Genomic DNA, 56,557 nt, shown 5'->3' with positions numbered 1-56,557 from the left:
AAGTCAGTTTGCGTCGAGGTAGCGCTTACAGAATTGGTAGAGCGAAGAACTTGGGCCCCCGCCTTCGCGGGGGCGACGTGCTGACGCTAGCGGATAAGGTCAGCACGTTTCAACCTGCAAGCGTCGATCAATGCTGATCGATCTTTCCACGCCAGCCACCAGTCTCGCTGCCGCGCTTCTCGAGCAGTTCCTTGAAGTTGGACAGGTTCGAGCGCGCTTCCATGCGCACGGCGCCCAGGGCGTCGCCCAGGGTTTCCAGCGGGCCTTCCGGCTCGTAGTCCATCTGCAGCGCGATGCGGGTGACGGTGTCCGAGATCTTGTGGAAGGTGACCACGCCGCCGTTCTTGACGCCGGTGACGCTGCGCCAGGCGATGCGGTTGTCCGGGATCTGCTCGGTGATCTCGGCATCCCATTCCTTGTCTTCGCCAGCCACGTTGGCCTTCCAGTGCAGGTGCTTGTCGTCCAGCTGACGAATCTCTTTCACGCTCTTCATGAATTGCGGGAAGTCTTCGAACTGGGTGAACTGGTTGTAGGCGGTACGCACAGGGACGTTGATTTCGATCGTCTCGACGATCGACGAGCTGGCGCCAAAGCCACGGTTTTGCTTGAGTTTCTTCGACAGCATTGCGCCGCCGACGGCCAGTGCGGCCACGGTAACTACACGACCCAACATAGTGTTCTCCTTAGGTTTCGCCCTGACGCGTTGCGCCTGGGCTCGAATGAATGCACTTGCGAACGGGGTTCGCGACCTTGTCGCGAATCTGTCATTAAAATAAGCGAAAAGACAATGGAGGGGCGCGCGGCTGGGATGCCATTTCGGAGAAGTTGCGCGATGTTAATATGGTTTCCTGTGTGAAATCGACGAAAATGCCATCAGGGGAGATTCAGATGAGCTTGCAAGGTGGATGCTTCTGCGGGGCGGTGCGCTACGAGGCGCGCGGCGAACCTTTCAACAGCACGCTGTGCCATTGCACCGATTGCCGCAAGGCCTCGGGCGCCCCGGCTTTCGCCTGGTTCAGCGTCAAGACGACCAGCCTGCACTGGACCGCCAGCGCGCCGCAGCGCTTCCGCTCCAGCGAACATGCGCTGCGCAGTTTCTGCCCGTCCTGCGGCACCACGCTCACCTGGCACGACGAGCGCTGGCCCGACGAGATCGACCTCGCCACCGCCAGCCTGGACGATCCCGAACAGGTGCCGCCGGCCGACCATACCTTCGCGCGCAGCCGGCTGGGCTGGCTGAAGCTGCAGGACGGCCTGCCGCAATACCAGAAGACGCGCTCGGAAGGTTAATAGGTGGATTTCATGCGGCCCGCATTGTCATCCGTGCAGGAAGGTGCGAGCATGGAATCATCGTGACTTCCCGGAAAGCACCCGCCATGAGCGTCCCATCGTCCAATCGCAAGCGCCGCCAACTTTGCCTCGCCCTGCCTGTTGCCGCATTCGCAGGAGTGGCGGGCTCTGCCGCACAAGCCCGTACCTTGTTTCCGGCCGGGATCGGTCACACCAATCACCATACGGGATTCGAGGTGGCGCTCAAGTTGGACATGTTCGGCGAGGTCAGCAAGCCGGTCGTGGTCGCGCAGAATGCCGAGCGCATCACCTTGCGTGGCGTCCATGGCGATACGCCGTGGGCCCTGGAGTTTACGATCGCCCGCATGGACTACCAGGGCAACCTGCGTGTGCAGGCCAGGCTGACGGGTGACGGCGAAGTCCTGGCCGCGCCGATCCGGACCGCCGTGATCGGCCAGCGGGTCGTCGTGCGCGCCGACGACCAGATCAACGTCGCGATGCTCGTCAGGCGCGTGTAGCGGCGACAAGCGCGCCGGCGTTCACACGCCATGCGCCACACACGGGGGCGGATGCCGCAGCGCCTGCCCCATGAGTTCCAGCGCATGCTGGATCTGGTAACGATCGGCCATGCCGCCCACGCACACCCGCACTGCTTCCGGCGCCATTCCCGGCGCCCCGACCGCGAACGCATCGCTGGCGACCACCGCCACCCCGGCCGCGGCCATCGTCTCGGCGAATTGTCGCCGTCCCCACGGCGCGGGCAGCCGCAGCCATAAATGAAAACTGTCCGGCGTCGCGTCGAGGCTCGCGCCGGGCAGGGCGCGCAGCGCGATCTTGTGGCGCACCGCGCATTCCTTGCGGATCGCGGCCAGCATCAGGTCGGCCGTGCCGTCGCGGATCCAGCGCGTCGCCAGCGCCGCTGTGATGGGCGAGACCATGGTCGTGGTGGCGCGGATGGCGGCCGTCAGGCGCGCCGTGTAATGGGCGTCCGGGGCCACCAGGAAGCCGACCCGCAAGCCGGCGCCGACGCATTTGGCGAGGCCGGCGATATAGAAGGTGATGTCCGGCCCCATGCTGGCCAGCGGCGGCGGGCCGGAACGCGGCAGGAAGCCGTAGGCGTCGTCCTCGATGATCGCCACGCCATGAAAGCGCGCCACCTCCACCAGCGCCTGGCGCCGCTGCGCCGACATCACCGCCGTGGTCGGATTCAATAGCGTCGGATTGCAGTACAGCGCCTTCGGCGCGTACTGGGCGCAGGCGGCGGCGAAGGCGACTGCATCGATGCCCTCGCTGTCCATCGGCAGCCCCACCAGTTTCAGGCCCAGCTGGCCGGCCAGCGCCCGCAATCCCGGATAGGTCAGTTCTTCGCAGCAGACGACCGAGCCCGCGGGCGCGATCGTGGCGAGCACCGCCAGCAGCGCACACTGGGCGCCCGGCGTGACCAGCATCCGTTCCTGCGGGACCACCAGGCCGCGCCGGCGCAGCCAAAGCGCGCCGGCTTCGCGATCGTCGCGCGAGCCGCAGAAGTCCTGGTAGCGCAGCAGGTCGCGCAGCCGGGCGCCGACTTCGGCATAGCCGGCCTGCATCAGTTGCGCCAGTTCGGGCGACGCCGGCTCGGGCGGCATATTCATCGACAGGTCGATGTTCGGCCTCCCTTCGACCGCGCGCGGGATGGCGGGACGTCGCTTGCCGCACACGAAGGTGCCGCGTCCCACCGTCGAGTCGACCAGCCCGCGCCGCTGCGCCTCGACATAGGCGCGCGCCACCGTGGTGAAGTCGATCCCGAGACCGGCGGCCAGCCGGCGCTGGGCCGGCAGGCGCTGCTCCGGCATCAGGCGGCCGGTCGTGATGTCGTCGGCAATCGCATTGGCGATCTGCTGGTAGAAGGGCAGGGCGCCGGGCGTGTTCGCCTTCTTCAGCCTGGGCATCCAGCCATCGAATTTCTTGCTCATTGCCGCCAACCTCCATGACGTTTGCGAAGGCGCGCGCAAGCACCGAAAAGGCTCAACACGCACCCGCATGATGCGGTATCCGCGACATCGTGTGGCGGCCCCCGGCGCCGATTGTATGCAGCGAATGTATGGAGCCCGCGGATGACGCAAAAAACCGCCTCCCTCGTCTGCCCCGATGCAAGGCGCGTGCCAGAAGCGGCGGCCGCGCCGTCGCCGCGAATGACCGCAAACGCTTGCAGTCAAGTCCAGCGTCCGGCGCGATTGATTGGCACGCCCCATGCATTCAATCCATGCATCGCCTGCCAGGAGATCGATCATGATGAATGAGCTGCCTCTCGCCTATCTGCCCAGCGAGTTTCGCGTGAAATGGGTCACCCTGCCATGGGAGGCCCAGCAAGCCTACCGCCTGCGCCGCGCCGTGTTCTGCGAAGAGCAAGGCATCTTCGCGCACGACGATCGCGACGCGGTCGACGAACGGGCGCAGCTACTGGTCGCGCTGTCGTGCCTGGCCGGCATGCCCGACCAGGTGATCGGCACCGTGCGCATCCACGACGAAGGCAGCGGCCTGTGGTTCGGCTCGCGGCTGGCCGTCGATCCGGCCTGGCGCAAGCATGCCCGGCTCGGCATCACCCTCATCCGCCTGGCGGTGGCCAGCGCCGGCGCGCTGGGCTGCAGCACATTTCGCGCCCACGTGCAAAGCCAGAACGTGCCCCTGTTCCAGCGCCTCGACTGGCACGTGCTGCACGAGGAAACCCTGCTGGGACGGCCGCATCACCTGATGCAAGCCGACCTGGCCAGCTATCCGCCCTGCCACACCCCGCAAGCCGGCTACGCCGGCCTGGCGGCCAGGCCGGCATCGTCGTCCAACCTTCCCACCGGAGAACCAGCATGACCATCCCCACCATCCTGCCTGCGCTCGATGCGCACTACGACGTCGCCATCGTCGGCGGTGGCCAGGCCGGCCTGTCCATGAGCTACTACCTGCAGCAGGCCGGCATCGGGCACATCGTGTTCGAGAAGCACGTGCAGACGCATGCCTGGCGCACCCAGCGCTGGGACGCGTTCTCGCTGGTGACCCCGAACTGGCAATGCCAGCTGCCCGGCCACCCGTATGCCGGCGACGATCCGCACGGCTTCATGCGGCGTGAGCAGATCGTCAACTACCTGGACGGCTTCATCGCCAAGGTCAATGCGCCGGTGCGCGAGGGCGTCGAGGTGCGCGAGGTGGCGCCTTTGGCGAGCGGCGGCTTCGCGCTGCGCACCAGCATCGGCGAGACCACGGCCGGCCAGGTCGTGGTGGCATCCGGCTGCTACCAGGAGCCGATCGTTCCGCGCCTGGCCGAGCGCCTGCCGGCCGGCATCGTGCAGCTGCACTCGGCCGACTACCGCAATCCGCACAGCCTGCCCGAAGGCGCGGTGCTGGTGGTCGGCTCCGGCCAGTCCGGCGCGCAGATCGCGGAAGACCTGCACCTGGCCGGCCGCCGCGTTCACCTGGCCACCGGCGACGCGCCACGCTGCGCGCGCTTCTATCGCGGCCGCGACGTGGTCGACTGGCTGGCCGACATGGGCTATTACGACAAGTCGGTCAGCGAGCATCCCTTGCGCGAAGGCGTGCGCGACAACACCAACCATTACGTCACGGGCCGCGACGGCGGCCGCGACATCGACCTGCGCGCCTTCGCGCTGCAGGGCATGCGGCTGCACGGCACCCTGACAGATCTTGATGGGACGCGGCTCGGCTTCGCGCCCAACCTGAAGGCCAACCTGGATCAGGCCGACCAAGTTTACAACCGCATCAACGCCTCGATCGACAGCTGGATCGCGGCCCAGGGCATCTCTGCCCCGCCCGGCGCCGCCTACGTGGCGCCATGGGAGCCGGACCCCGCGCAGGCCGACATGCTCGACCTGCGCGCCGAGGGCATCGCGGCCGTGATCTGGTGCATCGGCTTCGCGCCCGATTTCAAATGGGTCAATGCGCCGGTCTTCAATGGGCGCGGCCATCCGGTGCATGCGCGTGGCATCAGCAACCAGCCGGGCCTGTATTTCCTGGGACTACCGTGGTTGCACACCTGGGGTTCCGGGCGCTTCTCGGGCGTGGCGCGCGATGCCGAGTACCTCGCGGAGCACATCACCGACCTGGCAGGCGCACCGGCGCTGCGGTATGCCTGACATGCCAAGGTGCAGCGCGCGCGCCGTGATGTGGCATCTGCCGCACCGCCGCGATGCAACCCCGGCACGCTTCGCTTTAAACCTGCCGCCGTCATTGACTGGACGGTTTGACAGGATCGCTGTCGCGCACCGCGCCGGCATGCCTCTTGGACGGCGGCTTGAATGGACAACGCTCCATTCAATGCCTGCCCGAAGCGGCATTGACTGGCACGGAGCATGCAATCAATCCCCCTGTGCGGGCCTCGGTTTCCCGCACCAATTCAACCACTAGACAGGAGCACTACCATGCCAGCAGTTACCCAAGCCAAGCACCAGAAAGGCGACTTCTTCGTGGACTACGAGGAGAAGGTATTCGAGGACGTCAAGGCGAAGCCGGGCGAGAAAGCGCTGGTAACCTTCCACACGGTGGCCTATGAAGGCTCGATCGGCTTCGTCAACATGCTGCAGGCCACCCGCCTGCAGCGCAAGGGTTACGAAACCTCGATCCTGATGTACGGACCGGGCGTCACCCTGGGCATCCAGCGCGGCTTCCCGACCATCGGCGACGAGGCTTTCCCCGGCCACCAGAACTACAGCAAGCAGCTCACCAAGTTCATGGAAGAAGGCGGCAAGGTCTACGCCTGCCGCTTCGCGCTGCAGGCGCTGTACGGCCATGGCGAACCGGCGCTGGTCGAAGGCATCCGTCCGATCAGCCCACTCGACGTGCTCGACCTGAAGCTGCTGCACCTGCGCGACAACGCGGTCGTCATCGATACCTGGACCCTGTAGGCACCGGAGGAGGGCGGACCATGAACCAAGCGAACAGGGTGGTCAGGGCGGCGGCGGTACAGATCGCACCAAGCCTGGACAGCGCCGACGGCACCGTCGCCAAGGTCTGCGACGCCATCGCCGAGGCCGCGTCGCGGGGCGCGCAACTGGCGGTGTTCCCGGAGACCTTCGTGCCCTACTATCCCTACTTCTCCTTCATCCGGCCGCCCTTCGAGCAAGGTCCCGAACACCTGCTGCTGTATGAGCGCGCGGTGGTGGTGCCGGGACCGGTGACCCACGCCGTCGGCGCGGCGGCGCGGCGCCACGGCGTCGTGGTGGTGCTCGGCGTGAACGAACGCGACCACGGCTCGCTGTACAACACGCAGCTGGTGTTCGACGCCGACGGCGAGTTGATCCTCAAGCGGCGCAAGATCACGCCGACCTACCACGAGCGCATGGTCTGGGGACAGGGCGACGCCAGCGGCCTGAAGGTGGTCGACAGCGCCGTCGGCCGCCTCGGCGCGCTGGCCTGCTGGGAGCACTACAACCCGCTGGCGCGCTACGCGCTGATGGCGCAGCACGAAGAAATCCATGCCGCCCAGTTCCCCGGCTCGATGGTCGGGCAAATCTTCGCCGACCAGATGGAGGTGACGATCCGCCACCATGCGCTGGAATCGGGCTGTTTCGTCGTGAACGCTACCGGCTGGCTTACCGACGCCCAGGTCGAGGCGATCACGCCGGACCCAGAACGCCGCAAGGCGCTGCGCGGCGGCTGCTGCACCGCCATCGTCTCGCCCGAAGGCAAGCTGCTGGCCGAGCCGCTGCGCAGCGGCGAAGGCATGGTCGTGGCCGACCTGGACCTGGCCCTGATCACGAAACGCAAGCGCATGATGGATTCGGTCGGCCACTACGCGCGGCCCGAACTCCTGAGCCTCATGATCGATCCGCGCCAGACGGCGCCGATGCAAACCATGCAGACGGCCGAGCCGCACGGCACGCAGACCTCAACCCAAGCACTGGAGCAGCCATGAACCCCATGAACCAGCAGTTGATTGCGGAATTGCAGTCGGTCGGACTGAGGCTGGGCGATACCAGCGTCGGCGCGCCCAGCCGGCGCGGCGGCGCCGGCCCGACCGACCACAAGGCGGTCACGATCGACGGCCACACGGTGATGGTCCCGGTGCATACGGCCAGCTCCTGGAGCTCGCCCTACGTCGCCGCGCCGCGCGCCGACGGTTCGACCCGCATCGTGCGCGACGGGATCGAGCTGGCCGTCGTGTCTTTCCCGCGCCAGCCGCGCTTCTACAAGCTGCAGACCTACGACGGCGTTCCGTATTCGAAAATCGCCACGCTGCACGGCGCCGACGTGCTGGCGACCACGGTCCTGCAAAGCTGCATCCGCTACGAAAGCCGGCGCAAGTCCTGCCAGTTCTGCGCGATCGGCCAGTCGCTGGCGGCCGGCCGCACCATCCTGCGCAAGACGCCGGAGCAGCTGGCCGAGGTGGCGCGCGCCGCGGTGCTGCTCGACGGCGTGAAACACATGGTCATGACCACCGGCACCCCGAACGCCACCGACCGCGGCGCGCAGATCCTGTGCGAGAGCGCGTTCGCCGTCAAGTCGGCGGTCGACCTGCCGATCCAGGGTCAGTGCGAGCCGCCCGACGACGATGCATGGTTCCGCCGCATGCGCGATGCCGGCGTCGACTCACTGGGCATGCACCTGGAAGCCGTGACGCCGGCGGTGCGCGCGCGCATCATGCCGGGCAAGGCGAGCGTGCCCCTGGAACGCTACTTCAGCGCCTTCGAGGCGGCGGTCGACGTGTTCGGCGCGGGCCAGGTCAGCACCTACATCCTGGCCGGCCTGGGCGACACGCCAGACGCCATCCTGGCCGTGAGCGAGCGCCTGGTGGGCATGGGCGTGTATCCCTTCGTGGTGCCGTTCGTGCCCGTGACCGGCACGCCGCTCGAAGACCATCCTGCGCCCGATGCCGCCTTCATGCGCGCCATCCTGGCGCCGCTGGCGGAGATCCTCGCGCGCGGCAATCTGCGCGCGGCCGACATCAAGGCCGGTTGCGGGCGCTGCGGGGCCTGCTCGACCCTGTCGACCTACGAAAAGCGGCCGGCGGCATGAGGGACACCACGCTGGAAGCGCTGGCCGAATCCCTGCGCGCCAGCCCCGGTTTCGCGCACAAGCGCGACATCGAGGGCGTGCTGCCGGCCCTGCGCGGGGCCGCGCCCAGCGGCGTCGCCATCGGCGACGATTGCGCCGCGATTCCCGATGGCGACGGCTACCTGCTGTTCGCGATCGAAGGCTTTTTGAATCAGTTCGTCGAGCGCGAACCGTGGTTCGCTGGCTATTGCGGCGTGATGGTCAACGTGAGCGACATCTATGCCATGGGCGGACGGCCCACCGCGGTCGTGGATGCGCTGTGGAGCCGCGGCGGCGAGGCCGCCACGCCGGTGCTGGAGGGGATGGCGGCGGCCTCTTTCGCGTATGGCGTTCCCATCGTCGGCGGCCACAGCAATCGACGCACCGACCGCGAACAGCTGTCGGTCGCCATCGTCGGCCGCGCACGGCGCCTGCTCACGAGCTTCGATGCGCGGCCGGGCCAGCACCTGGTCGCCGCGATCGACTTGCGCGGCCGCTTCCAGGAACCGTATGCCTACTGGAATGCCAGTGTGGGCGCGTCGCCGGAGCGCCTGCGCGCCGACCTCGAGATCCTGCCGACGCTGGCCGAGGACGGCCTGGCGATGGCCGCCAAGGACATCAGCATGGCGGGCGTGGTCGGGACGGCGCTGATGCTGCTCGAATGTTCCGGCATCGGCGCCGTCATCGACGTCGATCTGGTGCCGCGCCCGGACGGCGTCGACCTGGAACGCTGGCTGGGCGTCTTTCCGAGCTATGGCTTCCTGCTCGGCGTCGACGACGCCCACCTCGACGCCGTGCTGGCGCGCTTCGCGGCGCGCGGCATCGCCTGCGCCGCGATCGGCCGCACGGAAGCGGGGAGCGCCGTCACGCTGCGGCGCGGCGCCGAACGGGTCGCGCTGTGGGATTTTGAACAGGAAGCCTTCATCGGCTGCAGTGAAGAACGCAATAGGGGAGGAAATCATGCCTGAAGTACGCTTTGTGGTCCGCTGGCCGGATGCCAGCACCGACGATTGCTATTCGCCGTCGACAGCCATCAAGGAGCATCTGGACGCCGGCACGCCGTATGCGCTGGCCGAGTTCCTGGCGCGCAGCCGTAGCGGGCTGACCGCCGCCAGCGAGCGGGTCCGCGCCAAATACGGTTTTGCCTGTTCGTCGGCCATGGACCAGCTGGCGCGCATCGAAAGGAGGGCGGCGGCCTTCCAGGATGACTGCGAGGCAGTCGTGCGGGTCGAACGATTTCTATCCTGACTTCGACCTGAGCGCATCCGGCAAACGTTGCGGCGGTGCGAACTGGATGGGCATACAGTAAAACGCGGCGGTATAATGGCCGGATGCAGACCCTTCTTCACAACCTTAATCCCGAACAATTGGCCGCCGTCACTCTGCCATCGCAGAGCGCGCTGATCCTTGCTGGCGCCGGTTCCGGCAAGACGCGCGTGCTGACCACGCGCATCGCCTGGCTGATCCAGACCAACCAGGTGTCGCCCGCCGGCATCATGGCGGTGACGTTCACGAACAAGGCGGCGAAGGAGATGCTGACCCGTCTGTCGGCGATGTTGCCAATCAATACACGCGGCATGTGGATCGGCACTTTCCACGGCCTGTGCAACCGCCTGCTGCGCACGCACTACCGCGACGCCGCGCTGCCGCAGACCTTCCAGATCCTCGACTCGCAAGACCAGCTGTCGCTCATCAAGCGCATGCTCAAGGCGCACAACGTCGACGACGAGAAGTATCCGGCCAAGACCCTGATGTACTTCATCAACAACGCCAAGGACCAGGGCCTGCGCGCCTCGCAAGTCGAGGCCTATGACCCGATCGAGCGCCGCATGGTCGAGTTGTACGAGTTGTACGATCAACAGTGCCAGCGCGAGGGCGTGGTCGATTTCGCCGAGCTGCTGCTGCGTTCCTATGAACTGCTGGCGCGCAATGGTCCGCTGCGCCATCACTACCAGATGCGTTTCCGCCACATCCTGGTCGACGAGTTCCAGGATACCAATGACCTGCAATACAACCTGCTGAGATTGCTGGCAGGGCAGGGCGAGACCGGCGGCGGCGCCATCTTCGCCGTGGGCGACGACGACCAGAGCATCTATGCCTTCCGCGGCGCCAACGTCGGCAATATGTCGGCCTTCGAGCGCGACTACCATGTCAAGAACCTGATCAAGCTGGAGCAGAACTACCGCTCGCATGGTCACATCCTCGACAGCGCCAACTACCTGATCGCCAACAACACCAAGCGCCTGGGCAAGAACCTTCGCACTGATGCGGGCCAGGGCGAGCCGGTGCGCGTGTACGAGGCCTCTTCCGACCTCGAAGAAGCGCAGTGGATCATCGAAGAGGCGAAAAGCCTCATGAACGAAGGCATGCCGCGCAACGAGATCGCGATCCTGTACCGCAGCAATGCGCAAAGCCGGGTGATCGAGCACGCGCTGTTCGCGGCCGGCCTGCCGTACACCGTCTACGGCGGCCTGCGCTACTTCCAGCGCGCCGAGGTCAAGCACGCCATCGCCTACCTGCAGCTGATGGACAATCCGCACAACGATTCGGCTTTCCTGCGCGTGGTGAATTTCCCCACCCGTGGCATCGGCGCGCGCTCGATCGAGCAGTTGCAGATGGCGGCCGACAGCTACGGCATCTCGCTGTACGCGGCCGTGCCCTATATGAGCGGCAAGGCCGGCACGGTGCTGGGCGGTTTCGTGAAACTGATCGAAGGCGCGCGTTTCGAGACCCAGCAACTGCCGCTGCCCGAACTGGTGCGCGTGGTGCTCGAGCACAGCACCTTGCTCACGTATTACGGCAACGAGAAGGAAGGCGCCGACCGCATCGAGAACTTGGAGCAGATGGTCAATGCCGCGACCCAGTTCGTGCAAGAAGAAGGTTTCGGCATCGGCGCACCTGCCCACCTCGGCCCACCATCCCAGGCCCAGGCCGGCGAGGCGGTGGTCTACCAGGACGGCATCGAGATCATCGACGGCGGCGCGCCGCTGCCGACCGTGATGTCGCCCCTGTCCGCCTTCCTGTCGCATGCCTCGCTCGAGGCGGGCGATGCCCAGGCCCAGGCCGGACAAGAGGCATTGCAGCTGATGACGGTGCACTCGGCCAAGGGCCTGGAATTCGATGCGGTGTTCATCACCGGCCTCGAAGAAGGCCTGTTCCCGCACGAGAGCAGCGCGCGCGAAGCCGAGGGTGTGGACGAAGAACGGCGCCTGATGTACGTGGCGATCACGCGCGCGCGCCGCCGCCTGTACATGAGCTTTACCCAGCAGCGCATGCTGCACGGCCAGACGCGCTTCAATATGAAGTCGCGCTTCTTCGACGAATTGCCCGAGGAAGCCCTCAAGTGGCTGTCGCCGCGCGTGCAGACCGCCTGGTTCGGGGGCCGCAAGCAGACGACGGCCTGGGACGATGCCAAGTTCCGCGACGGCGGCAGCGACAACAAGATCGCGCAGCAGATCACGCAGAAGTCGGGCAATGGAACCGGGTGGCGCGTCGGTGAATCGGTGTCGCACGCCAAGTTCGGCGAAGGCGTGATCGTCAATATCGAAGGCGGCGCTGGTGCGGCGCGGGCCCAGATCAATTTCGGTTCGGCCGGGATGAAGGTGCTGGACCTGTCGATCGCGAAGCTGGAGAAGCTCGGCCGTTGATCGCGTGTGACGCCGTCGTTAGCGCCGTAGGGTAGGGTGGACGGCTACGCCGTCCACGCGTTCGACGACACTACTTATCCAGGTTAACCTTGTCGCCCGGCGCCGTATCCGGCTTGCCGAAAATCTCCCGATACCCCGCATACATCGCGCACTGCAGCAGCAGGATGAACAGGAAGATCACCCACATGATCACCACCCGCGCCAGATTGTTCCCGCCCAGCAGCATGGCGATCACCATGCACACCGCGAAGAAGATCGCGAACCAGGCCAGCAGCAGCACCAGGAACACGCCGGCGCTGCGTTTCACGGCGAAGAAGCTGTAGAACACGGCCTTGAACGGCGGCATCTTTTGCCAGTAGGTGAGCGGGGCGGCGAAGCATAGCGAGATCAGCGCCGCGACGTCGACCGCGAAGATCAGGAACATTGCCAGCACGTCCGATCCCGCCAGCACGGCCGGGGTGCCGGTCGTGCCCTGCGCCCGGACCTGTTCCCAGAACGTCGCATCGACGGCGAAACGGGTGATCAGCGCCAGCACCAGCGACACGCCCAGGTAGACCACGCCGACCTTGCACAGTTCGCGGAACACCGGCTTGCGGAATCCCGTCAGCAGCACCGCGGGCGAGACCCGCTGGCCGCTCTCGATCAGCGAGCAAGCCATCATGAAGGCCATCGAGAACGAGGGAATCAGCACCACCGCCACCATCGGTCCCAGCAGCGGCACGGCGCTGATCAGGATGCTGATGAGGATGTTGGCGAACAGCAGCGTGGTGAGGGCCGCGGGTTGTTGACGGAACAGGCTGGCGCCGCGTTTGAGCCAGATCCAGCCGGTGATAGCAGGCAAATTGTTCATTTAGGGCAGATTCGGCGCCGGGCAAGCGATGCGCTCGCGCAGGATGCGTTCGAAATGGGTCGGATCGTGCGGCGTCAACAGCTCGGCCGCACGGGGAAGATGCAGATCATACAGGCGCGACAGCCAGAAGCGAAGCGCGCCGGCGCGCAGCATCGGCTGCCAGGCTGCGCGTTCGTCGTCGGTGAATGGCCGCACTTCATGGTAGGCGTCCAGCAGCGCACGGACCCGGGCTGGGTCAAGAACGCCAGTCGCCAGGTCGACGCACCAGTCGTTGACGGTCACGGCGACGTCGTACAGCCAGGTGTCGACGCCGGCAAAATAAAAGTCGAAGCAGCCGCTCAGGCGCTCGCCCTCGAACATCACGTTATTGCGGAACAGGTCGGCGTGCACCGGCCCACGCGCCAGCTGCGCATAGGTGGCGCCGGCGGCGAATTCGCTCTGGTAGGCCACTTCACTGCGCAGCAGCGCGGCTTCGGCTTCTTCTAGATACGGCAGGACGGCCGGCGCGGTCTCCACCCACCAGTCCAGGCCACGCAGATTGGGCTGGTGCAGGGCGAAATCCTGGGCCGCCAGGTGCATGCGGGCCAGCATGCGGCCCACTTCGCCGCAGTGCACCGGCTGCGGGTCGAGCTCGGAGCTGCCTTGCAGGCGGCTGACGATGATCGCCGGCTTGCCGTGCAGCGCGACTACCAGTTCGCCATCCGTGTTCGGCACCGGCGCCGGCACCGGAATGCCACGTTCGGCCAGGTGGGCCATCAGCTTGACGTAGAAGGGGAGCTGGTCGAAGCGCAGGTTCTCGAAGATCGTCAGCACATACTGGCCGGAATGCGGCCCGTGCGCGGTGTTCAAGAAAAAATTGCTGTTATCGATGCCGGAGGAAATGCCTTCGAGCCCGACGGCCTGGCCGAGCGGGTACTGCTTGATCCACTGGTGAAGGTCATCCAGCGAGACCGCGGTAAATACTGCCATGTGCTAACAAAAGAGTAGGTGAGAGCCCACCGCCGCAACACAAGCGCCGCGGCTGGCGGGATCATTGTTTGGTGGTCGGCTCCAGCGCGGGCGGCGGCGGCACGTCGGCGCGGGCGGGCACGCCCGGACGCGCGGGGGCCGGCGCGACCGGCTGATCGGCTGTGTCCTGCTTCTTGGGATTGCCAAAGTCGAATTCCATCACCGTCCATTGTGGGGCACGGATGTTGTTGGCAGTGGCATCGCCGGGTTGGGCGTTACCTGGTGCAACGTTGGGTTTCATGGTGTAGCGGCTCGGGCCGCTTTCTACCTCGACCTGGGTGACCGTACCGTCATTGCTGCGGCGCTCGGTGATCTTGGTGCGCTCGCGCGGCGGAATCGTGGTCGCCGGCGTGTCGCTGCCCGGCTCGATGCGTTCGAGCTGGGGCGGGGCATCGCTGGGACGCTGCTGGTTCTGCGGCGGGGTCGGCGTCGATTGCGTCGGGGGCAACGCCGACTGCTGGGCCGCGGCCGAGCCGGCGAGCAGACAAAGCGTCAGGAGGGCGAAGCGGGGTGTCGAGCGCAGCATGATGGTCACCTAATGTCGTTTAGTCCATTGTAGCAAACAGCGTCCCTTCCCTGTGAAAAGTGTGCCAAAACCTTATGTTTTCATAGGGGCAAGTGTCTTGAAGCTCAGGCGCGGCTGCCGATACGGATTCTGCGATAATGGCGCTTACCCTGGCGCCACGGATGGCGCCGCCTGCCGAAATCCTGAATGCCTCCCCCTTATGGACAATACCCTGCTGCTCGTTGACGGTTCCAGTTATCTTTATCGCGCCTACCACGCGCTGCCCGACCTGCGCAGCCCGGACGGCTTCCCGACCGGCGCCATGCACGGCATGGTCAATATGCTGCGCCGCCTGCGCGCCGACTTCCCGGCGGCCTATATTGCCTGCGTCTTCGACGCCAAGGGCAAGACCTTCCGCGACGACCTGTATCCCGAATACAAGGCGACGCGCGCCTCGATGCCGGAAGACCTGGGCAAGCAGATCGAACCGATCCACGAAGTGGTGCGCCATATGGGCTGGCCGATCCTGATGGTCGACGGCGTCGAAGCGGATGACGTGATCGGCACCCTGGCGGTGCAGGCCACGGCGCGTGGCATGAAGACCGTGGTCTCGACCGGCGACAAGGACCTGGCCCAGCTGGTCAACGACAAGGTCATGCTGATCAATACGATGACCAACGAGCGCATGGACGAAGCGGGCGTGCTGGCCAAGTTCGGCGTGCCGCCGAACCGCATCATCGACTACCTGACCCTGGTTGGCGACACCGTCGACAACGTGCCGGGCGTGGCCAAGTGCGGCCCCAAGACGGCCGTCAAATGGCTGACCCTGCACGGCTCGCTGGATGGCGTGATCCAAAACGCGGCCAGCATTGGCGGCGCCGTCGGCGCCAACCTGCAGGCGGCCCTGGAATGGCTGCCGAAAGGCCGTGAGCTGATCACCGTCAAGACCGACTGCGACCTGGTCAAGCACGTGATCTCGTTCGAGGAAACGCTGGTGGGCCGTCCGGAAGACGCCGAGGCGCTGCGCGATTTCTTCGCGCGCTACGGCTTCAAGACCATGCTGCGCGACCTGGGCGGCGCCAAGGCGAGCGATGGCAGCGTGCGTCCGGCCGCCGGCAGCGCGCCGGGCGGTGGCCCACTGAACTCGCCGGAAGGCGCGACCACGCTGGCAGGCATGCCGGTCATCAAGGGGGAGTACGAAACGATTCTCACCGACGAGCAGCTCGACAAATGGCTGGCGCTGGCCGATGCGGCCGAGCTGAGCTCGGTGGACACCGAAACCACCTCGCTCGACCCGATGACGGCCGAGATGGTCGGCATTTCGCTGTCGGTCGAAGTGGGCAAGGGCGCCTACATCCCGGTGGCCCACCGCTACGCCGGCGCGCCGGACCAGCTGTCGCGCGAGCACGTGCTGGAAAAGATGCGCCCGTGGCTGGAAAACCCGGCCAAGCCGAAGGTGGGCCAGAACCTCAAATACGATATGCACATCTTCGCCAACCATGGCGTGACGCTTAAAGGCATCGTGCACGACACGCTGCTGCAATCGTATGTGTTCGAGTCGCACAAGCCGCACGATATGGACACGATGGCGATGCGCCACCTCGGCTACACCACGATTCCCTACGTGGACGTGTGCGGCAAGGGCGCCAAGCAGATCTGCTTCGACCAGGTCGAGCTGGCGCGCGCCACCGAGTATGCCGGCGAGGATTCGGACATCACCCTGCGCCTGCATCAGAGCATGCTGCCGGAAGTGCAGAAGGACAAGGGCCTCGCCTATATCTACCGCGAGATCGAGATGCCGACCATGGAAGTGCTGCACAAGATCGAGCGCAACGGCGTGCTGATCGACAGCGCGCTGCTCGACGTGCAATCGGGCGAACTTGGCAAGCGCATGATGGAGCTGGAACAGCAGGCTTATGAGGCGGCCGGCGGCCCGTTCAATCTGGGTTCGCCGAAACAGATCGGCGAGATCTTCTTCGGCAAGCTCGGCCTGCCGGTGATCAAGAAGACCGCCACCGGCGCGCCGTCGACCGACGAAGAGGTGCTGCAAAAGCTGGCCGAGGATTATCCGCTGCCGAAGATCCTGCTCGAGCACCGCGGCATGTCGAAGCTGAAGTCGACCTACACCGACAAGCTGCCGAAGATGGTCAACCCGAACACCGGCCGGGTGCACACGAATTACGCGCAGGCGGTGGCGATTACCGGCCGCCTGTCGTCGAACGAGCCGAACCTGCAGAACATCCCGGTGCGTAATGCCGAAGGCCGCCGCATCCGCGAAGCCTTCATTGCCGCCCCTGGCCACGTGATCGTCTCGGCCGACTATTCGCAGATCGAGCTGCGCATCATGGCGCACATCTCGGGCGACGCGGCGATGCTGAAAGCCTTTGCTGACGGCGAGGACATCCACCGCGCCACCGCCGCCGAGATCTTCGGCATTGCGCCGGCCGACGTGCAGAGCGAGCAGCGCCGCTACGCCAAGGTGATCAACTTCGGCCTGATCTACGGCATGAGCGCTTTCGGCCTGGCCGGCAACCTGGGCATCGAACGCGCCGCGGCCGCCAACTATATCGAGCGTTATTTCGCGCGCTTCTCGGGCGTGAAGCAGTATATGGACAACACGCGCCTGGAAGCGAAGGCGCGCGGCTATGTCGAGACCGTGTTCGGCCGCCGCCTGTGGCTGCCCGAGATCAATTCGCCGAACGGCCCGCGCCGCGCCGGCGCCGAACGCGCGGCGATCAATGCGCCGATGCAGGGCACGGCGGCGGACCTGATCAAGCTGGCGATGATCGCGGTGCAGGGCTGGATCGAGAGCGAGAAGCTGGGCACGCGCATGATCATGCAGGTGCACGACGAACTGGTGCTCGAGGTGCCGGAAGGCGAGCTGGAACTGGTGCGGGTCAAGCTGCCGGAACTGATGGCGGGCGTGGCCACGCTGAATGTGCCGCTGCTGGCCGAGACCGGGGTTGGCAAGAACTGGGAGGAAGCACACTGAGAGCGCACTGAGAGCGCACTGGGCCGCGCCAGCGCCCATGGCGGATCGCGAAATAGCGTGCGCGTCCGCCTGTGTGTGAGAATGCTGCATGATTTCTCGACCAGACTATTCGGCCCTGTTTGCGGCGTCGCCCTATCCCTATCTGCTGATCGACAGGGCGTTCATGATAATCGGCGCCAATCCCGCCTATCTGAACTCGACCGGGCGCACCGCCGAGGACATCGTGGGACAGCATATCTTCGATGCGTTTCCGGCCAATCCCCACGATCCCGATTCGACCAACCTCGACGAGGTGAGGATCTCGATCGAGCTGGCGATCGAGACGCGCAAGCCGCATACCAGCGCACTGTTGCGCTATGCGGTTCCGCTCACGGGGCCGGACGGCGTGTTCTTTGAAGAGCGTTTCTGGAGCGCGATCCATACGCCGGTCTTCGACCGCGATGGCGAGGTTGCCTTCGTGTCGCAAAATGCGATCGACGTGACCGAGCTGTACCGGTTCGACCCGGCTACCAGGAAGTATTACCTCAAGCGCGATGCGGATGCGGTGCCGGATGTCGCGCAGGCGATCCGGCCCCAGCAGATGAACCGGCCCCAGATGCACGAAGCGATGATCCGCATCCTCAACGCCGAGCGCGGCCAGTTGCAGACGCTGTTCGACCAGGCACCCGGCTCGATCGCGATCCTCAACGGTGGCAACCACGTGTTTGAAATGGTCAACGAGGCCTATTACGAGTTGGTCGGGCACCGGGACGTCGTCGGCAAGACCGTGCTCGAGGCATTGCCCGAACTGGCGGATCAGGGTTTCATGGCGCTGCTCGACGGTGTATTCTCGAGCGGCCAGCCGGTCGTGCTGCACGATACGCGGATCGCGCTGCGCCGTACGCCTGGCGGCGTGCTCGAAGACCGCTACGTCGATCTGCTGTACCAGCCCATCGTCGGCGCCGACGGGCGTGTGACGGGAATCTTCACCCAGGGAAATGACGTCACCGACGCCTACCGCGCCAAGCAAGCGCTGTCCGAGAAAATACAGCAGCTCGAAGAACTCAGGGAACGCCAGGCATTCCAGCTCGACCTGGCGGACCGCATTCGCCGGCTCGGCAACCCCGACGATGTCACCGAAGTGGCATGCGCGCTGTTGGGGAACAAGCTGCAGGTCTCGCGCGTGCTGTATGCCGAAGTGGACGATGCGCAGCGCACGGTCTTCATTCGCCATGACTGGACTGCGGCAGGGACCGACAGCCTGGCCGGGCGCGTCAGGAACACGGACGAGCTCGTTCCCGAGGTGGTGGCAGCCCTGCGCGCCGGCGAGACCGTGGTCAACCGCGATGTCTTGCATGACAGCCGCAGCGCGGCCTACGCCGACGCCTACGCGCGCATCGGCGTGCGCGCCGACCTGCTGGTGCCCTATGTCAAGGCCGGCAGGCTGGGCGTCGTGCTGACGCTGCAGAGCGCAACGCCGCGCAATTGGCAGGAGCACGAAATCCGGCTGGTGCAGGATACCGCCGAACGCACCTGGTCGGCGGTCGAGGCGGCCCAGGCGCAGGCGGCGCTGCGCATCGAGCGCGACCAGAGCCAGACGATCTTCGACAGCATGGAAGAAGGCTTCGCGGTCCTCGATCGCCACTGGACCATCCTGCGCATGAATGCCGAGGGCCTGCGCCTCACCCAGCGCCGTGCCGAAGAGGTCATCGGCCATGACCACTGGAGCGTCTGGCCCGAGGTCGCAGGCACCCAGGCCGAAGCCGCTTACCGTCGCGTCATGGCAACAGGCAAGACCGAGATCGTCGAACTGGGCCACACCTTGCCCGACAAGCAGCAGGTCTGGATAGAAACCCGGGCCCAGCGCACCTTGGATGGCGGCATCGCCTTCTTTTTCCGCGATGTCACCGAGCGCAGGCTGGCCCAGGAGCGGCTGACCATCGCCGACCAGCGCAAGGACGAGTTCCTCGCCATGCTGGCCCATGAATTGCGCAATCCGCTGGCGCCGATCGGCGCGGCAGCCGACCTGCTGCAGGTCGCCAGGCTGGACGAAGACCGGGTTCGGCAAACCAGCCAGATCATCGGCCGCCAGGTGCGTCACATGACGAGCCTGGTCGACGACTTGCTGGACGTCTCGCGCGTCACACGCGGCCTGGTTCACCTGCAGCTCGAGCGCCTGGACATCGGCCAGGTCGCGCACGACGCGGTCGAGCAGGTCATGCCCCTGATCCGGTCGCGCCACCAGGATCTGGTGCTCGCACTGTCGGGCGACGTCGCGGCCGTCATGGGGGATCGCAAGCGCCTGGTCCAGGTGCTGGCCAATCTCCTGAACAATGCGGCGAAATACACGCCTGAAGGCGGGCGGATCACGCTCGCGACCGCGCTGCGCGCCGAGCAGGTGCTGCTGCACGTCACGGACAACGGGATCGGCATGGCCCCCGAACTGGCAGGACGGGCCTTCGACCTGTTCAGCCAGGCCGAGCGTTCATCGGATCGCTCGCTCGGCGGCCTGGGGCTAGGCCTGGCGCTGGTGAAAAGCCTGGTCGGCCTGCATGGCGGCAGTGTCGGGTGCGACAGTCCCGGCCTGGGCAAGGGAAGCACCTTCACGGTGTGCCTGCCCGCCGCGGCCGCGCTGCCGGGCGGCCATGCGCACGCTGTTGCCGTGGCGCCTGCAGAATGGCGGGCAGGGCGGCCGCTGCACATCATGATCGTCGACGACAACCAGGACGCGGCCTCGATGCTGGCCATGCTGCTCGAATCGAGTGGTCACGAGGTGCTGGTCGAGCACGATGCGCGGCGCGCGCTCGCCAGGTGCGAGCAGGTTTCACCTGAGGTGTTTCTGCTCGATATCGGTCTTCCCGACATGGATGGAAACGCGCTGGGGGCGCGCCTTCGCGCCAGGCCGGCCACTCGCGATGCGGTCATCGTCGCCGTGACCGGCTATGGCCAGGAGCGGGATCGCGCGCAGACGGCGGCCGCCGGCTTCGACCATCACCTGGTCAAGCCGGTCGATATACGGCAGCTCGAAGCGATTCTTGCTGACGCGGGCATTGCCAGGAACTGAGACCAGCGCGCCGACCGTGGCCGGGCCGGCGCGGCGGCCTTGGGCTGTTCCAGTCGTCCGGCTGTCGCAGGCGCCGGCTCAGAAGCTGGCGCGCAGGGTCGCCGACGCGGTGCGCGGCTCCGCATAGTGCAGGCCGTTGTAGAAGCCCACCCGGTTGTAGTAGATCTTGTCGAACACATTGCTCACATTGACGCTGGCGGTCAGGTGTTCGTTGATGCGGTAGCTCGCCATCAGGTTCGTCAGCCAGATCGAACCCTGTTCGATGCGCGCGGTGGCGGTGACCGGTGCGCCGCTGGCATTGAAGCTGCCGGTCGGCTTTTGCGCCGTGTTCCACAGATTGCTTTGCCAGTTCACGCCGCCGCCGACCGAGTAGCGGCCGTCGCCGCCGAAGCGGTAGCTGGTGAAGACGCGCAGCAGGTTGCGCGGGATGACGGTGTTGATCGCGGCGCCCTGGGCGTTGCGCGAACGGGTGTGGCTATAGCCGGCCGACAGATTCCATTGACGCATGAGCTGACCCGAGGCTTCCACCTCGACGCCATCGACCACATTGCCCTTGCCTGTGGTGCGATAGGCCTGGGCCGCGCCGGGGAGCGAATTCGGCGGCACGCTGTCGTCGATCTCGGCCACATTGTCCTTCTTGCTGCGGAAGACCGCCGCCGAGAAATTGAGGCGGCGCTCGAACAGCTCGGCCTTCACGCCGGCCTCGATATTATTGCCGTCGACCGGATCCAGGAACTCGTTGTTCGCATCGCGGAAGTTCTGCGGCTGGAAGATGCTGGTGTAGGCGGTATAGGCGGTCCATTGCTGGTTCAGGTCGAACAGCAGGCCGACGTAGGGAGTGACGATATCGTCGTTGGTGAAGCCCGTGGTGCTGGTTGCCGCCCCCGCTTGGCTGAAGTTGCGCGTGCGCGTCGTGTACTTGCCATGGCGTGCGCCGACGACCGCCTTGAGCGCATCGGACAGGTTCATGCGGGTGGCCACGAAGGCCGCCCTCTGGTCGACGTTGTTGATGCTGGTCGGATGCGCGCCGACCGTGCTCGGGAACTCGGGCACGTCGCCGGTCCAGGTCTGCCAGTTCGGGATCATGCCATAGCCGGCGGGAACCGCGCCGAGGGTGATCCGCGGCGAGATGGTCTCGCGGTCGGCCTTGCCCCAGCCGAAGACCAGGTCGTGACGGCGGCCGAACAGGTCGAACTTGCCGTCGATGTTCAGCTCGAGCACGTCCATCGTCTCGTCGGCCGGGAAGCGGCCGTACGCAACGGTGATGCCGCTGCCGTCGGCGCGCGGGTAGCCGCCATAGCCGAAGTAGAGGCTGCCGTCCTGCACGCGGTCGGCCTTGGTCCAGCCGGCGCGCAAGCGCCAGTCGCTGCCGATGCGGTGTTCGAGCGTGGCGAAGGTCTTCTTTTCGACCATATTCCAGGATGCCCACGGCGTGGACAGGTTCAGGTCGTGCGGCATATTGGCCAGCGAACCGTCGGCATTCCAGTAGGGGACGGTGCCCCAGGTCGAGCCGCGCGGATCGGATTTCTGGCGCTCGTAGCCCACCGCCAGCGTCGTGGCCGAACCGAGGTCGGCCTCGAGGATGCCATAGACCGCGCCCAGGTCCTGCTCGTACAAGGGGCGGAACGACTTGGCTTCCTGCTTGGCGGTGACGAAGCGGCCGCGCAGTTTTCCTTCGTAGGCGATCGGACCCGACACGTCGAGTTCGGCGCGTCGCAGGTCGTGGGTGCCAACGCGCACGGCGGCATTGCCCTGGAATGACTTGGTCGGACGCTTGCGCACCTGGTTGATGGTGGCGGAGGGATCGCCCGCGCCGGTGGTCAGGCCGGTGGCGCCGCGCACCACCTCGATCCGGTCGTAGACGACGTTGTCGCCGTTCGCCTTGAGCGAGCTGCCGAACAGGTTCAGCATGCCGTCGACCTGGAAGTTGTTTACTGCGTAGCCGCGCGCGTTATACGTGACCCGTTCGGTGTCGTTGTAGTTGACGTAGATGCCGGTTACCTGCTGCATGGTCTCGGCCAGCGTCTGCAGGCCTTGCTCTTCCATGCGTGCGCGCGTCACGATCGACATCGATTGCGGCGTCTCGCGCGGCGTGAGGTTCAGGCGCGCGCCAGTGGCGAGCGGACCGGTCGTGGTGTACGAGCCGCTGCCTTCGGTGGTGGCGTCCCTGGCGCCGGTGACTTTGACCTCGGAGACGACGGACGGGACTTCAGGCGCGTCTTCCGCCATGGCCTGCCAGCTTGGCAGGATGCCCAGAACGGCGGTGGCGGTGGCATGCAGGATGAAACGACGGGCGGAACGACGGGATGGATGGGTCATGAACATGGATGGTTGGTGTGGAACGCGGATGCCGGCCGTTTCGGCCCCCGGCACTCACACCGGTGCGACGCGATCTTTATTTTTCAAGATGAGAATTATAATGCGAATCATTCTCATTACGTAAATATTCTTTACGCATATGTGTCATTCCGGCCACGACTTGCGCTCATCCGTGCGGCGCGTGCAGCCGGCCCCGGCGATGCTAGACTGGCAAGCCTGTCCAACACTGACCAGAAAGGGGATGTCCATGAAAGATCTCGTCAACGATGCCCACAGTCTGCTGGGCGCCAGCGCTTACGACGATGGCGTGAAGCGGCGCGACTTTTTAAAGGCGGCGGTCGGCACCGGCTTCGCCGCGGCCGCGCTGCCGGTGGTCGCGCAAACCCAGATCCAGACCGATGCCGAAGGCCTCGACGCGGCCGACAGCATCCTCGTGATCGAGGGCCAGGACGTGCCCGTCTATCGCGCCCAGCCGCGCGGCAAGACCAACGTTCCGGTCATCCTGGTGGTGTCCGAGATCTTCGGCGTGCATGAACATATCAAGGACGTGGCGCGCCGCTTCGCCAAGCAGGGTTATATGGCGATCGCGCCCGACCTGTTCGTGCGCCAGGGCGATGCGACCAAGGCGCCCAATACCGCTGAGCTGATCAAGAACATCGTCTCGAAGACGCCGGACGCGCAGGTCATGTCCGACCTCGACACCGTGGTGGCCTGGGCCAAGCAGCGCGGCGGCGACACCACCAAGCTGGGGATCACCGGTTTCTGCTGGGGCGGCCGCATCACCTGGCTGTACGCGGCCCACAACCTGGACGTCAAGGCCGGCGTGGCCTGGTATGGCCGCCTGGTGGGCGAGCCGACGCCATTGACGCCCAAGCACCCGGTCGACGTCGCCCAGAACCTCAAGGTGCCGGTGCTGGGCCTGTACGGCGGCAAGGACGGCGGCATCCCGCTGGACACGGTCAAGCGCATGCAGGCCGCCCTCGACAAGGGCAACAGCCGGTCGACCATCCACGTGTATCCGGATGCCGACCACGCCTTCCACGCCGACTACCGCCCGAACTACAACGAGGCCGACGCCAAGGATGGCTGGAACCGCGCGCTGGCCTGGTTCCGCAAGCACGGCGTCGCCTGACGCCTGCAAGCCTGTCTCTTTAGACAGGCTCTTGGACGACCGCAGGCCGGGAGCGGTACAATGCCCGGTTTGCGGATCGTCGCAAGAACAGAACAAGAGGCTTTCAAATCGACCCGCTTTTCGACCCGACCCTGAGTTCCATCCTGCTGGCGACCGTGATCGCCGGCGTCGTCAGCATTTCCGGGGCTGCGCTTTTCTCGTTCGCCCTGCTGTCGAAAGTGGTCGAAAAGATGGTCAGCCTGTCGGTCGGCATCATGCTGGCGACGTCGCTGCTGCACGCACTGCCGGAAGCCTTCGAATCGGGCGCCGACATCAAGAGCCTGTTCGCCACGCTGCTGGCGGGCCTGCTGGCGTTCTTTCTACTGGAAAAGGTGGCGCTGCTGCGCCACTCGCACCACCACGAGGGCGACGGACACCACCACGCCCACGGCCATGACGCGCGCGAGGCCGGCAAGTCGGGCTGGATGATCCTGCTCGGCGACGGCATGCACAACTTCACCGACGGCATCCTGATCGCGGCGGCCTTCCTGGCCGACCCGGAACTGGGCATCGTGACCGCACTGGCCATCGTCGCCCATGAAATCCCGCAAGAGATCGGCGACTTCATCGTCCTGCTCAACGCCGGCTTCTCGCGCCTGCGCGCCTATGTGTTCAACCTGCTGTGCAGCCTGCTGGCGGTGGCGGGCGGCCTGCTGGGCTACTTTACGCTGGACCAGGCCAGCGGGCTGATTCCGTATGTGCTGGTGTTCGCGTCGTCGGGATTCATCTATATCGCGGTGAGCGACCTGATGCCGCAGATGCAGCGCCGGGCGACGCTCAAGGAAACGGTGCCGCAGGTGGTCCTGATCGGCCTGGGGGTGGCGATCGTGGTGGCGCTGCACGCTTTCTAAAACAAAGGGCTTCATCAAGAAGCCCTTTGTCGTTCAATCCGCGCCTTTCGCGACCGGCCGCGCCGGATCGCCGACCCACTCGCTCCACGATCCCGGATACAGGCTCGCCCCCGGCATGCCCGCCACTTCCAGCGCCAGCAGGTTGTGACACGCGGTCACGCCCGAGCCGCACTGCATGATGGCGCGTTGCGGATCGTCGACCAGGGCGCCGAACTCCGCGCGCAAGTCTTCCGGATTCTTGAACCGGCCGTCCGCCTGCAGGTTGTCCTTGAAGAAGCGGTTCTTCGCGCCCGGGATGTGGCCACCCACCGGGTCGATGGTCTCGTTCTCGCCGCGGAAGCGGTCGGCCGCGCGGGCGTCGATCACGATACGCCGGCCGCTCTCCAGGTTGTCCATCACCTCGCGCACCGTCACCGTCGGCACGAAGGGCGCGCGGATGCTCAGCGACCCATGCGGCTTGACGGGGACCTCGGTCGACAAGGGCTGGCCCAGCGCCTGCCAGGCCGCCATACCGCCATCGAGCACCGCCACCGCCTCGTGGCCCAGCCAGCGCAGCAGCCACCACAGGCGCGCCGCGAACATGCCGCCGTGGGCGTCGTAGGCGACCACTTGCGTGTCGTCGTCGATGCCGAAAGCCCGCAGGGCTTCGGCCAGCGCTTCCTTCTCCGGCAGCGGATGGCGGCCGAGGAATGCGCCGTCAGGCCCGCGCTTGGCGCCCGACAGCACGGTCTCGATGTCGGCGAACACCGCGTTCGGCAGGTGGCCGGCGGCATAGCTGTCGCGCCCGGCCGCGAGGTTCATCAGGTCATGGCGGCAGTCCACCAACACCCACTTCGGGTCGTCGATATGGGCGGCCAGCTGGCTGGCCGAAATCAGGGTCTTGAACATGGCGTAAAGTCTCCTTCTACGATTCGCTGACCACGGGGTCCTGGTCCTTGACGACGGCGCCGCGCGCCGTCTTGCGGGTATTGTAGAACGTCGCGGCCAGTCCCGAGAGCAGGATCACGCCGATGCCCAGCCACACATGCCAGTCGAAGGCGTCGCCCCACAGGATCAGGCCCCACAGGGTGGAGAACACGATGCCGGTGTACTGCAGGTTGGCCACCACCAGCACCTTGCCCACGCGGTAGGCGCGGGTCATGCACATCTGGGCGATCAGGGCGGCGCCGCCGATCCCCAGCAGCAGCAGGAAGCCGTACGGGGTGTGCGAATGGAACAGGGCGCCCTGCGGGCCGTCGCCGGCCACGGTCGCAAACAGGCCGACCACGGTCGTGGTCAGCGAGAAGTAGAACACCACGCGGTATTCGGGCTCTCCCAGCTGGCCGAGTTTACGCACCTGCATATAGGCCATGGCCGAGATCATCGACGAGCACACACCGGCCAGGCCGCCCAGCCACTGCTGGCTCTCGACCGCCGGCTGCAGCACCATGGTCACGCCGAAGAAGCTGGAGGCGATCGCCACTACCAGCGGCCATTCGGCATGCTTGGTCTTGGTCCACCAGCCCATGGCGAACATCCCGGCCGCGATCCAGATCGGGGCCATGTAGTTGAGCGTCATCGCGGTGGCCAGCGGCAGGCGGCCGATCGCGAAGAACCACAGCCACAGCGAGGTCACGCCGACCAGGCTGCGCCACAGGTGGGCCTTGCCGAAATCCGTCTTGAAGGTGCCGCCCTGGTGGCGCACCATGAGCAGCAGGATGAGGGTGCCGATCAGGCCCCGGTACATCAGCAGTTCGGAGGTGGAATAGAACTCGGAAGCCAGCTTCACGCCCGCGCCCATGGCGGCGAACGCGAAGCTGGCGTACAACATCCAGAGGGAAGCCATCGGATTTCCAGTGAAAGACCGTGCGGCATTGGCGCCGCGCGGTCCGTGGCGCCAGGGTGCGGCGCCGGTTTTAGTACTTAAGGGGTTACAAGGCGATCCTGCTGCGATACCACTCGTGGAAGTGCTGCATGCCGTCTTCCATCGGCGACTGGTAGGGACCGACTTCGTTGACGCCGCGCGCCACCAGGATCTTGCGGCCGGCGTCCATGCGCAGGCCGATCTCGTCGTCCTCGACCGCGGTCTCCATATAGGCGGCGCGCTCGGCCTCGACGAATTCGCGCTCGAACAGCACGATCTCTTCGGGGTAGTAGAACTCGACCACGTTGCGGGTCTTCTGCGGGCCGTCCGGCCACAGGGTCGACACCACCAGCACGTTCGGGTACCACTCGACCATGATATTCGGGTACAGCGTCAGCCAGATCGCGCCGTACTTGGGCGGCTGGCCGTTGTTGAACTTCAGGACCTGTTCCTGCCAGCGCTTGTAGGCCGGCGAGCCGGCCTTCTGCAGCGCGCGGTTCACGCCCACGGTCTGCACGCTGTAGTCGCTGCCGAATTCCCATTTCAGGTCGTCGCACGAGACGAAGTTGCCCAGGCCCGGGTGGAACGGTTCGACGTGGTAGTCCTCCAGGTAGACCTCGATGAAGGTCTTCCAGTTGTAGTCGCACTCGTGGATTTCGACGTGGTCGAACATATAGCCCGAGAAGTCGAGGTCCTTCGTCACCGACAGCTTGCCCAGCTTGTCCATCACGTTGTAGCCGTTCTGTTCGAACAGCAGGCCGTTCCAGTTCTGCAGCGGGGTCTTGGACAGGTTCAGGCACGGCGTGTCCGCGAAATGCGGTGCGCCGATCAATTCGCCCTTCAGGTCATAGGTCCAGCGGTGCAGCGGGCACACGATGTTCTTCGCATTGCCGCGGCCATTGAACATCAGCGCCTGGCGATGGCGGCAGACGTTGGACAGCACTTCGATGCCGCCCGCATTACGCACCAGCATGCGGCCTTCGTGCTCCGAGGCGAGCGTCGCGAAGTCCCCGGTTTCCGGCACCATCAATTCATGGCCGATATAGCGCGGGCCATTGTGGAACAGTTGCTGCATCTCGCGCTTGAGGAGCGCGTCGTCAAAATAAACATTTACCGGAAGCTGTGCGTTCGAGCGCGCCAGCTTGGCGTGGGTAGCCAGATCGGACATCCCAACCCCCCTTTAAGGTAGCTTCCAAAGAAGAGAAAGAATCCAAAGACCAGTATTTAAGTAGAGGAATACGGTATTTCGGACAGAACCGGAGATTATACTGCGTAACAGGCTCTACCGTCTTGGGCCGGCGCGAGTTTGTGGTGCGCGGGGTTTGATGTGTTGCCGATGAGGCATGGTTTTCATGTCGGAAAAAAGGGCAGGGTGGGGGCGTCGACCGGATTGTTGACGCACTTGCTAGTTGTGAATGCTGCAATGTGCGCCCCCCGTGGGGTGGGATTGATCTAAAATACGCGATTGGACTGACCCACGGCGCACAACTGGGCGCCTTCACGATAGCGACTTATGGCAAAGAATATGACAGCGGATAGCGCGCCGGCAGCAGCAGCTGCGCCTCCGCAATCCTTCGAGCAGGCGATGGCCGAACTGGCCCAGCTCGTGACACAGATGGAGTCCGGCGCCTTGCCGCTGGAAGCCTCGGTCGCGGCCTACGCGCGCGGCTCCGAACTGGTCAAGTATTGCGCGGCCCAGCTCGAAAAAGTCGAGTCCCAGGTCAAGGTGCTCGAAGGCGACATGCTCAAGCCATTCAGCGACGACGAGGCGGCTCAATGACGCCAGACCTCATGACGGCGCAGGATTTCAGCGCCTGGACCCGCGCCGTCCAGGCCAGGGTCGAGGAAGCGCTCGACACCTTCCTGCCCCCAGCCGACCGCGTCCCGCACAAGCTGCACGAAGCGATGCGCTACACCACGCTCGGTGGCGGCAAGCGCGTACGCCCGCTGCTGGCGTATGCCGCCGGCGCGCTGTTCGACGCCGATCCGCAAACGCTGGCCCGGGTCGCGAGCGCGGTCGAAATGATCCACGTGTATTCGCTGGTGCACGACGACATGCCGTGCATGGACGACGACGCCCTGCGCCGCGGCAAGCCGACGGTGCACGTGGCCTATGACGAAGCGACCGCGCTGCTGGTCGGCGACACCTTGCAGGCGCAAGCTTTCGAGGTGGTGGCCGGCACCGACAGCGCGGCGGTGCCGCCGGCGCGCCAGTTGACGATGGTGCGCCTGCTGGCGCAAGCTGCCGGCTCCGCCGGCATGTGCGGCGGCCAGGCGATCGACCTCGATAGCGTCGGCCTGTCGCTCACCCGCGAACAGCTCGAGCGCATGCATCAATTGAAAACCGGCGCCATGCTGCGCGTGTCGGTGCTGCTCGGCGCGCTCGCCGGCCGCGACCTGGCGCAGCAAGAGCTGCAGGCATTGGACGCCTATTCCGCCGCGGTGGGACTGGCGTTCCAGGTGGTCGACGATGTGCTCGACGCCACCGCCGATTCGGCCACGCTGGGCAAGACCGCCGGCAAGGACGCGGCCGACAACAAACCGACCTATGTGTCGATCCTCGGCCTGGAGCCATCGCGCGCGCTGGCCGAGCAACTGCGGCGTGACGCGCACGAAGCGCTGGCGCCATTTGGAGACAAAGCACAGCGTCTGCGCGAACTGGCAGACCTGATCGTGCAGCGGAAGGCCTAAATGAACCTGCTAGAAAAAATCAACGACCCATCCGACCTGCGCAAGCTGCCGCGCACCCAGCTCACCCCGCTGGCGCACGAGCTGCGCCAGTTCCTGCTCGAGTCGGTGTCCAGGACCGGCGGCCACCTGTCGTCCAACCTGGGCACGGTGGAACTGACGATCGCGCTGCACTACGTGTACGACACGCCGCGCGACCGCATCGTGTGGGACGTCGGCCACCAGACCTATTCGCACAAGATCCTCACCGGCCGCCGCGGCCGCATGCCCACATTGCGCCAGCTGAACGGCCTGTCGGGCTTCCCGAAGCGCGACGAGAGCGAGTACGACACCTTCGGCACCGCCCACTCGTCGACCTCGATCTCGGCGGCGCTGGGCATGGCCGCAGCGGCCAAGATCAAGGGCGAGGGCCGCCATGCGATCGCCGTCATCGGCGACGGCTCCATGACCGCCGGCATGGCGTTCGAGGCGCTCAATAACGCGGGCGTCGAGGACGACGTCAACCTGCTGGTCATCCTGAACGACAACGATATGTCGATCTCGCCGCCGGTCGGCGCCCTGAACCGCTACCTGGCGCGCCTGCTGTCGGGCCAGTTCTACGCCGCCGCCAAGAACGTGGGCAAGAGCGTGCTGCCGGCGCCGGTGCTCGATCTGGCGCGCAAGCTCGAGGAACACGCCAAGGGCATGGTGGTCCCGGCCACGATGTTCGAGGAATTCGGCTTCAATTACATTGGCCCGATCGACGGCCATGATCTCGATTCGCTGATCCCGACGCTGGAAAACATCAAGAAGCTTAAGGGCCCGCAATTCTTGCACGTGGTGACCAAGAAGGGCCAGGGCTACAAGCTGGCCGAGGCCGAGCCGATCCTGTACCACGGCACCGGCAAGTTCAATCACCTCGAGGGCATCAAGCCGGCCACCGCGCCAGGCAAGATCACCTACACCGAGGTATTCGGCAACTGGCTGTGCGATATGGCAGCGGCGGATAAGCGCCTGGTCGGCATCACGCCCGCCATGCGCGAAGGCTCGGGCATGGTGCGCTTCCACCAGGAGTACCCGCAGCGTTACTTCGACGTCGGCATCGCCGAACAGCACTCGGTGACCTTCGCGGCCGGCATGGCCACCGAAGGCGTCAAGCCGGTGGTCGCCATCTATTCGACCTTCCTGCAGCGCGCCTACGACCAGCTGATCCACGACGTGGCGCTGCAAAACCTGGACGTGACCTTTGCGCTCGACCGCGCGGGCCTGGTCGGCGCCGACGGCGCGACCCACGCCGGCAACTACGACCTGGCTTATCTGCGCTGCATCCCGAACATGGTCGTGATGGCGGCGTCGGACGAGAACGAGTGCCGCCAGATGCTGACCACCGCCTATCACTATCCCGGCCCGGCCGCGGTGCGCTATCCGCGCGGCGCCGGCGTCGGCGCCCCGATCGTCGAGGCCTTGACCTCGATCGAGATCGGCAAGGGCGAAGTGCGCCGCACCGGCAAGGACGTCGCGATCCTGGCGTTCGGCTCGATGGTGGCGCCAAGCCTGAAGGCGGGCGAGGAACTCGATGCGACCGTGGCCAATATGCGCTTCGTGAAGCCGCTCGACGTCGAACTGGTCAAGCGCCTGGCGCAGGAGCACGACTTCCTGGTGACGGTGGAAGAGGGCTGCATCATGGGCGGCGCCGGCGCCGCCGTGATGGAAGCGCTGGCCGAAGCTGGCATCGCCAAGCCGGTGCTCAACCTGGGCCTGCCGGACAGCTTCATCGATCAGGGCGATCCGGCAGCGCTGCTGGCGTCGGTCGGCCTGGATGCCAATGGCATCGCGGCGTCGATTCGCGCGCGCCAGGTGGCGCAGGGCGAGCCGCGGCTGGTGGTGAATAACGGCTGAGTTCTGGTCGCGTCTTGCAGTGCGGCGCCCTGTGCGCCGCCGCATGCCATATAAGAAGGCGATGTACCCGTTAGATATGGATGAGCATTGAACTGCTGAGCTGATCCGAGGTCCAATCCTGGTCGTCATCGACCGGGAGTTCACGATGAAAGCGCCTAAGTTTGAGAAGCTGTTCGCCCAGCTGCCTCAACTGAACCAGCCGCAGCGTCAGCAGGTGCTCGCTGCCCTGCATCCGGCAGCCGGGCTCGACCGGGTGGTCGCCCTTATCGGAGAGATCCGATCGAAGGGGCGCTGCTGCCCGGATTGCGGCTGCGAGCGCTGCCACCGGCACGGCCAGGCCAACGACTTGCAACGTTATCGCTGTTGCGCATGCGGTCGCACCTTCAACGACCTGACGGGCACACCGCTGGCGCGGCTCAGGCACAAGGGCAAGTGGCTCGATTATCTCGACACGGTGCTCGATTCGCGCACGGTCCGCTCTGCTGCCAAGCGGCTCGGCGTGCACCCCAACACCACCTTTCGCTGGCGCCATCGCTTTCTCGACCGGGTCAAGGACGACCGGGCCGAGCGCCTGCTCGGAATCGTCGAGGCCGACGAGACGTTCCTGCTCGAATCGCAGAAGGGTTCACGCAAGCTCGATCGCAAGTCGCGCAAGCGGGGCGGCAAGGCGGCCCTGCGCGGCATTTCGCATCACCTCGACTGCATCCTGGTAGCGCGCGACCGCAGCGGCCAGACCATCGACGCCGTGACCGGTCGCGGCGCCTTGAAGGTGGCCCAGCTGGTCAAACACTTGCTGCCAAAACTCGATCCCGAAGCGCTGCTGGTCACCGATGCCAACGCTGCCTATCCCGCCTTTGCCCGAGCCCATGGCATCGCCCACCAGGCCGTCAATCTCAGCGCCGGCGAACACGTCCGCAACGGTGCCGAAGGCGCGATCCATGTTCAAAATGTGAACGCCTACCACCGGCGCTTCAAGCAATGGCTGGCGCGCTTCCATGGCGTGGCGTCGCGCTGGCTCCCCAACTATCTGGGCTGGCATTGGGCACTCGATGGCGGGAGGGTTACATCCGTCGAGAAATTGCTGCGCAGTGCAATTCGGGGTCATCCACAGATAACGGTGACAGCGCCTATAAGAAAGGCCCCCGCATTCCAGCGAATGCGGGGGCCTTTTGACGTCCCGCCGCAGCGGGACGCGATTGGTGCTTTACTGCGACGGGTTAGTCAGGAAGGCCGTTCATGTACATGACATTACCGTTTTCGATAGAGATGTTGTTCGAGCCCACGATCTGGACGTCGGCAACGATCTGGATCACGATGTCGGTGTGGTCGATCTTCTGGTCGCCGTTGTCCAGGACGAGGTACTGCACACCCATGCCATTGAGCAGAACGGCAGTGTCTGCCACGCCATTTGCCGCGAGATTGTAGCCAGAGGTAAGCGCCGCGTAGACATCCTCGGCCGTTTCGCTGGCCGGCGTATCCAGGGTTCCTTTGACAGCGTGCTTGACGGTTCCTGGCAGGCTGAATTCGATCTTGCTGTAGTCGGTCACATAGACCACGTCATAGCCGCCTGTCACCAACGATCCGTTTTCCAGCGTGACGATCATGTTCGAATCCGAGAATTTTTCGATTTCGATGAGGTCCGGGCCGCCATTGGTGCGGATGATATCGGCGCCGCTGCCGCCCACGAGGAGGTCGCGTGCACTGCTGCTGATGAGCTCGTCGTCCCCTGCGCCGCCATACAGGCGATCGCCATGGAGGGCGGTGAGCTTGTCATTGCCATTGCCGCCGTACAGGATCGCGAAGCTGGAGCTCGAGCTGGTCGTGGCGGTCATGATGTCGTCGCCGTCGAAGCCCCAGGCGCGTGCGCCGGAGATGGTGTCGTTTGCGCCGCTGCCAAGCTTGTACTCGGTCGCGTATTGATCGCGCACCTGCGTGTTATCCGACTTGAGGACGGTGATCACGCCGCTCATCGGCGTGGCTTGCTGCGCTACCAGGGTGAACGCGGAATTTGGCGACGTGCCGAGTGCGAGCGCGGGCGAGGTCTCCGACGATGGAGCGACCGTTCCCAGCACGATGTCGCCAGCTACGTTGGTCTGCACCATGAGGCCGATCTCATTGGCCGAGATGATCAGCTTCGGCGCTTCTTCGATCGTGACTTTCAGCGCCGTGGTCTGCTGACCGACATTGCCAGCCTGGTCGAACTGGCGCACTACCACGTTGCTGGTGCCGACGCTGGTCACGGTAAGGGTGGCGTCGCCGTTGACGGCGGCTTGGTTGCCGGTAATCCAGGTGGTGCCGCCGTTAAGGCTATATTCCCATGCGCTGTTTGGACCGTCTTCCAGGCCGCTGATGTCGATCTGCACCGAGGTTGCTGACGGGCTGCTGTTGCTGTGCAGCTCGATGGTCGGGGTCTTTGGCGCTACGCTGTCGAGTGTGAAATCGAATTTACGGAAGCTCTGGTTGCCGGCGATGTCAGTCACGCGCACCCAGACGGTGTTCAGGCCTTGCTCGTATTGCGGGGCCTTGGTCCATTCGGCGTTGACTGGAGGCTGGTCGAAGCCCGTATTCGAGTTCGAGTTCGAGTTAGGGGTGCTGGTCGGCAGGCTGGATGGGCCGGTCTGCGACATCACGACATACTCGACCTTGGCGCCCGGTTCCACATTGGTCACGTCCAGCGTGCCGTCCTTGGTCACCAGATCCGTATTGTTGCCGAGTTGCTTGTGGAAAGTGTCGTTCTTCAGTGCGACCAGGGGCTGCGTCACGAAGCCGTCGTACACGATCGTTTGAACGAAAGGCATGGTGGAGGCGCCACTCGAGTCGACCGCGCGAACGTAAATCGTGGTCACCTTGTTGAAAGGATCAAGGTTTGGCACGTTAGGCACGGTCGGCAGGGTCGGCAGCGTCGGCAGCGTCGGCAGCGGGATAATCGGCAGGTTCGGCAGGTTCGGCAGGTTCGGCAGGTTCGGCAGGGTCGGCAGCGGCACCACTGGCGAGATGACCGAGACGTCTGGCGAGACGAAGGTGGTGATGTGCTGCGGATGGCCCAGTTGAACACCTTTCAACACCACGGTATTGGTCGCGGCGTCGGTCACGATGTTCTTGTCGCTATAGTTCACGCCATCGAGGCTGTATTCGAAATGCTGGCCCGCACGCAGGTCGCGGCCGACGTAGCTGAAGGTGACGTCAGCCGTGCTCTGGTTGGTGATGTTGTCCTTGAGGTTCAGATCGAAGTCGCCTTGCTTGACGGTCTGGAACGACAGCTCGAAGCTGAAAGTCGGGGACGGGACCGACGGCGTGCTCGGGTACACGACCTCGACTGCGGCCGGCAGGCCACCCTTGCCCAGCGCATCGACCACGTCTTGCAGGCTGGCCTTGGCCGGCATCACTTTCAGGACCTTGTCCATGCCGCCGCCGCGCAGCAGCGATTCGAGCGTCACCGGGTCGCCGGCGGCTGCCTTGGCGGTATCGGCCAGGGCCTTGGCCAGCGCCACCGGCTCCTTCGTGCCGCGCGCGGTGTCGAACAGGGCCAGCAGCGTGGTGTTGACGGCGATCGCCTCGACCACTTGCGGGTTCTTGGTCGCGGTATCGGCGAACGAGACGGCGGCTTTCACCAGTACGTCCAGGTCGGCGGCGGTAGCGTCGGCGGTCACGCCACGCACCAGGATGCGGGCCGCCTCGATCGAGGCATAGCCGCTGTATTCGGTGCCGTCGGCTTCGACCGCGGCAGTGAAGGCGTCGGCGGCCTGCTGGCGCAGTTGCGACAGGGTGGAGTCGCTGCCTTGCGCGCCTTTCAGGATGGCGACGGCGACGTCGGCCATCGAGGCATGGCCTTTCGCGACCACGTCGGTCCAGTATTCCAGGCCGGTGGCGTCGGGGGCACGGTGGAACAGCTGCTGGTAGATCTCGGCGATGCGGTCGTTGACGCTGTCGGTGCCGAAGCGAATTTGCGCTTCTTCCGAAGTGGCGAAGGCTTGCGTGATCGCGCCGAGGTCGCCGTCGTTGTTGGCGAGCTGCTGGGACCAGAATTTCAGGCCGGCCGGGTCCGCCGGACGGCCGTAGAAGGCCAGGTAGAAGGAATTGACGGTCGAATCGTAGGTGCTGAAAGTGCTCATGATGTGCCGATTGAAAGTAGCGGAACAGGATGTTTCCGTGAGGCACAAGTCTACGCATGGGAGTAGATGAACGAGAAATGATTTTGCGGCTTTGTGGTAGTTTCCAGACAAACTATTGCTAATTATTTACCGATTTAACAGAATTTTGGCGGTTTTAACGATGTGGAACGCCGAAATAATGAAAACAACGTTAAAAACGGAATTAACATTTCGCTATTATGGCAGCAAGGCTGTTTTAGGGGCGACCTTTTGCCTATTGCTTGCGGTGCAAGCACTGACTGCGCCGGCCGTGACCACGAAACCTGCCAGCGTCATCGCACCCAGCGTTTCGCCAAGCAAGGCGAATCCCATCAGGGCGGTCGTGCCGGGGACCAGGTAGAACAGGCTGGCGACCTTGCTGGCTTCGCCCTTGCGCATCATGCGAAACAGCAGGCTGACGGCGCCGATCGAATTGACGATCGACAGCCAGCCGGACGCCAGCAGCAGCTCCGCGCCCCAGCGCACCTCGAAGCCTTCGAACCACAGGGCCAGCGGCAGCGCGACGATGCTGGCGACAGCAAGCTGGATGCAGCCGCCGGTGCGCAGGTCTGCATCGGCGCAGTATTTTTTCTGGTACAGGGTGCCGAGCGTGATGCCGGCCAGGGCCAGGCTCACCGCGCCCAGGCCGGCCAGGGTGGCGCCGCCGATCCGGTCGGCCACCACCAGCGCCACGCCGCCCAGGCCCGCCGCCAGGCCGAGCCACTGCCGGCCGTTGACCCGTTCATGCAGGAACACGCTGGCGCCGAGGGCGGTGAACAGCGGCATGGTGCCGACGATCAGGGCCGACACGCCGGCGCTCACGCCCAGCTTCAGGCCGGTGTACAGGCTGGAAAACTGCAGCGCCTGCATCAGCAGGCCAACCACCACCAGATGCGCCGCCGGCTTCCAGCCGGTCGGCCATGGCGCCCGGGTGAGCAGCGCGATCGCCAGCAGCACCAGCGCCGCCAGCGCGAAGCGCAGGAACAGCAGGGTGAACGGTCCGGCATAGGGCAGCGCGAGCTTGCCGACCACATAGCCCGAACTCCACATGAGGATGAACAGGAAGGGTAGCGTGGAGGAGGGCGCTGCGATTATTGGTTTGAGGATGCTGGATGCCGTCATGATCGTCTCCGGTGGGGGAGAGACCAGATTACTGTCCTGTCTTTATGGATACAATACGCTGAATCGATAACAGATTGTTTCCAATGGGGATACCATGAGCGAATTGGCGCCGCGCGATTTCTCGGACCTGTGGCCTTTCGTCCAGGTGGTCGAGGCGGGCAGTTTTTCGGAAGCGGCGCGCCGGATGGGCACGACCAAGGCCAGCGTCAGCAAGGCGGTGGCGCGGCTCGAAAAGGCGCTGCAGGTAAAACTGCTGAACCGCTCCACGCGCCATATCGCCCTGAGCGAAGCGGGGCGCGACATTTACCAGCACGCCGTGCGCATGATCGACGAGGGCCGGGCCATCGAGGCCGCGGCGGCGGGGCAGCAGTCGGGGCCTGGCGGCACGCTGCGCGTGTCGACCTCGATGGCGTTCGGGAACGCGCAAGTGGCCGCGCTGCTGCCCGGCTTCATGGCGCGCTACCCCGAGGTGCGCGTGGTCCTGAACCTAACCGACCGTCACGTCGACCTGGTCGAAGAAGGCATCGACGTCGCGCTGCGCCTGTCGCCGAAGATCGACCTGATGAGCGTCGTCGCGCGGCCGGTGGCGCCGCTGCGCTACGTGCTGGCGGCCTCGCCCGATTACGTGCGGCGCTGCGGCATGCCGCTAGATGTCGCCGGGCTGGCTGGCGCGCATTGCCTGACCTTCGCCGACACGGGGCCCGGCGCGGTCTGGGAATTTGACGTGGACGGCGCGCCGGTCCGGCTCAAGCCCGCCAGCGCATTGGCGGTCAACAGCAGCCAGGCGCTGCGCGAAGCCATGCTGGGCGGCGCCGGCATCGCCCTGCTGCCGACCTTCGTCGTGGGCGAGGACATCCGCGCCGGCCGTGCGCTGCATGTGTTGCCGGCGGCGCGGCCGGTGGGCATGTTCGGCAGCCAGGTGCTGGCCGTCTATCGCGAAAACCGCTTCCTGCCGCAGAAGGTGAGGGTATTCATCGACTACCTGCTCGAACAGTGGGGCGAGCGGCCGCCGTGGGACGATTTTTTGGCTGCCGTTACAACCCCGCCGGCTGGCCGAACAACGCCTCGGCGCGCTGGTACAGGATCCAGGAAGTAGCGATGTACTTGTCGCCGCTCCTGGCCACATTGCCGCGGTGGGTATGGGTGAAGCCGGCAGGCGCGATCACCAGCCGCCCCTTTTTTGGCGCGATCTTGCGGCCCTGGTACAGGAACTCGGTCTCGCCGCCATCTTCCACGTCGTTGAGATAGAACATCCACAGCAGTACCCGGTGCAGCGAATCGCAGCTGGCGTTCTGCGGATAGATCTCGGAATGCCAGTGGTGGTAGCCGCCGCTGGACTGCCGGTACTTCTGCAGGTTGATGGTGCCGGGGCGGTACAGCACGCGCACCAGGTCTTCGATATACGGACGCCCCACTTCCTCGAAGTTGTCCATCGATAGCACCGTCGGCGTGCCGGTCTGAGGATGCTGCAGGGTCGGCGACAGGGAACCCATCAGCAGCATGCGGTAGCGGTCGACGTACTGCACCAGGTGGCGCGACATCGTCTCGAGCAGCAACTGGGTGACGTCGTCCCATTCGCGGTGCAGGTTGATGGTGATGTCGTAGCTGTCCTTCTTGTCGACGTCGACGCCGTTGCCGGTGCGCCCGCGCACGACCTTGTCGCTGGCCTCGAAGCGCGCCAGCAGCGCGTCGCATTGCTGCGCCGTGAGCGCGTCGTCGAATACGCCGATGAAGTCGTCCATGGATCAGCCCCGCTTGCGTTCGTGCTGCCACAGCACGTCGCTGCCGCCGGCATGGCGGTTCAGCACGCGCGCCAGCACGAACATCAGGTCGGACAGGCGGTTGACGTACTGGCGTGGGTGGGCGTGGATCTGCTCTGCCTTCGACAGGGCCACGATGGCGCGCTCGGCGCGCCGGCACACGGTGCGGCAGACGTGGGCGGTGGAGGCCGCGCGCGAGCCGGCCGGCAGGATGAATTCCTTCAGGACCGGCAGGTCGGCGTTGTACTTCTCGAGCAGGCTGTCCAGGCGCGCCACGTGCTCTTCCTTGATCATCTGGTAGCCGGGGATGCACAGCTCGCCGCCCAGGTCGAACAGGTCGTGCTGGATCGAGACCAGCTCTTCGCGCAATGCGGCCGGCATGTCTTCGCACAGCAGCAGGCCGACGAAGGAATTGAGTTCGTCGACTTCGCCCAGTGCGTGGATGCGCGCGCTGTCCTTGCCGGTGCGGCTGCCGTCGCCCAGGCCGGTGCTGCCGTCGTCGCCGGTGCGGGTCGCGATTTTCGAGAGGCGGTTGCCCATGATGTTGCCTTATGCGTTGGTGAGAAAAAACGATGGGATGAGCATACGACAAAACGTGGCGAATGTGCTTGCTTGTGCTTACAATCGAAGCATGCCCGATCATGCCTTTCAACCCGACCCGGCGCCGCGCCGTGCGCAGGTGGCGGCGGCCCTGCGCGCGCGCCTGCCGGCGTCTTGCGTGCTGTCCGACCCCGAAGACACCCGGCCCTACGAATGCGACGGCCTGGCCGCCTATCGCCAGCTGCCGCTGGTCGTGACCCTGCCGACCGACGAAGCGCAGGTGCTGGCCATCCTCGACGTCTGCCGTGAGTTACAAGTGCCGGTAGTGCCGCGCGGCGCCGGCACGGGCCTGTCGGGCGGCGCGCTGCCGATTCGCGATGGTGTCGTTCTGTCCACTGCGCGCATGAGCCAGATCAAGCGCGTCGACCCGCTGGCGCGCACCGCCGTCGTGCAACCGGGCGTGCGCAACCTGGCGATCTCCGAAGCCGCCGCGCCCTTCGGCCTCTACTATGCGCCCGACCCGTCGTCGCAGATCGCCTGCACCATCGGCGGCAACGTGGCCGAGAACGCGGGCGGCGTACACTGCCTCAAATACGGCCTGACCGTGCACAATGTGCTGCGGGTGCGGGTGGCCACCATCGAGGGCGACGTCATCGAGCTGGGCGGCGCGGCGCTCGATGCGCCGGGGCTCGACCTGCTGGCCGTGTTCATCGGTTCAGAAGGCATGCTCGGCATCGTCACCGAGGTGACGGTAAAACTGGTGCCCAAGCCGGCGCTGGCCCAGGTCATCATGGCCTCGTTCAATGACGTGGTCACGGCCGGCAATGCGGTGGCCGACGTGATCGCGGCCGGCATTATCCCGGCCGGCCTCGAGATGATGGACCGCACCTCGGTGCGCATGGTCGAGCCCTTCGTGCAGGCCGGCTACGACCTCGACGCCGCCGCCATCCTGCTGTGCGAGGCCGACGGCACGGCGCTCGAGGTGGCCGAGGAGATCGCGCGCATGAGCGCGGTGCTCGAGCGCGCCGGCGCGACCGCGATCGCGGTGTCGCAGAGCGAGGCGGAGCGGGTGCGCTTCTGGTCCGGCCGCAAGAATGCCTTCCCGGCGGCGGGCCGCATCTCGCCCGACTATTACTGCATGGACGGCACCATCCCGCGCAAGCAGCTGGCGCGGGTGCTGGCCGGCATCGCCGCGATGGAACAGACCTACGGCCTGCGCTGCTCGAACGTGTTCCACGCCGGCGACGGCAATATGCATCCGCTGATCCTGTTCGACGCCAGCGCGCCCGGCGAGTTCGAGCGCGCCGAAGCCTTCGGGGCCGCGATCCTGGCGCTGTGCGTCGAAGTGGGCGGCACCATCACCGGCGAGCATGGCGTGGGCAAGGAAAAGATCGACTCGATGTGCGTGCAGTTCGGCCGCAAGGAGCTCGATGCCTTCTTCGCGGTCAAGCATGCCTTCGACCCGGTCGCGCTGCTCAATCCGGACAAGGCGATCCCGACCCCGCACCGCTGCGCCGAATTCGGCAAGCTGCACGTGCACCACGGCGAGGTTCCGTTCCCGGACCTGCCGCGTTTTTGAACGAGAGCCATATGGGAACGATCGAACGATTCCAGGAGCGGGTACGGGCCGCGGCGCGCGAGCGTGAACCGCTGTGCATCCGCGGCGGCGGCAGCAAGGACTGGTATGGCGGCGCGCCGCACGGAACAGTTCTCGACACCTGCGACTACTCCGGCATTGTCGACTACGAGCCGACCGAACTCGTGATCACGGCGCGCTGCGGCACGCCGCTGGCCGAGATCGAGGCGTTGCTTGCGCAGCACAACCAGATGCTGGCCTTCGAGCCGCCTTATTTCGGCGCCGGCGCCACCGTGGGCGGCACGGTCGCGGCGGGCCTGTGCGGCCCGCGGCGCGCCAGCAGCGGCGCCACGCGCGACTTCGTGCTCGGCGCCAGGCTGCTGGACGGGAAGGGCGACGTGCTGTCGTTCGGCGGCAAGGTGATGAAGAACGTGGCCGGCTACGACGTCTCGCGCATGCTGGCCGGTTCGATGGGCACGCTCGGCCTGCTGCTGGAAGTGTCCTTGAAGGTGCTGCCACGGCCCTTCGCCGAGGCCACGCTGCGCTTCGAGATGAGCGAGATCGACGCCATCCGCATCCTCAACGAATGGGGCGGCCAGCCCTTGCCGCTATCTGGCAGCGCCTGGTGCGGCGGCCAGCTGGCGCTGCGCCTGTCCGGCGCCGAGGCGGCGGTCGATGCCGCGATGCGGCTGCTGGGCGGCGAAGCGGTGCCGCATCCGGATGCGGCTGCGTTCTGGGCCGACGTACGTGAACAGCGTCACGTATTCTTCTTAGGCAGCGAGCCCTTGTGGCGCCTGTCGGTGCCGTCGACCACCGGCGCGCTCGTGCTCGGCGGCGACCAGCTGATCGAGTGGGGCGGCGCCCAGCGCTGGCTGCGCGCGGATGGTGATGCCCCAACGGCCGGGGCGATCCGGCGCACGGTGCAAGCCTGCGGCGGCCACGCGACCCTGTTCCGTGGCGGCGACAAGGGTATTGGCGTGTTCCAGCCGCTGGCGCCGGCGCTGGCGCGCATCCATGCGCGCATGAAGGATGCCTTCGATCCCGCCCACATCTTCAACCCGGGCCGACTGTACCCCGAAAGCGCCTGATCCATGCAAACGACACTCGCCGATTTCATCAAGGGCACGCGCGAAGGCGCGGAAGCCGAAGCGATCCTGCGCGCCTGCGTGCACTGCGGCTTCTGCACCGCCACTTGCCCGACCTATCAACTGCTGGGCGACGAACTCGATGGCCCGCGCGGCCGCATCTACCTGATCAAGCAGGTGCTCGAGGGCGCGCAGCCGACCCGCAAGACCCAGCTGCACCTGGACCGCTGCCTCACCTGCCGCAACTGCGAAACCACCTGTCCTTCCGGCGTCAAGTATGGGCGCCTGGTCGACATCGGCCGCAAGCTGGTCGACGAGCGCGTGCCGCGTCCGCTGAATGAAAGGATCAGGCGCACCACGCTCAAGGAATGCCTGCCGCGCGCCGGCGTGTTCAAGCCGGCTTTCAGGATAGGGCAGGCGCTGCGGCCCCTGTTGCCCGCAGGGCTGCAGGACAAGCTGCAGCCGGCGCGCGCCGCCGGCCGCTGGCCGACCCGGACTCACGCGCGCAAGATGCTGCTGCTGGACGGCTGCGTGCAGCCGGCGATGGCGCCGAACATCAATGCCGCCACGGCGCGCATGCTCGATTCTCTCGGCGTGCAGCTGGTGGTGGCGCCGAAGGCCGGCTGCTGCGGCGCGCTGCGCTATCACATGAACGACCAGGACGGCGGCCTGGACGACATGCGCCGCAACGTCGACGCCTGGTGGCCGTATGTGGAGAACGGCGAGGTCGAGGCGATCGTGATGACCGCCTCCGGCTGCGGCGTCACGGTCAAGGAATACGGCCACCTGCTGGCGCACGATCCGGATTATGCCGACAAGGCCCGTCGCATCAGCGAGATCACTCGCGACCTGTCCGAGATCCTGCCGCAGTTCGAGGAGCAGATCAGGACGCGGGCGCAGGGGAAGGACGCGCCGCGTGTCGCTTATCACCCGCCCTGCACCCTGCAGCACGGCCAGCAAATCCGCGCCAAGGTCGAGGGTGTGCTGCACGCGGCCGGTATCGACGTGGTGCTGTGCGCCGACAACCACCTGTGCTGCGGCTCGGCCGGCGCCTATTCGGTGCTGCAGCCCGAGATCGCGCACCAGCTGCGCGACCGCAAGCTGGCCAGCCTGGATGCGACCGGCGCGGACGAAATCGTGTCGGCGAATATCGGTTGCCTGAGCCACCTGCAGTCGGGGACGGACAAGCCGGTGACGCACTGGATCGAGCTGCTCGAGCGGGCCTTGCGCTGATTGCCGGCGCGCCGCAACGCCGATTTCCTGGTCGTGTTAGGATCGCGCCGAACCCGGCAATCGGCGGGAATTCAGTGGCAAATCAGTGACAACTACCAGGAACGATCTTGAGCTTTACCTTCCAACTCGTGCGTGACGACGAGGGCGGCCCGGCCGCCGTGGTCTTCGAAGACAGCAGCAGTCCCGGCCTGGTGCCGGTGTGGGAAGCCGCCGGCGTCTACGATGCGCTGTACAACAGCGACGGCCGCATGGCGCGCGACGTGTCGCGCGCCATCGCCTATGGCCTCGACCAGTTGAACGAGAACGCCGCGCTGGGCGGCCTGCTGCCGCCGGGCGTGTCGATGACCGAGGCCATCCGCTTCCTCGACAACGTCAGCCGTGGCTGTACCATCCACGGCGTGGCGCGCATACAGACGCGCTGACGACGAATCCGTGCGCTTGTCACAAGCGGTTACGACGGCACTATGGTGTTCAAGTGCAAGGGCTTGTACCATGTGAGCGTTTTGCTCGACTACGAAAGCCTCTTATGACCTTGCCAATCTTTTCACGTTCCATGTGCGTGGGCCTGTTCGCAATCGCCTGCGCCATACCGGCCCACGCCGAAAGCTTCGCCTCCTCGGCCTCCAGCGCCGGTTCGGCGTCGTCGGCCAGCATTTCGGATTCGATCAGCGATTCCAGCACCAGCTCGAGCGGCGACAACAAGGTGGCGGCGGGCGATTATCGCGTGATCGACATCGCGCAAGCCCCGAACAAGCCCGACACCACCCGCCTGACCCTGCGCGCCGAAGCCGGCCAGGTCCGCACCTTCTTCCTCGACGTGCCGAACCGCGCCATGGCCCAGCGCCAGGTCAATAGCGGCGACGTGGTGCGCGTGAACGAACGCGTCTACGGCTACGAATTCGCCTACGCCGACACCCAGCGTCCGTTCTTCCTGGCGCTGCAGGACGACTGGCAGCGCGACCTGGCGTCGCGCAAAGTCGTCATCTGATGCGGCTGCGCAGGACGATCGCCGCATTGGCGCTCGGCCTCTGCGCCACCTTGAGCGGCGCCGCCTGGGCCGGCCTGCCGACCTTCTGCGAGCGCGACAGCGACATCACCGCGCTCGAGCAGGACCGCGTGCTGCGCTTTGCCGGCGTGGTCCGCCAGGAACTCGAACGCTCGGGCGGCAAGGTCGCGCTGGTCTCCCGTGCCGGCGTGGACCTGAGCCGCTTCGGCCTGCTGTATTCGCATGCCGGTGTCGCGCTGCGCGACGATGCCGACGGCACCTGGGCCATTCGCCAGCTGTACTACGCCTGCGAAGATGCGCGTCCGCACCTGTTCGACCAGGGCATTTCGGGCTTTGCGCTCGGGGCCGACGCGCCATCGAGCGGCCATGTGTCGCTGCTGTTCCTGCCAGATCAAGACGGTGCGCAGCTCCAACGCGCCGCGCGCGACAAGGGGCTGGCGCTGGCGCTGCTGGCAGGGAAGTACAGCGCCAATGCCTATGCCTTCGGTACCGATTACCAGAATTGCAACCAGTGGGTGGCCGAACTGCTGGCCGGTGCATGGGGCGGAATATCGGGGCACGGCGCTGGCCAGGGAGGGCAGGTGCGCGAGCAGGCGCAGGACTGGCTGCGCGCGCAGGGCTACGTCGCCGGCCCGGTCAAGGTGCCGGGGCACTTGCTGATGTTCGCCGGCCAGTTCGTGCCGCTGGTGCACGTCAACGACCATCCGGTGGACGACCTGCACGCGCTCGCGCTGCAGGTGAGCGTGCCGGCCTCGATCGAAGCCTTTGTGCGCCAGCGCGCGCCGCAGACGCAGCGCGTGGAGATCTGCCACGACGAGGGCCGCATCGTCGTGCGGCGCGGCTGGGAGCCGCTTGGCGCGGCGTGCGAGCCGGGGCCGGACGATGAGGTCGTGCTGCTCGCGCCGTAAGCGCCGGAGTCGACAAAAGGGGAAAAGATGGACCGTCATTCAAGGTGGACGCCCGCGCCGGGCAAGCGTACCGTGCTGCTGGCCTGCATGCTTGCGTGGCATGCGGCGGTCGCCGCGGCCGACGTCTTGCCGGCGAAGCTGACGGGAACCTGGGGCACGGCCGAATCGCTGTATGAAGGCAAAGCCGGGCAGTCGCAGATGCATCTCGACGCCGATGGCTACGGCGTAGTGGTCGGCTCCACGTCACCTCCCCAACGCATCGACGGCAAGGGTGACGCAGGCCCGGAAGTGCGCGCGATTGCCGGCTTTCCGCTGCACGCAACGCTGGACGGCACGACGCTGACCGCCCGCATGGTCGCGCTCGACCCGAAGGACGCCGAAGAGGCCCGGAGCACCCTGACCACCTGCCGCTACGACGAGGCGGGTCCGACACTGACCTGCGTGGGGCCCGGGCGCAAGTCTGTCGTCATGAGGCGATACAGCGAGACGGTGCCGGCGGAGGTCGCCCGCACGCTCGAGCAAGTACGATCCGTGGCGCAGTAAGACGTCAGGCCGCCAGCAGCTTCTCGATATCGCCCGTCAGTTCTTCCGGTTTGGTGGCCGGCGCATAGCGCTTGACCACCGCGCCGTCCTTATTGACCAGGAACTTGGTGAAGTTCCACTTGATCGCCTCGGTACCCAGCACGCCAGGCGCCTCGCCCTTCAGGAAACGGAACAGCGGATGGGCGTCGTCGCCATTGACGTCGATCTTGGCGAACATCGGGAAGGTCACGCCGTAGTTCTTTTCGCAGAATGCGCCGATCTCGGCCTCGCTGCCTGGTTCCTGGTGGCCGAACTGGTTGCACGGGAAGCCCAGCACCACCAGGCCCTGGTCCGCGTAGCGGCGCTGCAGTTCCTCCAGGCCCTGGTATTGCGGGGTGAAGCCGCACGCGCTGGCGGTATTGACGATCAGGAGCGCCTTGCCGCGATAGCTTGCCAGGTCGACCGGCTGGCCGTCGAGGGCGGTGGCGTTGAATTCATAGGCGGTCATGGCGTTCTCCTTGTGGTTGAATCGCCAAGTTTACGCGAAGGCGGCGCGACGTGCACGGCGTCTCGATGCGACCTCCCGGCACGAATCAAGGCCGTGACTTTTATTGCGTCTTAGCATTTCTTAACGATTTTTGGTCAAATCGCGTGCGACAATTACGCTCGTCCAATTGTCCAGCATCCGGGTTGCCATGCCACGTCACCATTCTTCCGTCTTGCTTCTTGCGCCGATCGTGGCCGGCACGCTGCTCTCGCCTGTCAGCGCGGGCGCCAGCGTCCAGCAGCCGCCCGCGACGCCCACGCCGGTCGTCACGACGCCGGCCACTCCGGCGCCGGAAGCTCCTCCGGCCCAGGCCGAGGTCCCGGTCCAGTCGACGGTCTCGGTCAGCGCGGTGCGCTCGTCGAACCGCATCGACCGCCAGGCCTATGACGTCAAGAGCGATGCGGCGGCGAGCAACGACACCATCGCCGACACCCTGAACAAGGTGCCGTCGGTCGCAGTCGACCCGGACGGCAACGTGACCCTGCGCGGCCGCAGCAATGTGCAGATCCTCATCGACGGCAAGCCGTCCGCCATGATGCAGGGCGAGAACCGCGCCGCGGCCCTGGGCGCGCTGCCGGCGGCCGACCTGGAGTCGGTGGAGGTGATCAACAATCCCGGCGCGCAGTTCGGCAACGAAGGCGGCGGCGGGCCGATCATCAACCTGGTGATGCGGCGCGAACGCACGCCGGGCAGCTTCGGCACGGTCAACGCCAATGCTGGCGCCGAGGGCCGCTTCAATGCCTCCACCTTCGGCAGCTACACGGGCGGACGCCTGAGCGTGCAGGGCGCGCTGTTCGGCCGCCGCGACAGCCGCGGCTCGACCGGCGAGACGACGCGCGACCGCATCGACCCGGCCACCGGCGCCGTGGCCAGCAGCGTGCAGACCTCGACCAGCGAGAACGACACCGAGTCGGCCGGCTTCAATGGCTCGCTCACCTACAACCTGGGCGAGAAGGACGTGGTGTCGGTCAAGGCCAGCTTCAACGCCAACAACCAGGATGGCCTCTCGTCCGAGCGCTATCGCGGCACCGACGCGTCCGGGGCGGTCGAGAGCGATTACCTGCGCTCGACCGTGCGCGACAACAGCAACCGCAGCGCGAGCCTGAGCGCGAGCCTCGACCACAAGGGAGAGCGGCCGGGCGAGATCTTCAAGACCGACCTGCGCCTCTCTGGTACCCGTGGCGAGGGCGACACCCGCTTCGCCAGCGACTACACGGTGCGGCCGATCAACTCGTCCGATCCGCTGACCCGCCAGGACAACCTGAACGAGACCCGTATCATCGACTTCACCGGCGACTACGAGCGTCCGGGCGAGGCGGGCGTGCTCAAGCTGGGCTACAAGGTGATACGCAACAGCAACGTGATCGACACCCGCTTCCTGAACGTCGATCCGGGCACCCTGTTCGAAAGCGTCAACGCATCCCGCACCAACCGCTTCGAGCTGGTCGACACCACGCTGGCGCTGTATGGCACCTACCAGATGCGCCTGGGCGAGAAGTGGGGCGTGCTGGGGGGCCTGCGCACCGAATACACCGATCTCGACATGGACCAGGTGACGACCGGGATCAAGGCCGGCAACCACTACCTGGAAGCGATCCCCAGCGCCTTCCTCACCTATGACCTGTCGGACAGCACGGCGCTGCGCCTGAGCTATGCGCACCGCATCCGCCGTCCCGGCGCCTCGGACCTGAATCCCTTCGTGATCTACCGCGACGAAACGAACGTCTCGTCGGGCAATCCCGACCTGATGCCGACCGAGTCCGACTCGCTCGAACTGGGCGTCGAGACCAAGCTTGGCAACGTCGAGACCAATGTGCGCCTGTACGCGCGCCGTGACACCGACCTGATTTCGGAGCGCCGCTACTTCATCTCGGACACCGTGCTGCTGACCACGCGCGAGAACGCGGGCACCAGCCGCTCGGGCGGCCTGGAATTCACCTTCAGCGGTCGCGCCACGCCCAAGCTGACGATCAATGCCAGCGGCAATATCGGCTATTCGGAGCAGTCGGTGCTCGGCAACGTGGACGATGACAAGCGCAGCGCGACCTCGATCGCCGGCCGCGCGCGCTTCAACTACCAGTTCAATGCGGCCAACAGCCTGCAACTGGTGCTCAATGCCCAGGGCAAGACGCTGTTCGGCGAGGGCTATCGCCAGCCGACCCGCACTGCGGACCTGAATTACCGCCACAACCTGAGCCAGGCCCTGAGCCTGGTCGTCAACGTCAATGACGTTTTCGATTCGGCGAAATCGGAGTCGATCACCGAGACCGACCGCCTGCGCGAGTACAGCCTGCGCCGCCAGGACGGGCGCCTGGTCTATGTCGGCCTGTCGTACCGCTTCGGCACCTTCGGCGGCGGGCGCGGCCCGCGTGGACCGGGCGGACCGGGCGGACCGGGCTTCGGTCCGCCGGGCGGCGGCATGGGGCCACGGTAAAGACAGCCCGTCAATACTGACGATATGCCGGATGAATAATTCCGGTAGGGCGGTTTGAGGGCGGCAAGCTGTGACAGAATGCGGGGACCTTTGTCCACTTCATCCCCCGCTCCGATGCTCAGACCAACGCTCATCGCGCTGACCCTTTCGTCACTGTTCGCACTGCCCGCCGCCGCGCAAGTCAGCCCGCCATCCGACCCGCCGCCGGTCAGCCCCGACACGATGCAGAAGGTCGAGGTCAAGGCCGATGCCAACAGCTACGCCCCGCGGCGTGACGACACCGCCAGCCGCATCGTGGTCTCGACCGAAGAAATCAAGCGCTATGGCGACACCTCGGTGCTCGACGTCTTCAAGCGCCTGCCCGGCATCACCGTCGGCGGTGGCGGCGGCCGTGGAGCGGGCGAAATCCGCATGCGCGGCCTGGGCAGCGGCTACACGCAAATCCTGATCAACGGAGAGCGGGCGCCCGCCGGCTTCGACATCGACCAGCTGTCGCCCGACGTCATCGAACGGATCGAGATCCTGCGCGCGGCCAGCGCAGAATTTTCTACCCAGTCGATCGCCGGCACCATCAATATCGTGCTCAAGCGGGTGGTGCGCAAGGCGCAGCGCGAACTGCGGGTCGGCTATGGCAAGAGCGAGGACGCCAGCAACCCGAGTGCGAGCCTGAACATGTCGGACCGTCTGGATGGGCTGTCGTACTCCCTAGGCGCCAGCGTCTGGCGCTACAACTTCGACCGCCCGCAGCCGTACGAGGAAACCCAGATCGATCCGGAAGGCCGCCTGACGCAGCTGCGCCGCACCGAGCAGAACGACAGCGGCAGCCCGCAGGGCTTCAACCTCACGCCGCGCCTGAACTGGACGCTCGAGAATGGCGACACGGTCAGCTGGCAGACGATGGTTTCGTATAACCGCAACGACTACCACGGCTATGCCGTGACTACGACCGAGCTTGGCGCGCCGCCGCCGTACGACGTGCGCGACATGAACAGCGGCGGCAACCAGTCGATGCTGCGCACGGACGTGAACTGGGTGCACAACCTGGAAGAGGGGGCGAAGCTCGACCTCAAGCTCGGCGTCAACGGCATGCGCAACCGCGGCGACTGGCGCGAGTTTGACTACCAGCGTGACTACAACCTCGATCGCCTGGCGCGCGACTCCACCGTATTGAGCGGCATCGATGAACGCGGTCTGACCTCGGTCGGCAAGTACACGACGCCGTGGAGGAAAGACCACGCACTGGCGATGGGCTGGGATGCCGGCTATACGCGGCGCGAGGACGAGCGCGGCGAAGTCGAGGTGTTCCCGCTGGCCGGGCGCGAGCTCGCATCGAACGAGGAGTATGACGCCACCATCAAGCGCCTGGCGCTGTACATCCAGGACGAGTGGAACGTGAGCAAGCAGTGGTCGATGTATGCCGGCCTGCGCTGGGAAGGACTGGAGACGACCAGCGAGGGCAATACCTTCGAGACCAGCACCAACCGCGCCAGCGTGTTCTCGCCGCTGGCCCAGACCCTGTACAAGATCCCGGACAGCCGCGACCAGGTGCGCCTGGCGCTGACCCGCACCTTCAAGGCGCCGTCCGCCGGCAACCTGATCCCGCGCCGCTTCACGACGCCGAACAATAGCCAGACCGAGCCCGATTATCGCGGCAATCCCGACCTGCAACCGGAACTGGCGACCGGCATCGACGCCGCCTACGAACACTGGTGGGCCGAGAAGGCGCTGCTGAGCGCCAGCGTGTCGGTGCGCCGCATCGAGGATTACACCCGCCAGGGGCTAATCCTGGAAGACGGCCGCTGGATCCAGACCCCGGTCAACGACGGCGACGCGCTCACGCGCAGCCTGGAGCTCGAAGCGAAGTTCCCGCTATCGGCGGTGCTCGCGGACATGCCCGAGATCGACCTGCGCGCGAGCGTGTCGCGCAACTGGTCCGAGGTGGACGCGGTGCCGGGGCCGGACAACCGCCTGGACCAGCAGGTGCCGCTGTCGGCAACGCTCGGCATCGACTACAAGACCCGCGACGGCAAATTGAGCACCGGCGCCAGCTTTGCGTTCAAGGATGGCGGCCCGGTGCGGGTCAATGTGGAGCAGTCGCGCTACCAGAGCGTGCGGCGCGATCTGGATGTGTATGCGCTGTGGAAGTTCAATCCGAAGTACCAGCTGCGGCTGGCGGCGTCGAACCTGCTGCGCCAGGATGGGGTATCGGATTCGCGCTATACCGATGAATTCGGGACGCTGCGCAGGACCAGTTTCAGTGAGGGGCAGACGATGGCGAGGGTGACGTTGGAGTCGCGGTTCTAAGCTGGCCGATTACTCGTAACATCATTCTTTCGTTGGCCCCAAAACGTCGTTCCCGCGAAGGCGGGAACCTAAGTTCTTCGCGCAGCTACTAGCACGAACTTCAGTGGCTGCGTATGAAACTTAGGTTCCCGCCTGCGCGGGAACGACGTGCGTGTGCTGGTGGTAGAGGGGGGCGATCGTGGTATGCCAACCGTCAGATCAACCCCAACTTCTCCGTCCCACTCGAAAAATCCCGATTCTTCGCGTGCTTGCTATTGAGCTTGATGTTCAAGCGCAGGTCATTCACAGAATCCGCATTGCGCAGCGCATCCTCATAAGTGATCTTGTCCGCCTCATACAGGTCGAACAAGGCCTGGTCAAAAGTCTGCATCCCCAGCTCGCGCGACTTCTTCATGATCTCCTTGATCTCATGCACCTCGCCCTTGAAGATCAGGTCCGAGATCAGCGGAGAGTTCAGCAGGACCTCGATCGCCACCACGCGCCCCTTGGCTTCCTTCTTCGGAATCAGACGCTGCGAAATCAGCCCCTTGAGGTTCAGCGACAGGTCCATCAGCAGTTGCTGCCTGCGCTCTTCGGGGAAGAAGTTGATGATGCGGTCGAGCGCCTGGTTGGCGCTGTTGGCGTGCAGGGTGGCCAGGCACAGGTGGCCGGTCTCGGCGAAGGCGATCGCGTGTTCCATCGTCTCGCGGTCGCGGATCTCTCCGATCTGGATCACGTCCGGCGCCTGGCGCAGCGAATTCTTCAGCGCCGCCTCGAAGCTATCGGTGTCGACTCCCACTTCGCGCTGCGTGATCACGCAGTTGCGGTGCGGGTGGACGAATTCCACCGGGTCCTCGACCGTGATGATGTGGCCGTAGCTGTTCTCGTTGCGGTAGCCGACCATCGCCGCCAAGGTGGTCGATTTGCCCGAGCCCGTGGCGCCGACCATGATCACCAGGCCGCGCTTGGTCATCACGACGTCCTTGAGCGTGTCGGGCAGGTCGAGGTCTTCGAATTTCGGGATCGCGGTGGTGATCACGCGCAGCACCACGCCCACGCAACCCATCTGCATGAAGGCCGAGACGCGGAAGCGTCCCAGGTCGCCCGGGGTGATCGCGAAGTTCGCTTCGCGCGTGAGCTCGAAGCCGGCCGCCTGCTTGTCGTTCATGATCGCGCGCGCCAGGTCGGCCGTGTGGCCGGCGGTGAGCGCCTGGCTCGACACCGGCGTCATGCGGCCATCGATCTTGACCGCCGGCGGGAAGCCCGCCGTGATGAACAGGTCCGAACCGCCCTTGCTCACCATCAGGCGCAGCAGGTCGAACATGAACTTGGATGCCTGGTCGCGTTCCATGATGCGCCCTTAGCCGAGGAAGTTTTCCGGGATCTTGGCCGCGGCGCGCGCGGCGCCGGTCGAGATCACGTTGCGGCGCACCAGCTCCGTCAGATTCTGGTCCAGCGTCTGCATGCCCGCATTGCTGCCGGTCTGGATGGCCGAATACATCTGGGCGATCTTGGCTTCGCGGATCAGGTTGCGGATCGCCGGGGTGCCGATCATGATCTCGTGCGCCGCCACGCGGCCCGAGCCGTCCTTGGTCTTGAGCAGCGTTTGCGAGATCACGGCCTGCAGCGATTCGGACAGCATCGCGCGCACCATCTCCTTCTCTTCAGCCGGGAACACATCGACGATACGGTCGATGGTTTTGGCGGCCGACGAGGTGTGCAGGGTGCCGAACACCAGGTGGCCGGTCTCGGCCGCCGACAGCGCCAGGCGGATGGTTTCCAGGTCGCGCAGTTCGCCGACCAGGATCGCGTCCGGATCTTCGCGCAGCGCCGAGCGCAGCGCGTTGTTGAACGACAGCGTGTGCGGGCCGACTTCGCGCTGGTTGATCAGGCACTTCTTGGAGTCGTGCACGAACTCGATCGGGTCTTCGATGGTGAGGATGTGGCCGTACTCGTTCTCGTTCAGGTGGTTCACCATCGCCGCCAGCGTGGTCGACTTGCCCGAGCCGGTCGGGCCGGTCACCAGCACCAGGCCACGCGGCTTCATGGCCAGGTCGGCGAAGATCTTTGGCGCGTTCAGCTCTTCCAGGGTCAGGATCTTGGACGGAATCGTGCGCAGCACCGCGGCGGCACCGCGTTCCTGGTTGAAGGCGTTGACGCGGAAGCGCGCCAGGCCGGGGATCGCGAACGAGAAGTCGCACTCCAGCACTTCTTCGTACTGCTTGCGCTGGCCGTCGTTCATGATGTCGTAGATCATGCCATGCACGTCCTTGTGCTCGAGCGGCGGCAGGTTAATGCGGCGTACGTCGCCATGCACGCGGATCATCGGCGGCAGGCCGGCCGAGAGGTGCAAGTCCGAAGCCTTGTTCTTGACCGAGAAGGCGAGTAGTTCCGAAATGTCCATTTATAATCCCTGTGGCTCGAGGTGCGCCTTTGTCATCGTCGCCGCTCGAAAAATATTTCCTATAGAAAATCATTATGTCCATAATCGCCGCCAACTTGCAAGCTGTCGAAGCGACAATCGGGGAGGCTGTCCAGGCCGCAGGACGCGCCCGCGACGAGGTGCAACTGCTCGCTGTTTCCAAGACGTTTCCTGCCCAAGCCGTGCTGGATGCAATGGCGTCTGGACAACGTGCGTTCGGTGAAAATTATCTGCAAGAAGCGCTCGACAAGATCGTGAACGTCGCGCAGGCGCAACCCGATGCGCCGATCGAATGGCATTTCATCGGCCCCATCCAGAGCAACAAGACACGCCCGATCGCGGCCAGCTTCCACTGGGTGCACACGGTCGAGCGCCTCAAGATCGCCCAGCGCCTGTCCGAGCAGCGCCCGCCCGAACTCGGCCCATTGAATGTCTGCCTGCAGGTGAACATCAGCGGCGAGGCAAGCAAGAGTGGCGCCACCGAGGCCGAGTTGCCCGAACTGGCGCGCGCGGTGGCGCAGTTGCCGAACCTGCGCCTGCGCGGTTTGATGGCGATCCCCGAACGCGCGACCGAACCCGAGCAGCAGCGCGCGGCCTTTGCCCGCCTGCGCATGCTGCACGACGCGCTGCGCGCCGACGGCCTGGCGCTCGATACGCTGTCGATGGGCATGTCGGGCGATATGGCGGCGGCGATCGCGGAAGGCGCCACCATCGTGCGCATTGGTAGCGCCATCTTTGGCGCACGCAATTACGAATAACAGGAAAAACACATGAAGATCACGTTCATCGGCGGCGGCAATATGGCCGCGGCGCTCATTTCGGGCATCGTCAGGCAGGCTGGTTCGGGCGCCAACATCCACGTCGTCGACCGCAATCCGGAAGCGCTGGAGCGCCTGTCGCAACAGTACGGTGTGCGCACCGCGACGGCGATCGACGAACAGGTCGCGGAGAGCGAAGTCGTGGTGCTGGCGATCAAGCCGCAGCAGATGCGCGAAGTCGCGGCCGAGCTGGCGCCGCTGTTGAATCGCCAGCTGGTGCTGTCGATCGCCGCCGGCATCCGCAGCAGCGACCTGTCGCGCTGGCTCGGCGGCTACGACGCGATCGTGCGCACGATGCCGAACACGCCGGCGCTGATCGGCATGGGCGTGACCGGCCTGGTGGCGCAGCCGGGCGTGAGCGAGGGCCAGCGCGCGCAGGCCGACACGGTGATGCGCGCGGTCGGCAAGACCGTGTGGCTGGATGACGAGGCGCAGATCGATCCGGTGACGGCGGTGTCGGGCAGCGGACCGGCCTACGTGTTCTTCTTCCTGGAAGCGATGCAGGAGGCTGCCCTGCAAATGGGCTTGAACGCGGAGCAGGGCAGAGAGCTGGCGCTGGCCACTTTCACCGGCGCGGCGCAGCTGGCGGCGCAGTCGGATGAACCGGTCGAGGTTCTGCGCCAGCGTGTGACGTCGAAGGGTGGGACCACGCATGCGGCGATTACCAGCATGGAAGCGGCCGGGGTCAAGGAGGCCATTGTCGCGGCGATGAAGGCGGCTGCGGCGCGTGGACGCGAGCTGGGCGAGGAACTGGGCAGCAATTAAGGGCGCCTGACAAAACCGTTCGGCATATCATGCTCGGACTAAGCATGGGTACGTCCGCAACCGGCCAAACCCGGCCGTTCAGCTGGGCATATCAGGTCACCGAGGCGAAAGATTCGCGGACTGTCACGACGCGCGGGAGCTGACCTCAAGCCAATGGCCAGCATCCGCAGGCGACCTCATTGCTTCCTCAGGCGAAGTCGAGCGTCCCATAGGGCGCTGAGCATGCTGACCGCTCATACGTAGAAACGCCAGGAGCGTTCACTAAGGTAACCACATGATTTATGGGTGTGCGTGCGTTGACGCACCGCGGGGCCCATGCCACCCGTCTAATCTCGACACCCCAATGTAACGGCGCATAGCATTGCCACAAGCAGCTTGGCTACTAAAAAAAGAAAGGTGAATATGTCAAAGGAATCGAAGCGGGCAGTACTGCACCGGATGGTCACCCCAGAACATACTTGTCCATTTGGAGTCAAGTCACTCGAACTATTGAAACAGGCGGGTTACCAAGTCGAGGATCATCAGTTGACTACTCGAAATGAAGTCGATACGTTCATGCGGGACGAGGGAGTCCAGACTACGCCGCAGACCTACATTAACGGGCAGCGTATTGGCGGGCATGACGAACTTTTCGCTTTTTTAAGCGACAAGTGAAGGCCAACCGCCTGGTCGAATAGCGCCTGAATGTGCGCTCTTGACAGGGAGAATGCGCCGACGCGATGGGCGCCGTCGACGCGCGCAGCGAGCGTGTCAGGCGATTGCGCCTGCATGGCTGCCGCCGATAGCGGCAGCAGGAAGGTCAGTGCCAGGAAGGTCAGCGCCAGAACAGGCCGCAGGATACGTGTGCGCATGATGCCTCCAACCGTGGTCGCTCGTCCGGTTGGACAGCGGCCCGGTTGGCGCGTTCACGCGCACCCGGATCAGTGGATCTCGAACTTTCTCCAGCCCAGCACCGGCAATACCTTCTGCGCCAGCTTGTAGGCGGACAAGGCGCCGGTCACCACGCCAACTACCCACTTCGGCTTGGTGATCAAAAAGCCCAGTCCCAGGCCGGCGGCGGCAAGGACGGCAGTCTTATGCTGCGCCACGTAGCCGGGGGCACCGCCCAGTTCGGACGGATGGCGCAGCAGCGCGACGTCATGCGCCATCAGTGCGCGCTGTTCGGCGCACTGGGCGGCCAGCAGGCGGCGGCGCGCCGCCAGGGTTTCATTGCTGCTCATGGATAGGCTCTCCTTTGACGGCTTGCGCATCCTTGCGCAGTTCGGCCAGCGTGGCGGCCATCAGCGGCGGACGCGTCACCAGGTCGCCGCGCACCTTGAAGAAGGCGAGCAGGCTGCCCAGAGCGAACAGCCCCGTCATGACGCCGATCGCCAGCAGGCGATGCGTGTCCCAGAACAGGACCAGCACGAACAGGATCGCCAGCAATACCGCGACCACCGCGAAAAAGGCGGCCGCGACGCCCCAGGCCAAGTAGCCGATCAGCCGGTGCGTCTCTTCCTGCAGCTCGATCGCTGCCAGTTCCAGCCTGGTCCGCACCATGGCGAGCAGGTTGGATCCTATCCTTCCGACGGTCGCGGAGATCGTCATCTTATTTACGCGCGATCAGCATGCCGATCACGACGCCGATGGCGGCGCCCAGGCCGACCGACTTCCATGGGTTGTCCTTGACGTATTCGTCGGTGGCCTTGGCGGCAACCTTGGTGCGCTCGACGACGGTCTCTTCAGCGTGAATCAGGCTGGTCTTGGCGGATGCCAGGGTCTGCTCGAACTTGACCTTGGCGGCCTTCAGCTCTTCGCCGGTCAGCTGGCCGCCGTTGCGCAGCCAGGATTCGGCGTCGTGGATCACGGTCTTCAGGTCGCTGACCAGTTGGTCGCGGGTGCCGGTCTGGGTCGGGATTTTTTCGATCATCGTGGGCCTCTTGTGTGTGGTGGGTGAATGCCTTTTGGACAATATTAACCTAATGCATAGTCGAGCGCGACACCAATGAACAGTGCGGCCCCCAGCCAGTTGTTGTGGCGGAACGCCTTGAAGCACTTCATCCGGTCGCGATCGCGGATCAGGGTGTAGTGGTAGAGCGCCGTGCAGCCTGCCACCGCCACCCCGCCCACGAACCACCAGCGCAGGCCCAGCGACCAGCCGCACAGCAGCAGGATTGCCAGCGAGGCGCCGTAGCACAGCATGATGGCGGCCACGTCGAAGCGCCCGAAAGTGATGGCCGAGGTGCGCATGCCGAGCTTGAGGTCATCGTCGCGGTCGACCATGGCGTAGGCGGTGTCGTAGGCCACGGCCCAGAACACATTGGC

General features: G+C 65.5%; 51 protein-coding genes and 1 pseudogene (1 of these 52 cut by a window edge). 31 read left to right on the top strand and 21 right to left on the bottom strand.

All coding sequences use genetic code 11. The annotated features are described in order from the left end of the window. Nucleotides 1-127: 127 nt before the first annotated feature. Complete coding sequence (locus tag SOM28_RS12910) at nt 128-673, bottom strand: SRPBCC family protein (RefSeq protein WP_221176181.1); 546 nt, start codon at nt 671-673, stop codon at nt 128-130. A gap of 215 nt (nt 674-888) precedes the next feature. Between SOM28_RS12910 and SOM28_RS12905 the strand changes: the two genes are divergently transcribed. Both SOM28_RS12905 and SOM28_RS12900 read left to right on the top strand, forming a co-directional pair. After that, on the top strand, nt 889-1,290 hold the full coding sequence (locus SOM28_RS12905; RefSeq protein WP_123070039.1) for a GFA family protein: 402 nt from the start codon (nt 889-891) through the stop codon (nt 1,288-1,290). Nucleotides 1,291-1,526: 236 nt separating this feature from the next. After that, on the top strand, nt 1,527-1,808 hold the full coding sequence (locus tag SOM28_RS12900) for a hypothetical protein (protein ID WP_147937213.1): 282 nt from the start codon (nt 1,527-1,529) through the stop codon (nt 1,806-1,808). 21 nt (nt 1,809-1,829) lie between these two features. Here the strand turns inward: SOM28_RS12900 and SOM28_RS12895 are convergent, their stop codons facing one another. Beyond that, nucleotides 1,830-3,242 (bottom strand): aminotransferase-like domain-containing protein, encoded by a 1,413-nt coding sequence (locus tag SOM28_RS12895; RefSeq protein WP_183407454.1) that lies wholly within the window; start codon nt 3,240-3,242, stop codon nt 1,830-1,832. Between the two features lie 316 nt (nt 3,243-3,558). On the opposite strand from SOM28_RS12895, the gene SOM28_RS12890 reads away from it, so the two are divergent. The 8 genes from SOM28_RS12890 (at nt 3,559) to SOM28_RS12855 (ending at nt 11,954) form a co-directional block, all read left to right on the top strand. After that, on the top strand, nt 3,559-4,134 hold the full coding sequence (locus SOM28_RS12890) for an MSMEG_0567/Sll0786 family nitrogen starvation N-acetyltransferase (protein WP_123070041.1): 576 nt from the start codon (nt 3,559-3,561) through the stop codon (nt 4,132-4,134). Then, nucleotides 4,131-5,411 (top strand): MSMEG_0569 family flavin-dependent oxidoreductase, encoded by a 1,281-nt coding sequence (locus tag SOM28_RS12885; RefSeq protein ID WP_320468359.1) that lies wholly within the window; start codon nt 4,131-4,133, stop codon nt 5,409-5,411. Before SOM28_RS12890 ends, SOM28_RS12885 begins: the two co-directional genes overlap by 4 nt. A 285-nt stretch (nt 5,412-5,696) precedes the next feature. Next, on the top strand, nt 5,697-6,179 hold the full coding sequence (locus SOM28_RS12880) for an MSMEG_0572/Sll0783 family nitrogen starvation response protein (protein WP_320468358.1): 483 nt from the start codon (nt 5,697-5,699) through the stop codon (nt 6,177-6,179). A gap of 20 nt (nt 6,180-6,199) precedes the next feature. Then, nucleotides 6,200-7,189, top strand: a complete 990-nt coding sequence (locus SOM28_RS12875; RefSeq protein WP_320468357.1) for a Nit6803 family nitrilase — start codon at nt 6,200-6,202, stop codon at nt 7,187-7,189. Further along, nucleotides 7,186-8,289 carry an MSMEG_0568 family radical SAM protein gene (locus SOM28_RS12870; protein ID WP_320468356.1) on the top strand — a complete coding sequence of 368 codons (1,104 nt, stop codon included), beginning with the start codon at nt 7,186-7,188 and terminating at the stop codon, nt 8,287-8,289. Before SOM28_RS12875 ends, SOM28_RS12870 begins: the two co-directional genes overlap by 4 nt. Beyond that, complete coding sequence (locus tag SOM28_RS12865; protein WP_123070044.1) at nt 8,286-9,275, top strand: sll0787 family AIR synthase-like protein; 990 nt, start codon at nt 8,286-8,288, stop codon at nt 9,273-9,275. The genes SOM28_RS12870 and SOM28_RS12865 overlap by 4 nt, the downstream gene beginning before the upstream one ends. Then, on the top strand, nt 9,268-9,555 hold the full coding sequence (locus SOM28_RS12860) for an MSMEG_0570 family nitrogen starvation response protein (RefSeq protein WP_123070045.1): 288 nt from the start codon (nt 9,268-9,270) through the stop codon (nt 9,553-9,555). The genes SOM28_RS12865 and SOM28_RS12860 overlap by 8 nt, the downstream gene beginning before the upstream one ends. Nucleotides 9,556-9,638: 83 nt before the next feature. Then, nucleotides 9,639-11,954 carry a UvrD-helicase domain-containing protein gene (locus tag SOM28_RS12855; protein WP_320468355.1) on the top strand — a complete coding sequence of 772 codons (2,316 nt, stop codon included), beginning with the start codon at nt 9,639-9,641 and terminating at the stop codon, nt 11,952-11,954. Between the two features lie 70 nt (nt 11,955-12,024). Here the strand turns inward: SOM28_RS12855 and SOM28_RS12850 are convergent, their stop codons facing one another. The 3 genes from SOM28_RS12850 to SOM28_RS12840 all read right to left on the bottom strand — a co-directional run bounded on the left by SOM28_RS12850 (nt 12,025) and on the right by SOM28_RS12840 (nt 14,338). After that, nucleotides 12,025-12,804: a BPSS1780 family membrane protein gene (locus tag SOM28_RS12850; RefSeq protein WP_123070047.1), complete on the bottom strand. Its 780-nt coding sequence runs from the start codon at nt 12,802-12,804 to the stop codon at nt 12,025-12,027. Next, complete coding sequence (locus tag SOM28_RS12845) at nt 12,805-13,773, bottom strand: homoserine kinase (protein ID WP_320468354.1); 969 nt, start codon at nt 13,771-13,773, stop codon at nt 12,805-12,807. It abuts the gene before it with no gap. 61 nt (nt 13,774-13,834) lie between these two features. Next, a complete protein-coding gene (locus SOM28_RS12840; RefSeq protein WP_123070049.1) occupies nt 13,835-14,338 on the bottom strand; it encodes a dihydrolipoyllysine-residue succinyltransferase component of 2-oxoglutarate dehydrogenase complex in 504 nt (167 codons plus the stop codon). Between the two features lie 199 nt (nt 14,339-14,537). Here SOM28_RS12840 and polA point away from each other — a divergent pair, with 199 nt between their 5' ends. Next, entirely contained in the window at nt 14,538-17,309 is a 2,772-nt protein-coding gene (gene polA / locus SOM28_RS12835; protein ID WP_320468353.1) for a DNA polymerase I, read from the top strand. Between the two features lie 88 nt (nt 17,310-17,397). After that, entirely contained in the window at nt 17,398-20,352 is a 2,955-nt protein-coding gene (locus SOM28_RS12830) for a hybrid sensor histidine kinase/response regulator (protein WP_320468352.1), read from the top strand. Between the two features lie 78 nt (nt 20,353-20,430). On the opposite strand, the gene SOM28_RS12825 is transcribed toward SOM28_RS12830, so the two are convergent. Next, nucleotides 20,431-22,671, bottom strand: coding sequence for a TonB-dependent siderophore receptor (locus SOM28_RS12825; RefSeq protein WP_320468351.1), 2,241 nt, complete (start codon nt 22,669-22,671; stop codon nt 20,431-20,433). Between the two features lie 247 nt (nt 22,672-22,918). Between SOM28_RS12825 and SOM28_RS12820 the strand changes: the two genes are divergently transcribed. Next, complete coding sequence (locus tag SOM28_RS12820) at nt 22,919-23,803, top strand: dienelactone hydrolase family protein (protein WP_320468350.1); 885 nt, start codon at nt 22,919-22,921, stop codon at nt 23,801-23,803. A 155-nt stretch (nt 23,804-23,958) separates the two neighbouring features. Continuing rightward, on the top strand, nt 23,959-24,693 hold the full coding sequence (locus SOM28_RS12815) for a ZIP family metal transporter (protein ID WP_229414971.1): 735 nt from the start codon (nt 23,959-23,961) through the stop codon (nt 24,691-24,693). 33 nt (nt 24,694-24,726) lie between these two features. Here the strand turns inward: SOM28_RS12815 and SOM28_RS12810 are convergent, their stop codons facing one another. From SOM28_RS12810 to SOM28_RS12800, 3 genes are all read right to left on the bottom strand, one after another. Further along, a complete protein-coding gene (locus tag SOM28_RS12810) occupies nt 24,727-25,581 on the bottom strand; it encodes a sulfurtransferase (RefSeq protein ID WP_320468349.1) in 855 nt (284 codons plus the stop codon). Nucleotides 25,582-25,597: 16 nt separating this feature from the next. Continuing rightward, nucleotides 25,598-26,518, bottom strand: coding sequence for a DMT family transporter (locus SOM28_RS26360; RefSeq protein ID WP_320468348.1), 921 nt, complete (start codon nt 26,516-26,518; stop codon nt 25,598-25,600). 85 nt (nt 26,519-26,603) lie between these two features. Next, the gene (locus SOM28_RS12800; protein WP_123070056.1) at nt 26,604-27,704 is read right to left on the bottom strand and encodes an aromatic ring-hydroxylating oxygenase subunit alpha; all 1,101 of its coding nucleotides are present in this window, start codon (nt 27,702-27,704) and stop codon (nt 26,604-26,606) included. Between the two features lie 357 nt (nt 27,705-28,061). Here SOM28_RS12800 and SOM28_RS12795 point away from each other — a divergent pair, with 357 nt between their 5' ends. The 4 genes and pseudogenes from SOM28_RS12795 to SOM28_RS12780 form a co-directional block, all read left to right on the top strand. Next, complete coding sequence (locus SOM28_RS12795) at nt 28,062-28,316, top strand: exodeoxyribonuclease VII small subunit (RefSeq protein WP_229414972.1); 255 nt, start codon at nt 28,062-28,064, stop codon at nt 28,314-28,316. 11 nt (nt 28,317-28,327) lie between these two features. Beyond that, a complete protein-coding gene (locus SOM28_RS12790; protein ID WP_320468402.1) occupies nt 28,328-29,227 on the top strand; it encodes a polyprenyl synthetase family protein in 900 nt (299 codons plus the stop codon). Further along, nucleotides 29,228-31,102: a 1-deoxy-D-xylulose-5-phosphate synthase gene (dxs, locus tag SOM28_RS12785; RefSeq protein ID WP_320468347.1), complete on the top strand. Its 1,875-nt coding sequence runs from the start codon at nt 29,228-29,230 to the stop codon at nt 31,100-31,102. Nucleotides 31,103-31,247: 145 nt separating this feature from the next. Continuing rightward, nucleotides 31,248-32,225, top strand: a pseudogene (locus SOM28_RS12780) (IS1595 family transposase); the annotation flags it as partial. A 94-nt stretch (nt 32,226-32,319) separates the two neighbouring features. Here the strand turns inward: SOM28_RS12780 and SOM28_RS12775 are convergent. Both SOM28_RS12775 and SOM28_RS12770 read right to left on the bottom strand, forming a co-directional pair. Further along, a complete protein-coding gene (locus tag SOM28_RS12775) occupies nt 32,320-35,214 on the bottom strand; it encodes a DUF4214 domain-containing protein (RefSeq protein WP_320468346.1) in 2,895 nt (964 codons plus the stop codon). 216 nt (nt 35,215-35,430) lie between these two features. Next, entirely contained in the window at nt 35,431-36,354 is a 924-nt protein-coding gene (locus tag SOM28_RS12770; protein ID WP_320468345.1) for a DMT family transporter, read from the bottom strand. A 94-nt stretch (nt 36,355-36,448) separates the two neighbouring features. Here SOM28_RS12770 and SOM28_RS12765 point away from each other — a divergent pair, with 94 nt between their 5' ends. Then, nucleotides 36,449-37,450, top strand: a complete 1,002-nt coding sequence (locus SOM28_RS12765; RefSeq protein WP_320468344.1) for a LysR family transcriptional regulator — start codon at nt 36,449-36,451, stop codon at nt 37,448-37,450. On the opposite strand, the gene SOM28_RS12760 is transcribed toward SOM28_RS12765, so the two are convergent. Continuing rightward, nucleotides 37,389-38,096: a 2OG-Fe(II) oxygenase gene (locus tag SOM28_RS12760; RefSeq protein ID WP_320468343.1), complete on the bottom strand. Its 708-nt coding sequence runs from the start codon at nt 38,094-38,096 to the stop codon at nt 37,389-37,391. The genes SOM28_RS12765 and SOM28_RS12760 overlap by 62 nt on opposite strands. Before the next feature lie 3 nt (nt 38,097-38,099). Continuing rightward, nucleotides 38,100-38,654, bottom strand: a complete 555-nt coding sequence (locus SOM28_RS12755; protein WP_123071926.1) for a cob(I)yrinic acid a,c-diamide adenosyltransferase — start codon at nt 38,652-38,654, stop codon at nt 38,100-38,102. A gap of 91 nt (nt 38,655-38,745) precedes the next feature. Here SOM28_RS12755 and SOM28_RS12750 point away from each other — a divergent pair, with 91 nt between their 5' ends. The 7 genes from SOM28_RS12750 (at nt 38,746) to SOM28_RS12720 (ending at nt 45,005) form a co-directional block, all read left to right on the top strand. After that, the gene (locus tag SOM28_RS12750) at nt 38,746-40,233 is read left to right on the top strand and encodes an FAD-linked oxidase C-terminal domain-containing protein (protein WP_320468342.1); all 1,488 of its coding nucleotides are present in this window, start codon (nt 38,746-38,748) and stop codon (nt 40,231-40,233) included. Between the two features lie 11 nt (nt 40,234-40,244). Then, entirely contained in the window at nt 40,245-41,318 is a 1,074-nt protein-coding gene (gene glcE, locus SOM28_RS12745; RefSeq protein ID WP_320468341.1) for a glycolate oxidase subunit GlcE, read from the top strand. A gap of 3 nt (nt 41,319-41,321) precedes the next feature. Next, entirely contained in the window at nt 41,322-42,548 is a 1,227-nt protein-coding gene (gene glcF / locus SOM28_RS12740) for a glycolate oxidase subunit GlcF (protein WP_320468340.1), read from the top strand. A 107-nt stretch (nt 42,549-42,655) separates the two neighbouring features. Then, nucleotides 42,656-42,970, top strand: a complete 315-nt coding sequence (locus SOM28_RS12735; RefSeq protein WP_109345019.1) for a hypothetical protein — start codon at nt 42,656-42,658, stop codon at nt 42,968-42,970. Between the two features lie 104 nt (nt 42,971-43,074). Beyond that, nucleotides 43,075-43,536 (top strand): hypothetical protein, encoded by a 462-nt coding sequence (locus SOM28_RS12730; protein ID WP_229415096.1) that lies wholly within the window; start codon nt 43,075-43,077, stop codon nt 43,534-43,536. Beyond that, complete coding sequence (locus tag SOM28_RS12725; protein ID WP_320468339.1) at nt 43,536-44,462, top strand: DUF2145 domain-containing protein; 927 nt, start codon at nt 43,536-43,538, stop codon at nt 44,460-44,462. The genes SOM28_RS12730 and SOM28_RS12725 overlap by 1 nt, the downstream gene beginning before the upstream one ends. A 27-nt stretch (nt 44,463-44,489) precedes the next feature. Then, entirely contained in the window at nt 44,490-45,005 is a 516-nt protein-coding gene (locus tag SOM28_RS12720; protein WP_320468338.1) for a hypothetical protein, read from the top strand. Between the two features lie 4 nt (nt 45,006-45,009). Here the strand turns inward: SOM28_RS12720 and SOM28_RS12715 are convergent, their stop codons facing one another. Continuing rightward, a complete protein-coding gene (locus SOM28_RS12715; protein WP_320468337.1) occupies nt 45,010-45,492 on the bottom strand; it encodes a glutathione peroxidase in 483 nt (160 codons plus the stop codon). A gap of 187 nt (nt 45,493-45,679) precedes the next feature. On the opposite strand from SOM28_RS12715, the gene SOM28_RS12710 reads away from it, so the two are divergent. Together SOM28_RS12710 and SOM28_RS12705 are read left to right on the top strand one after the other, a co-directional pair. Continuing rightward, entirely contained in the window at nt 45,680-47,965 is a 2,286-nt protein-coding gene (locus SOM28_RS12710) for a TonB-dependent receptor domain-containing protein (protein WP_320468336.1), read from the top strand. A 114-nt stretch (nt 47,966-48,079) separates the two neighbouring features. Next, the gene (locus SOM28_RS12705) at nt 48,080-50,269 is read left to right on the top strand and encodes a TonB-dependent receptor plug domain-containing protein (protein ID WP_320468335.1); all 2,190 of its coding nucleotides are present in this window, start codon (nt 48,080-48,082) and stop codon (nt 50,267-50,269) included. A 193-nt stretch (nt 50,270-50,462) separates the two neighbouring features. On the opposite strand, the gene SOM28_RS12700 is transcribed toward SOM28_RS12705, so the two are convergent. Beyond that, nucleotides 50,463-51,599 (bottom strand): PilT/PilU family type 4a pilus ATPase, encoded by a 1,137-nt coding sequence (locus SOM28_RS12700; RefSeq protein WP_320468334.1) that lies wholly within the window; start codon nt 51,597-51,599, stop codon nt 50,463-50,465. Nucleotides 51,600-51,608: 9 nt separating this feature from the next. After that, nucleotides 51,609-52,652 (bottom strand): type IV pilus twitching motility protein PilT, encoded by a 1,044-nt coding sequence (locus SOM28_RS12695; RefSeq protein WP_123069207.1) that lies wholly within the window; start codon nt 52,650-52,652, stop codon nt 51,609-51,611. 74 nt (nt 52,653-52,726) lie between these two features. Here SOM28_RS12695 and SOM28_RS12690 point away from each other — a divergent pair, with 74 nt between their 5' ends. The 3 genes from SOM28_RS12690 to SOM28_RS26295 all read left to right on the top strand — a co-directional run bounded on the left by SOM28_RS12690 (nt 52,727) and on the right by SOM28_RS26295 (nt 54,907). Continuing rightward, nucleotides 52,727-53,428, top strand: a complete 702-nt coding sequence (locus tag SOM28_RS12690) for a YggS family pyridoxal phosphate-dependent enzyme (protein ID WP_320468333.1) — start codon at nt 52,727-52,729, stop codon at nt 53,426-53,428. Nucleotides 53,429-53,440: 12 nt separating this feature from the next. After that, nucleotides 53,441-54,253, top strand: a complete 813-nt coding sequence (gene proC, locus SOM28_RS12685; RefSeq protein WP_320468332.1) for a pyrroline-5-carboxylate reductase — start codon at nt 53,441-53,443, stop codon at nt 54,251-54,253. A 402-nt stretch (nt 54,254-54,655) separates the two neighbouring features. Beyond that, nucleotides 54,656-54,907: a glutaredoxin domain-containing protein gene (locus tag SOM28_RS26295; protein WP_346433471.1), complete on the top strand. Its 252-nt coding sequence runs from the start codon at nt 54,656-54,658 to the stop codon at nt 54,905-54,907. Here the strand turns inward: SOM28_RS26295 and SOM28_RS12680 are convergent. From SOM28_RS12680 to ubiA, 5 genes are all read right to left on the bottom strand, one after another. Then, nucleotides 54,844-55,104: a hypothetical protein gene (locus SOM28_RS12680; protein WP_320468331.1), complete on the bottom strand. Its 261-nt coding sequence runs from the start codon at nt 55,102-55,104 to the stop codon at nt 54,844-54,846. The two genes, SOM28_RS26295 and SOM28_RS12680, sit on opposite strands and share 64 nt — an antisense overlap. Before the next feature lie 69 nt (nt 55,105-55,173). Further along, nucleotides 55,174-55,473, bottom strand: coding sequence for a hypothetical protein (locus SOM28_RS12675; RefSeq protein ID WP_123069199.1), 300 nt, complete (start codon nt 55,471-55,473; stop codon nt 55,174-55,176). Then, entirely contained in the window at nt 55,460-55,840 is a 381-nt protein-coding gene (locus SOM28_RS12670) for a phage holin family protein (RefSeq protein WP_320468330.1), read from the bottom strand. Before SOM28_RS12670 ends, SOM28_RS12675 begins: the two co-directional genes overlap by 14 nt. Before the next feature lies 1 nt (nt 55,841). Next, nucleotides 55,842-56,162 (bottom strand): ElaB/YgaM/YqjD family protein, encoded by a 321-nt coding sequence (locus tag SOM28_RS12665; RefSeq protein WP_123069197.1) that lies wholly within the window; start codon nt 56,160-56,162, stop codon nt 55,842-55,844. 44 nt (nt 56,163-56,206) lie between these two features. Further along, nucleotides 56,207-56,557, bottom strand: partial view of a 4-hydroxybenzoate octaprenyltransferase gene (ubiA, locus tag SOM28_RS12660; RefSeq protein ID WP_320468329.1) — the 3' end only. The gene runs 504 nt beyond the window's last position; only the last 351 of its 855 coding nucleotides appear in the window; its start codon lies beyond the right edge, outside the window; it ends in the stop codon at nt 56,207-56,209.

The sequence above is a fragment of the Massilia sp. CFBP9026 genome (assembly GCF_034045165.1).
Lineage (GTDB): Bacteria > Pseudomonadota > Gammaproteobacteria > Burkholderiales > Burkholderiaceae_D > Telluria > Telluria arenae.
This window is presented reverse-complemented; position numbering and strand designations above follow the sequence as displayed.

Bases quoted from the DNA above. Each gene is read 5' to 3' on its own strand.
- SOM28_RS26360 (WP_320468348.1), bottom strand. From the start codon at position 26,518: ATGGCTTCCCTCTGGATGTTGTACGCCAGCTTCGCGTTCGCCGCCATG.
- SOM28_RS12795 (WP_229414972.1), top strand. From the start codon at position 28,062: ATGACAGCGGATAGCGCGCCGGCAGCAGCAGCTGCGCCTCCGCAATCC.
- SOM28_RS12875 (WP_320468357.1), top strand. From the start codon at position 6,200: ATGAACCAAGCGAACAGGGTGGTCAGGGCGGCGGCGGTACAGATCGCA.
- SOM28_RS12775 (WP_320468346.1), bottom strand. From the start codon at position 35,214: ATGAGCACTTTCAGCACCTACGATTCGACCGTCAATTCCTTCTACCTG.
- SOM28_RS12725 (WP_320468339.1), top strand. From the start codon at position 43,536: ATGCGGCTGCGCAGGACGATCGCCGCATTGGCGCTCGGCCTCTGCGCC.
- SOM28_RS12840 (WP_123070049.1), bottom strand. From the start codon at position 14,338: ATGCTGCGCTCGACACCCCGCTTCGCCCTCCTGACGCTTTGTCTGCTC.
- SOM28_RS12750 (WP_320468342.1), top strand. From the start codon at position 38,746: ATGCCCGATCATGCCTTTCAACCCGACCCGGCGCCGCGCCGTGCGCAG.
- SOM28_RS12810 (WP_320468349.1), bottom strand. From the start codon at position 25,581: ATGTTCAAGACCCTGATTTCGGCCAGCCAGCTGGCCGCCCATATCGAC.
- SOM28_RS12845 (WP_320468354.1), bottom strand. From the start codon at position 13,773: ATGGCAGTATTTACCGCGGTCTCGCTGGATGACCTTCACCAGTGGATC.
- SOM28_RS12695 (WP_123069207.1), bottom strand. From the start codon at position 52,652: ATGGACATTTCGGAACTACTCGCCTTCTCGGTCAAGAACAAGGCTTCG.
- proC (WP_320468332.1), top strand. From the start codon at position 53,441: ATGAAGATCACGTTCATCGGCGGCGGCAATATGGCCGCGGCGCTCATT.
- SOM28_RS12890 (WP_123070041.1), top strand. From the start codon at position 3,559: ATGATGAATGAGCTGCCTCTCGCCTATCTGCCCAGCGAGTTTCGCGTG.
- SOM28_RS12715 (WP_320468337.1), bottom strand. From the start codon at position 45,492: ATGACCGCCTATGAATTCAACGCCACCGCCCTCGACGGCCAGCCGGTC.
- SOM28_RS12790 (WP_320468402.1), top strand. From the start codon at position 28,328: ATGACGGCGCAGGATTTCAGCGCCTGGACCCGCGCCGTCCAGGCCAGG.
- dxs (WP_320468347.1), top strand. From the start codon at position 29,228: ATGAACCTGCTAGAAAAAATCAACGACCCATCCGACCTGCGCAAGCTG.
- glcF (WP_320468340.1), top strand. From the start codon at position 41,322: ATGCAAACGACACTCGCCGATTTCATCAAGGGCACGCGCGAAGGCGCG.
- SOM28_RS12870 (WP_320468356.1), top strand. From the start codon at position 7,186: ATGAACCCCATGAACCAGCAGTTGATTGCGGAATTGCAGTCGGTCGGA.
- SOM28_RS12885 (WP_320468359.1), top strand. From the start codon at position 4,131: ATGACCATCCCCACCATCCTGCCTGCGCTCGATGCGCACTACGACGTC.
- SOM28_RS26295 (WP_346433471.1), top strand. From the start codon at position 54,656: ATGTCAAAGGAATCGAAGCGGGCAGTACTGCACCGGATGGTCACCCCA.
- SOM28_RS12670 (WP_320468330.1), bottom strand. From the start codon at position 55,840: ATGACGATCTCCGCGACCGTCGGAAGGATAGGATCCAACCTGCTCGCC.
- SOM28_RS12895 (WP_183407454.1), bottom strand. From the start codon at position 3,242: ATGAGCAAGAAATTCGATGGCTGGATGCCCAGGCTGAAGAAGGCGAAC.
- polA (WP_320468353.1), top strand. From the start codon at position 14,538: ATGGACAATACCCTGCTGCTCGTTGACGGTTCCAGTTATCTTTATCGC.
- SOM28_RS12720 (WP_320468338.1), top strand. From the start codon at position 44,490: ATGGACCGTCATTCAAGGTGGACGCCCGCGCCGGGCAAGCGTACCGTG.
- SOM28_RS12770 (WP_320468345.1), bottom strand. From the start codon at position 36,354: ATGACGGCATCCAGCATCCTCAAACCAATAATCGCAGCGCCCTCCTCC.
- SOM28_RS12865 (WP_123070044.1), top strand. From the start codon at position 8,286: ATGAGGGACACCACGCTGGAAGCGCTGGCCGAATCCCTGCGCGCCAGC.
- SOM28_RS12675 (WP_123069199.1), bottom strand. From the start codon at position 55,473: ATGAGCAGCAATGAAACCCTGGCGGCGCGCCGCCGCCTGCTGGCCGCC.
- SOM28_RS12730 (WP_229415096.1), top strand. From the start codon at position 43,075: ATGACCTTGCCAATCTTTTCACGTTCCATGTGCGTGGGCCTGTTCGCA.
- glcE (WP_320468341.1), top strand. From the start codon at position 40,245: ATGGGAACGATCGAACGATTCCAGGAGCGGGTACGGGCCGCGGCGCGC.
- SOM28_RS12860 (WP_123070045.1), top strand. From the start codon at position 9,268: ATGCCTGAAGTACGCTTTGTGGTCCGCTGGCCGGATGCCAGCACCGAC.
- SOM28_RS12760 (WP_320468343.1), bottom strand. From the start codon at position 38,096: ATGGACGACTTCATCGGCGTATTCGACGACGCGCTCACGGCGCAGCAA.
- SOM28_RS12710 (WP_320468336.1), top strand. From the start codon at position 45,680: ATGCCACGTCACCATTCTTCCGTCTTGCTTCTTGCGCCGATCGTGGCC.
- SOM28_RS12705 (WP_320468335.1), top strand. From the start codon at position 48,080: ATGCTCAGACCAACGCTCATCGCGCTGACCCTTTCGTCACTGTTCGCA.
- SOM28_RS12680 (WP_320468331.1), bottom strand. From the start codon at position 55,104: ATGCGCACACGTATCCTGCGGCCTGTTCTGGCGCTGACCTTCCTGGCA.
- SOM28_RS12880 (WP_320468358.1), top strand. From the start codon at position 5,697: ATGCCAGCAGTTACCCAAGCCAAGCACCAGAAAGGCGACTTCTTCGTG.
- SOM28_RS12690 (WP_320468333.1), top strand. From the start codon at position 52,727: ATGTCCATAATCGCCGCCAACTTGCAAGCTGTCGAAGCGACAATCGGG.
- SOM28_RS12665 (WP_123069197.1), bottom strand. From the start codon at position 56,162: ATGATCGAAAAAATCCCGACCCAGACCGGCACCCGCGACCAACTGGTC.
- SOM28_RS12755 (WP_123071926.1), bottom strand. From the start codon at position 38,654: ATGGGCAACCGCCTCTCGAAAATCGCGACCCGCACCGGCGACGACGGC.
- SOM28_RS12830 (WP_320468352.1), top strand. From the start codon at position 17,398: ATGATTTCTCGACCAGACTATTCGGCCCTGTTTGCGGCGTCGCCCTAT.
- SOM28_RS12765 (WP_320468344.1), top strand. From the start codon at position 36,449: ATGAGCGAATTGGCGCCGCGCGATTTCTCGGACCTGTGGCCTTTCGTC.
- SOM28_RS12700 (WP_320468334.1), bottom strand. From the start codon at position 51,599: ATGGAACGCGACCAGGCATCCAAGTTCATGTTCGACCTGCTGCGCCTG.
- SOM28_RS12850 (WP_123070047.1), bottom strand. From the start codon at position 12,804: ATGAACAATTTGCCTGCTATCACCGGCTGGATCTGGCTCAAACGCGGC.
- SOM28_RS12905 (WP_123070039.1), top strand. From the start codon at position 889: ATGAGCTTGCAAGGTGGATGCTTCTGCGGGGCGGTGCGCTACGAGGCG.
- SOM28_RS12800 (WP_123070056.1), bottom strand. From the start codon at position 27,704: ATGTCCGATCTGGCTACCCACGCCAAGCTGGCGCGCTCGAACGCACAG.
- SOM28_RS12855 (WP_320468355.1), top strand. From the start codon at position 9,639: ATGCAGACCCTTCTTCACAACCTTAATCCCGAACAATTGGCCGCCGTC.
- SOM28_RS12910 (WP_221176181.1), bottom strand. From the start codon at position 673: ATGTTGGGTCGTGTAGTTACCGTGGCCGCACTGGCCGTCGGCGGCGCA.
- SOM28_RS12820 (WP_320468350.1), top strand. From the start codon at position 22,919: ATGAAAGATCTCGTCAACGATGCCCACAGTCTGCTGGGCGCCAGCGCT.
- SOM28_RS12825 (WP_320468351.1), bottom strand. From the start codon at position 22,671: ATGACCCATCCATCCCGTCGTTCCGCCCGTCGTTTCATCCTGCATGCC.